At 61.0% G+C, this 57,671-nt stretch carries 46 protein-coding genes and 1 tRNA gene (1 of these 47 running past the window's edge); 45 read left to right on the forward strand and 2 right to left on the reverse strand.

Annotated elements, in window-relative coordinates; genetic code table 11:
- The first annotated feature begins 380 nt into the window (after nucleotides 1-380).
- From RQ593_RS07325 to RQ593_RS07345, 5 genes are all read left to right on the forward strand, one after another.
- Nucleotides 381-1,253 (forward strand): phage holin family protein, encoded by an 873-nt coding sequence (locus RQ593_RS07325; RefSeq protein WP_294625200.1) that lies wholly within the window; start codon nucleotides 381-383, stop codon nucleotides 1,251-1,253.
- Nucleotides 1,254-1,548: 295 nt separating this feature from the next.
- Nucleotides 1,549-2,754 (forward strand): glycosyltransferase, encoded by a 1,206-nt coding sequence (locus RQ593_RS07330; protein ID WP_049341676.1) that lies wholly within the window; start codon nucleotides 1,549-1,551, stop codon nucleotides 2,752-2,754.
- A gap of 109 nt (nucleotides 2,755-2,863) precedes the next feature.
- Nucleotides 2,864-2,937, forward strand: a tRNA-Ile gene (locus tag RQ593_RS07335).
- Nucleotides 2,938-3,172: 235 nt separating this feature from the next.
- Nucleotides 3,173-4,177 (forward strand): hypothetical protein, encoded by a 1,005-nt coding sequence (locus tag RQ593_RS07340; protein WP_070847205.1) that lies wholly within the window; start codon nucleotides 3,173-3,175, stop codon nucleotides 4,175-4,177.
- Nucleotides 4,178-4,187: 10 nt separating this feature from the next.
- The gene (locus RQ593_RS07345) at nucleotides 4,188-6,395 is read left to right on the forward strand and encodes a flagellar motor protein (RefSeq protein ID WP_311450224.1); all 2,208 of its coding nucleotides are present in this window, start codon (nucleotides 4,188-4,190) and stop codon (nucleotides 6,393-6,395) included.
- 125 nt (nucleotides 6,396-6,520) lie between these two features.
- Here the strand turns inward: RQ593_RS07345 and RQ593_RS07350 are convergent, their stop codons facing one another.
- Nucleotides 6,521-7,192 (reverse strand): M23 family metallopeptidase, encoded by a 672-nt coding sequence (locus RQ593_RS07350; protein WP_246827277.1) that lies wholly within the window; start codon nucleotides 7,190-7,192, stop codon nucleotides 6,521-6,523.
- Between the two features lie 446 nt (nucleotides 7,193-7,638).
- Here RQ593_RS07350 and rpsB point away from each other — a divergent pair, with 446 nt between their 5' ends.
- The 30 genes from rpsB to RQ593_RS07500 all read left to right on the forward strand — a co-directional run bounded on the left by rpsB (nucleotide 7,639) and on the right by RQ593_RS07500 (nucleotide 43,872).
- A complete protein-coding gene (rpsB, locus tag RQ593_RS07355) occupies nucleotides 7,639-8,436 on the forward strand; it encodes a 30S ribosomal protein S2 (protein ID WP_005508818.1) in 798 nt (265 codons plus the stop codon).
- A 153-nt stretch (nucleotides 8,437-8,589) separates the two neighbouring features.
- Nucleotides 8,590-9,420, forward strand: coding sequence for a translation elongation factor Ts (gene tsf, locus RQ593_RS07360; RefSeq protein WP_005508816.1), 831 nt, complete (start codon nucleotides 8,590-8,592; stop codon nucleotides 9,418-9,420).
- A 195-nt stretch (nucleotides 9,421-9,615) separates the two neighbouring features.
- The gene (gene pyrH, locus RQ593_RS07365; RefSeq protein ID WP_005507067.1) at nucleotides 9,616-10,359 is read left to right on the forward strand and encodes a UMP kinase; all 744 of its coding nucleotides are present in this window, start codon (nucleotides 9,616-9,618) and stop codon (nucleotides 10,357-10,359) included.
- A 295-nt stretch (nucleotides 10,360-10,654) separates the two neighbouring features.
- On the forward strand, nucleotides 10,655-11,212 hold the full coding sequence (frr, locus tag RQ593_RS07370) for a ribosome recycling factor (RefSeq protein WP_311450225.1): 558 nt from the start codon (nucleotides 10,655-10,657) through the stop codon (nucleotides 11,210-11,212).
- Nucleotides 11,213-11,218: 6 nt separating this feature from the next.
- The gene (locus RQ593_RS07375) at nucleotides 11,219-12,127 is read left to right on the forward strand and encodes a phosphatidate cytidylyltransferase (protein WP_311450226.1); all 909 of its coding nucleotides are present in this window, start codon (nucleotides 11,219-11,221) and stop codon (nucleotides 12,125-12,127) included.
- A 201-nt stretch (nucleotides 12,128-12,328) separates the two neighbouring features.
- Entirely contained in the window at nucleotides 12,329-12,916 is a 588-nt protein-coding gene (locus tag RQ593_RS07380) for a hypothetical protein (RefSeq protein ID WP_005507072.1), read from the forward strand.
- Between the two features lie 121 nt (nucleotides 12,917-13,037).
- Nucleotides 13,038-14,363: a 1-deoxy-D-xylulose-5-phosphate reductoisomerase gene (gene dxr, locus RQ593_RS07385; RefSeq protein WP_303983269.1), complete on the forward strand. Its 1,326-nt coding sequence runs from the start codon at nucleotides 13,038-13,040 to the stop codon at nucleotides 14,361-14,363.
- 473 nt (nucleotides 14,364-14,836) lie between these two features.
- On the forward strand, nucleotides 14,837-15,223 hold the full coding sequence (locus RQ593_RS07390) for a peptidase inhibitor family I36 protein (protein WP_311450227.1): 387 nt from the start codon (nucleotides 14,837-14,839) through the stop codon (nucleotides 15,221-15,223).
- Between the two features lie 2 nt (nucleotides 15,224-15,225).
- Nucleotides 15,226-16,062: a chromosome partitioning protein ParA gene (locus RQ593_RS07395; RefSeq protein WP_311445799.1), complete on the forward strand. Its 837-nt coding sequence runs from the start codon at nucleotides 15,226-15,228 to the stop codon at nucleotides 16,060-16,062.
- Nucleotides 16,063-16,260: 198 nt separating this feature from the next.
- On the forward strand, nucleotides 16,261-17,457 hold the full coding sequence (locus tag RQ593_RS07400; RefSeq protein ID WP_311450228.1) for a secretion protein HlyD: 1,197 nt from the start codon (nucleotides 16,261-16,263) through the stop codon (nucleotides 17,455-17,457).
- 9 nt (nucleotides 17,458-17,466) lie between these two features.
- On the forward strand, nucleotides 17,467-19,515 hold the full coding sequence (locus tag RQ593_RS07405; protein WP_311450229.1) for an ATP-binding cassette domain-containing protein: 2,049 nt from the start codon (nucleotides 17,467-17,469) through the stop codon (nucleotides 19,513-19,515).
- Between the two features lie 404 nt (nucleotides 19,516-19,919).
- Nucleotides 19,920-21,275 carry an RIP metalloprotease gene (locus RQ593_RS07410; RefSeq protein WP_294645127.1) on the forward strand — a complete coding sequence of 452 codons (1,356 nt, stop codon included), beginning with the start codon at nucleotides 19,920-19,922 and terminating at the stop codon, nucleotides 21,273-21,275.
- Between the two features lie 174 nt (nucleotides 21,276-21,449).
- Nucleotides 21,450-22,592, forward strand: coding sequence for a flavodoxin-dependent (E)-4-hydroxy-3-methylbut-2-enyl-diphosphate synthase (gene ispG / locus RQ593_RS07415; RefSeq protein ID WP_044142245.1), 1,143 nt, complete (start codon nucleotides 21,450-21,452; stop codon nucleotides 22,590-22,592).
- Between the two features lie 256 nt (nucleotides 22,593-22,848).
- On the forward strand, nucleotides 22,849-24,012 hold the full coding sequence (locus RQ593_RS07420; RefSeq protein WP_311450230.1) for a GNAT family N-acetyltransferase: 1,164 nt from the start codon (nucleotides 22,849-22,851) through the stop codon (nucleotides 24,010-24,012).
- A 111-nt stretch (nucleotides 24,013-24,123) separates the two neighbouring features.
- Nucleotides 24,124-25,956, forward strand: a complete 1,833-nt coding sequence (locus tag RQ593_RS07425) for a proline--tRNA ligase (protein WP_311450231.1) — start codon at nucleotides 24,124-24,126, stop codon at nucleotides 25,954-25,956.
- 139 nt (nucleotides 25,957-26,095) lie between these two features.
- Nucleotides 26,096-26,629 carry a ribosome assembly cofactor RimP gene (gene rimP, locus RQ593_RS07430; RefSeq protein ID WP_311450232.1) on the forward strand — a complete coding sequence of 178 codons (534 nt, stop codon included), beginning with the start codon at nucleotides 26,096-26,098 and terminating at the stop codon, nucleotides 26,627-26,629.
- A 109-nt stretch (nucleotides 26,630-26,738) separates the two neighbouring features.
- Entirely contained in the window at nucleotides 26,739-27,836 is a 1,098-nt protein-coding gene (gene nusA / locus RQ593_RS07435; protein WP_049348874.1) for a transcription termination factor NusA, read from the forward strand.
- 253 nt (nucleotides 27,837-28,089) lie between these two features.
- On the forward strand, nucleotides 28,090-28,431 hold the full coding sequence (locus tag RQ593_RS07440) for a YlxR family protein (RefSeq protein ID WP_311450233.1): 342 nt from the start codon (nucleotides 28,090-28,092) through the stop codon (nucleotides 28,429-28,431).
- A gap of 219 nt (nucleotides 28,432-28,650) precedes the next feature.
- Nucleotides 28,651-31,503 (forward strand): translation initiation factor IF-2, encoded by a 2,853-nt coding sequence (gene infB / locus RQ593_RS07445; protein WP_294645134.1) that lies wholly within the window; start codon nucleotides 28,651-28,653, stop codon nucleotides 31,501-31,503.
- A 170-nt stretch (nucleotides 31,504-31,673) separates the two neighbouring features.
- Nucleotides 31,674-32,114 (forward strand): 30S ribosome-binding factor RbfA, encoded by a 441-nt coding sequence (gene rbfA, locus RQ593_RS07450; RefSeq protein WP_070832699.1) that lies wholly within the window; start codon nucleotides 31,674-31,676, stop codon nucleotides 32,112-32,114.
- Nucleotides 32,115-33,212 carry a tRNA pseudouridine(55) synthase TruB gene (truB, locus tag RQ593_RS07455; protein ID WP_296545165.1) on the forward strand — a complete coding sequence of 366 codons (1,098 nt, stop codon included), beginning with the start codon at nucleotides 32,115-32,117 and terminating at the stop codon, nucleotides 33,210-33,212. It abuts the gene before it with no gap.
- A gap of 201 nt (nucleotides 33,213-33,413) precedes the next feature.
- A complete protein-coding gene (locus RQ593_RS07460; protein WP_070832696.1) occupies nucleotides 33,414-34,124 on the forward strand; it encodes a DUF4345 domain-containing protein in 711 nt (236 codons plus the stop codon).
- Nucleotides 34,125-34,410: 286 nt separating this feature from the next.
- Nucleotides 34,411-35,427 (forward strand): bifunctional riboflavin kinase/FAD synthetase, encoded by a 1,017-nt coding sequence (locus RQ593_RS07465; RefSeq protein ID WP_070687911.1) that lies wholly within the window; start codon nucleotides 34,411-34,413, stop codon nucleotides 35,425-35,427.
- A gap of 169 nt (nucleotides 35,428-35,596) precedes the next feature.
- Nucleotides 35,597-36,055, forward strand: coding sequence for an S-ribosylhomocysteine lyase (locus RQ593_RS07470; RefSeq protein ID WP_005507094.1), 459 nt, complete (start codon nucleotides 35,597-35,599; stop codon nucleotides 36,053-36,055).
- Entirely contained in the window at nucleotides 36,055-36,948 is an 894-nt protein-coding gene (gene mtnN, locus RQ593_RS07475) for a 5'-methylthioadenosine/S-adenosylhomocysteine nucleosidase (protein ID WP_311450234.1), read from the forward strand. Before RQ593_RS07470 ends, mtnN begins: the two co-directional genes overlap by 1 nt.
- A 248-nt stretch (nucleotides 36,949-37,196) precedes the next feature.
- Complete coding sequence (locus RQ593_RS07480) at nucleotides 37,197-37,535, forward strand: hypothetical protein (RefSeq protein WP_303980059.1); 339 nt, start codon at nucleotides 37,197-37,199, stop codon at nucleotides 37,533-37,535.
- Nucleotides 37,536-37,784: 249 nt separating this feature from the next.
- Entirely contained in the window at nucleotides 37,785-39,185 is a 1,401-nt protein-coding gene (locus RQ593_RS07485) for an amino acid permease (protein WP_311450235.1), read from the forward strand.
- Nucleotides 39,186-39,427: 242 nt separating this feature from the next.
- Nucleotides 39,428-39,697 carry a 30S ribosomal protein S15 gene (gene rpsO / locus RQ593_RS07490; protein ID WP_005507098.1) on the forward strand — a complete coding sequence of 90 codons (270 nt, stop codon included), beginning with the start codon at nucleotides 39,428-39,430 and terminating at the stop codon, nucleotides 39,695-39,697.
- Between the two features lie 423 nt (nucleotides 39,698-40,120).
- Nucleotides 40,121-42,340, forward strand: coding sequence for a polyribonucleotide nucleotidyltransferase (locus tag RQ593_RS07495; protein WP_005507901.1), 2,220 nt, complete (start codon nucleotides 40,121-40,123; stop codon nucleotides 42,338-42,340).
- Nucleotides 42,341-42,540: 200 nt separating this feature from the next.
- The gene (locus RQ593_RS07500) at nucleotides 42,541-43,872 is read left to right on the forward strand and encodes a pitrilysin family protein (protein WP_311450236.1); all 1,332 of its coding nucleotides are present in this window, start codon (nucleotides 42,541-42,543) and stop codon (nucleotides 43,870-43,872) included.
- 191 nt (nucleotides 43,873-44,063) lie between these two features.
- On the opposite strand, the gene RQ593_RS07505 is transcribed toward RQ593_RS07500, so the two are convergent.
- On the reverse strand, nucleotides 44,064-46,010 hold the full coding sequence (locus RQ593_RS07505; RefSeq protein WP_311450237.1) for an acyltransferase family protein: 1,947 nt from the start codon (nucleotides 46,008-46,010) through the stop codon (nucleotides 44,064-44,066).
- A gap of 253 nt (nucleotides 46,011-46,263) precedes the next feature.
- Between RQ593_RS07505 and dapB the strand changes: the two genes are divergently transcribed.
- The 10 genes from dapB to recA all read left to right on the forward strand — a co-directional run.
- Nucleotides 46,264-47,034: a 4-hydroxy-tetrahydrodipicolinate reductase gene (gene dapB / locus RQ593_RS07510; RefSeq protein ID WP_311450238.1), complete on the forward strand. Its 771-nt coding sequence runs from the start codon at nucleotides 46,264-46,266 to the stop codon at nucleotides 47,032-47,034.
- A gap of 9 nt (nucleotides 47,035-47,043) precedes the next feature.
- Nucleotides 47,044-47,706: a tetratricopeptide repeat protein gene (locus RQ593_RS07515; RefSeq protein ID WP_070847180.1), complete on the forward strand. Its 663-nt coding sequence runs from the start codon at nucleotides 47,044-47,046 to the stop codon at nucleotides 47,704-47,706.
- A gap of 194 nt (nucleotides 47,707-47,900) precedes the next feature.
- Complete coding sequence (gene dapA / locus RQ593_RS07520) at nucleotides 47,901-48,836, forward strand: 4-hydroxy-tetrahydrodipicolinate synthase (RefSeq protein WP_070600699.1); 936 nt, start codon at nucleotides 47,901-47,903, stop codon at nucleotides 48,834-48,836.
- Between the two features lie 382 nt (nucleotides 48,837-49,218).
- Nucleotides 49,219-50,934 (forward strand): ribonuclease J, encoded by a 1,716-nt coding sequence (locus RQ593_RS07525; RefSeq protein ID WP_049348890.1) that lies wholly within the window; start codon nucleotides 49,219-49,221, stop codon nucleotides 50,932-50,934.
- Between the two features lie 256 nt (nucleotides 50,935-51,190).
- Nucleotides 51,191-54,388, forward strand: coding sequence for a DNA translocase FtsK (locus RQ593_RS07530; protein ID WP_303983237.1), 3,198 nt, complete (start codon nucleotides 51,191-51,193; stop codon nucleotides 54,386-54,388).
- A 200-nt stretch (nucleotides 54,389-54,588) separates the two neighbouring features.
- The gene (gene pgsA / locus RQ593_RS07535; protein WP_049345100.1) at nucleotides 54,589-55,236 is read left to right on the forward strand and encodes a CDP-diacylglycerol--glycerol-3-phosphate 3-phosphatidyltransferase; all 648 of its coding nucleotides are present in this window, start codon (nucleotides 54,589-54,591) and stop codon (nucleotides 55,234-55,236) included.
- Between the two features lie 100 nt (nucleotides 55,237-55,336).
- Nucleotides 55,337-55,927, forward strand: a complete 591-nt coding sequence (locus RQ593_RS07540) for a CinA family protein (RefSeq protein ID WP_070629130.1) — start codon at nucleotides 55,337-55,339, stop codon at nucleotides 55,925-55,927.
- 267 nt (nucleotides 55,928-56,194) lie between these two features.
- Nucleotides 56,195-56,602, forward strand: coding sequence for a helix-turn-helix domain-containing protein (locus RQ593_RS07545; protein WP_005507109.1), 408 nt, complete (start codon nucleotides 56,195-56,197; stop codon nucleotides 56,600-56,602).
- A 147-nt stretch (nucleotides 56,603-56,749) separates the two neighbouring features.
- Nucleotides 56,750-56,971 carry a DUF3046 domain-containing protein gene (locus RQ593_RS07550; RefSeq protein ID WP_005507110.1) on the forward strand — a complete coding sequence of 74 codons (222 nt, stop codon included), beginning with the start codon at nucleotides 56,750-56,752 and terminating at the stop codon, nucleotides 56,969-56,971.
- 403 nt (nucleotides 56,972-57,374) lie between these two features.
- A protein-coding gene (gene recA / locus RQ593_RS07555; RefSeq protein ID WP_005507111.1) for a recombinase RecA crosses the window boundary here: on the forward strand, nucleotides 57,375-57,671 show its 5' end (the start). 807 nt of this gene lie beyond the right edge of the window; the window shows 297 of its 1,104 coding nt (coding positions 1-297); it begins with the start codon at nucleotides 57,375-57,377; its stop codon lies off the right edge, out of view.

Consider the following 57,671-nt stretch of genomic DNA (forward strand, 5'->3'; position numbering starts at 1 on the left):
GGGGGGGGGGGAGGGGGGGGGGGGGGGGGGGGGGGGGGGGGGGGGGGGGGGGGACAAAGATGGCCCACCACGCAAAATTGTGAAGTCTAACGCACAGAAAAGTTCAGCGTACCCACACACGCCGCACCCGCCTCCCAGACACAGCGGGGGAGTGCCCCTCCGGCATCCTCTCGCACCTACTCCAGAGCAAATCCACAGGCGCAACCAAACCCAGATTGCTACGCCCGCAGCTCAATACAGACCTCAGAAAGTCGAAAATACCTGAAGAGATAGCGCAAACCCCCGTTCAAACGGTCACGCGGGGGTACCATAAGGGGCTAAACTATAGGAGGTGGAGTGCGAAAAAGCAGCCTCCAAAAACACGTCACGGAGAGGTGGTCATGACCACTACTACTAATCCCAAGGCACCCAAGCGTTTCTTTGCTGGCATCAGCGGGATTAAGTCCGGCGTCGCGAACATCATCGACGCTGGCAAAACCTTCAAGACCCTCGGACCCAGCCAGGTCAAGGACGAAATCCAGATTGCAAAGCACGAGCTGAAGACCAAGGGCATCGCCGTTGGTAAGGGCGCAGCCTTCTTCGGCGTCGCAGCAGTCTTCGGTCTGTTCCTGATTATTGCGCTGGTCGCCGCAGCAATCCTCGGCCTCGGCACCGTCATGCCCTACTGGGCATCCGCGCTGATCTTCGCCCTCATCTTCCTCATCGTCCTGGCAATTTGCGCACTGGTCGGTCTGAAGAAGGTCAAGGCTCAGTTGCCGTTCAAGCCCGAATCCGCAATCTTCGGTCTGCTCTTCGACCTCGGCGTACTCAAGGAAGGTACCGCCATGTCCGCTGAGCGCCTGAAGAAGGAACAGGCAGAGCGCGCCGAGCAGAAGGCTAAGGAAGCCGAAGAGGCAGCAGAACGCGCCCGTAAGGAAGCTGAAGAGCGCAAGGCACGCGGTGAGGAAGAGCCCAAGCCGCCGACCTTCGAAGAGCTCAAGCAGCGCACCGCAGAGCGTCGCCAGCACCTGGCAGCCCTGCGCGACGACCTGCAGTCCTACACCGGCGACGTTCAGTCCAACACCCAGCAGGCTCTGGATGCACTCAAGGCAGTGCCCTCCGAGGTTGCTGCAGGTGCAGCAGCTACCGGCCGCGGCCTGGCAGAGAACGTGCGTAAGCCCGAGGTTCTGCAGGCACGCTGGAAGTCCTTCGCAGCACTGGGTGCATCCATTGCAACCGTCCTGCACTTCCTGAACCGCCTGGTACGCCGCTAAAACCGGCACAAGGGTTTAACGCCAAGCATCCAAACGCCCCGATATTCGTATCGGGGCGTTTGTGCGTCTACGGGCAGGTTCCGGGCGTCTGTCTCAACGGTTGGTTTAGAGGTAACTCCCAGCCAAAGCCGCCCGCCACAAGTCGGAGAAGGACGCAGCTCACAGGTAGAATAGACAAGTGCTGTACGTACTGGACCCACCCGGTGCACGCGGCAGACAGAGGTAGAAGCGGCGCACCGTCGCACCCGAAACCCCAAAGTCACCGACATACTACACCCCGATGAGGAGCCCCGTCATGGAACAGGCAAAGACGATTCTGATTGGCGCAGAAACCTACCCGCCGGACATCAACGGTGCAGCACAATTCGGTCACCGCCTCGCCACTTCCATGCTCAAGCGCGGCCACTCCGTACACGTAGTCGCCGCCAGCCCCATCCCCGGCCCCAGCTACCGCACCGAGGTTGAGGGCGGTATCGTGGAGCATCGCCTGCGTTCGCACCTGCCCCCGACCCACGAGACGAACCGCATCTGCCTGCCCTGGGAGATCTGGTCCGAGGTCGGCGCGATTCTCGACGAGGTCCGCCCGGATGTGGTGCATGTGCAGTGCCACTACATCATTGGTCGCGCCCTGATTTTCCAGGCAAAGCGCCGCGGTATTCGCGTGATCGCAACCAACCACTTCATGCCCGCGAACCTGGATCCGTTCCTGCCCTTCCCCTCTCCCGTGAAGCGCGTGATTGAGAAGGCGACCTGGAAGGATATGCGTTTCTGCTTCTCCAAGACCGCGGTCGTTACCACCCCCACTCAGATTGGTGCGGATGCGATGCGCGACCTGGGTCATTTTGACCGCCCGGTCATGCCGGTTTCTAACGGTATTGAGATTAGCGACTACGAGCTGGCTGAGGGCGCGGATGCCGGTAAGGTTCCCGGTGAGCTGCGTATCGCCTTCGTGGGTCGCCTTGCCGAAGAGAAGAATGTGGACGTGCTCATTGAGGCGCTGTCCCTGCTGCCCGATACCCTCGAGCACGTGGTGCTGGATATCGCCGGTGGCGGTGAGCTACGTGAGGCACTCGAACAGAAGGCGCACGATTGCGGTGTGTCCGACCGCGTGATTTTCCGCGGCTTCGTTCCGGATGAGCATCTGCCCGAGGTGTACCAGATGGCTGACGTGTTCTGCCAGCCCGGCACCGCTGAGCTGCAGTCTCTCGTCTCTCTGGAGGCGATGAGCGCCTCCACCCCCGTGGTGCTCGCGAACGCGCTGGCTCTGCCGCACCTGGTGGAGGATGGCGTGAACGGCTACCTCTTCGAGCCCAATAACGCACAGGATTTGGCGAAGAAGCTGGAGGCTGTGCTCTCCCTGCCCGCCGCCGAGCGTGAGCAGATGGGTCGCGAGTCCCGCCGCATCGTGGGCTTCCACAGCGCTGAGAACACCTGGCGTACCTTCGAGGAACTGTACGTGAGCGACGCTCCGTACCAGCGTTACCTGGATTCGCGCCGATAAGCTTCTTTAGGTGCTGAGTAGTTGATTGAGCGTTTTTCGTTCTCAGTCGCTGTTCAGGTACTCTAGAGGATGGTGCTGGCGCCCATTGCGCGCCGTCACTGCACCGGATGGGGAGTTAGCTCAGCCGGTTAGAGCAGGGGACTCATAATCCCTTGGTCGCGGGTTCGAGCCCCGCACTCCCTACGGCCCCGCCCGTCGACTTCACCCACTTGTCGGCGGGCGGGGCTTTTTCGCGCCCTATTTTCGTGCATGGAATGCATCAACGGTGATGAAAATGGGTAAATGACGAACGAAGACGCATCATAGTTCTCGATAGGGTAGGGTTGAAGGGTCTTGTCACGAAAGGCAGGGCGATGCTGCCGGTAGGTGCCGATTCTGCTGGCGGTGTTGCTTCCACACACCATACGAGAGGATCTCAATGTCGGAGAACACTCCCAACAACCCGTCGCAGGGTGTAGCCGGAGGCTACGGCTACGACGCCGGCGCACACCCCGCGCAGGACGCTTCGCTTCCGGGCCAGGCTGCTCAGCCGAGCCAGCCCGTGCAGTCGAGCCAGCCCGTGCAGTCGAGCCAGCCGGGTAATGCTGCTCAGCCTGCCGCACCGGTAGCACCTCAGCAGCCCGTTCAGCCTGAGCCCGTTCAGTCGCAGCAGGCGCCCCAGCCCGGTACTGCTCAGCCCGGTGCTGCGCAGCCGGGTCAGCCCGGCCAGGCAACCTATGCGCCGAGCGCACCGCATCCGGCGGTGAAGGCACTGGGTGCTACCTGGAACGCGTTCTTGGACGTTTTCTCCAGCAACCCGGCGACCGCGCACGCTCGCATCTCTTCCGCAGGTGCGTGGGGTTGGATTGTTCCCACGACTCTGCAGGCGCTAGTGGGCGCGTTCTTCTTCAGCCAGCTGGTAATTCTGGCGGCGGTTGTCATGATGTCCATGTTGGGCTACATGTTTGGTGGCCGAAGTGGTGCCGCCTACGGTGGTGCCTACGCCGCACAGGCTGTGCCGACCGGACGCATGATTCTGGCGTACGTGCTGATGGCTCTCGCCATCTTCGGCGTGCAGGTTCTGCGCGGTGTGCAGCTGCAGCTGACCGCGCGCATTGGCAAGGCGCCGGCGTCCTTCACCGCGAGTATGCACGCTGTGTCGGTGTCTTCTCTGGTGCTGATTCCTTCGTTCCTGCTGCTGAACCTGCTCGTGTTCTTCTTGCGCCTCACCCGTAGCGGTGACGGCGCGTTCTTCCTGACCATGCTCATGGTTCTGGTGCTTGCTTTTGCGGTGTTCTCGGGTGAGGCTCTGACCTACCTGGGTCTGAACCGTCTGGGCCGCTTCGCGAAGTCCCCGATTATCATGCACGCGGCGCTGAGCACCGCATGGGTTCTGGCATCCATGGTTGTTTACTACGTGGCTATTCGCCTGATGGGAGCCTAGAATGCACGCGATGACTCATACCCCGGCTGCACCGGCTCGTCAGCGCTGGATGTTCCTGGCGGTTCTGCTGACCATTGCAGCGCTGATTCTGAGTGCCTGCAGCGCGAAGATTGAGACCCAGCTGGGTCTTGAGAGCGCCGAGAAGGGTACTCGTACGATTCTGGTTTCCTTCAACGTGAAGGATAACCAGGACAAGGTTAAGGGCGGCACCCAGGCGCTGGATGCGTCCGTTCGTAAGCACCTGCCCGAGGGCATGGAGTACGAAGGTATTCAGTCTGAGGGCGAGAAGGCTCGTGCGACCTTCAAGGTCTCCTTCTCCTCCGTGGACGAATACCACTCCAAGGTGACCTCTCTGCTGAAGGCTTCGGGCTCCGACATCAAGCCGCAGATCAGCATCGTCAACTCTGACCAGGGCCTGGTGCAGGGTATTCAGGTGAAGGAAAACTTCAGCTCGGGCGACCTGCTGGGCTGGCTTCCTGAAGCTCTGGTAGTGGACGGTGTGGTGTCTGCATCCAACAAGAACAGCGTTCTCAGCAGTAGTGATGAAACCACTGTGAAGTTTGGCGAGAAGGAAGTGAAGAACTCCGGTGGGTCTAAGATTTCCGCTAAGGATGTTCAGGACCGCGGTTTCCGTAACGTCATCCTTGATGTGAAGGAGAAGGACGGCGGTTATGACGTCGCCATCTCCTTCGTTGCGAAGGAAATCATGAACACCGAGACCGCCGCTGCGGTCGATGCCTACCTGAACCAGGTCAAGCCTGAGGGATCCGAGCTGAAGAAGGGTCTGGAATCCTCGCAGGCGAAGGCATACGCCCCCTCCGCGTCGACTGCCAGCGCCAAGGAAGAAGTGGGTCGTACCCTGACCTTTAGCGCTTCTTCGATTGAGGATTTGAGCAACGGCCTCAAGAAGCTGTTTGGTGCGGGTAGTACTGATCTCTCTGCCAGCCGTGAGGTAGTGGCGAAGGATCACAACTTCACCGTTCAGAAGAAGATTTCGGGCCTGCTGGACTGCTCCCTGCTGTGCTCCCCGAGCGGTGACGGTCTGACTCTGACCATCATGGACACCAACGATAAGTCCTACATGGTGGACCCCGAGGGTCGCGCTAGCTCCTCCCGTTCTGGCGGTAGCAACACTCTCATCGCGGTTGACCGTGTTTCTTCGCGCCAGATCGAGATGAAGAGCATGAAGGTCGCTACCTCCCTGGGCCTGGACGGTTCCATGGAAGCGCGTTTCCTCTACGCATTCCCGACCGAGGATGTTGCGGGCGCTGAGCAGAAGCTCAAGGACGTTTTCGCGGGCGGCGGCGATGACGAGACCGAGGTGCGCCAGGACAGCGACTCCACCATCGTGAGCGTGAAGGTTCGCGGTAAGGACCAGAACGAGTTCAACCAGCGTCTGGACGCATACCTGCCCGACTCGAAGGTAACTGTCACCCGCCCCGGCGGCTACCACCCCTTCGGTTCCGACTACACAGTGACCCCGGAGATCAAGCTCTCTGCGAAGCTGGGCAACTACTACTCCGCTCCCTTCGAGTTCACTTTCAAGGCTCCGACCTTCTCCTCGCTGGATCAGCAGAAGGTAGATGCCGCGAACAGCCTCGCGAAGAACTCTCAGCACGTGCAGCTCACCGTCAACGGTGGCGAGCTGAGCGTCAAGACTGACCGGGGTGTCAGTACCACCTCCGGTCTGACTGTTCCGGCTTCCGGTCTGAGCCTGACCGACGTAATCGTGGACGCGGTTATTGTGGGTCTGCTGCTGCTCATCCTGGTTCTGCTCTTCCTGTTCCGCAAGAAGATCGCGGCGGCTCGTGCGAAGGGCCGTGAGCGTCGTGCCGCTTCGGCTGCTGCACTGGGTGCAGCTGCGGGTGTTGCGACCGGTTACGGCGCAACCCAGGCTGACGCACAGAATGGTTACCCGGCACAGGGCGGCTACGCTGCTCAGCCCGGTTACCAGGCACAGGGCGGCTACCCGGCGCAGAACACCGCCTACGCTGCGGGTGACGATTCGCCGACTCAGGTATTCACCCCGCAGCACGGCCTGAACTACGGTGAGAATGAACCGACCAAGGCAATGCCTGCGTACGATGCGCAGGCCGCGCAGACCGCACAGCCTGCACAGCCGGTTCAGCCTACTCAGCCCACCCAGCCCGGCCAGACTGCTCAGCAGCCTGTACAGCCGAACCAGTTTGGTGCTGATGACGGTGACGTCCTCCAGTAATCAGCTGTCTCTAGCACCTACGCTAGTGAGCACAACTTAGGCTGGCTCCTGTGGCCCGTTGCCTCCTTCTTGGGAGGTGACGGGCCACAGCTGTATCTGCGGCTCGTCTCCATTAGTGTCTGTTCCTAATATCCGCCCGGCACGGGTAGCAGAATGCTTGGTTCCTTCGAGCCCAGCAGGCTCATGGGGTTGATGTACTCGGCGTCCTTGCCGCTGCCGTCCCCGCGGGCGCCTCCCTGGCGCACACCCCAGTACAGGCACGGAGTGGAGCACCGCCGGTAGGGGTGCTCACTGTCGCCGCCGGAGGTTGTAGCGACGGTGCCGATGACCTCACCGGCTGCAACGGTGGTGCCGACCGGGAGCGCCTCATCCATAGGTTCGAAGGTGCTGCGCCGCCCATCCGGATGCGCAATGACCAGCACTTTGCGGTTGACGACCGTGCCGCTGAACACCACTTTGCCGGGTGCCGGTGCGTAGACGCGCCGGTCGTGTTCGGGCACGGCGAGGTCTACGCCGCGATGCCCGGCACTCCAGCGTTGGGCGGGCTTCTCAAAGGGATGGATTACCCGCGGTCTGGAGGTGGCGGTGGGGGAGCGGTAGCGTAGTCGGCTCGCGGTGAGCTCAACGGTGCCGGAATCTGTTACCTCCGCGACGGATGCGCCGCCGTCTGCAAAACCAGTCCAGCCCGTAACGCCCCTCCCGCCCGAATAATCCTGCCCACCCGCACTCACAAGCGCGCCCAGCAGGCAGCACGCCACCAGCATTACGCGCCGCAGCGAGTTCTCTAAACTTTTCATGTTCTGCTTCATCTTCTGAGCACATCACGAATTGCCTCGCCCCGCAGCGCCTCACGAAAAATTGTGGATAACCCCGCCGTTTTCGCCTTAAAATCCTTTATCCACAGTGCCCCCGCACACACCCGAACCGCCCGCACAGGTTTTAACCCCGACCCGGCGGATTAATCGCGGAATATACGGTACAATGTCGTATTGCAGTGTGCCTGCGCGGGTATTCTCCCTCATCGAGGGATTCCGCACAGCATCACTGACGACGCGCGGCGTGAGCGGCATCCTCACTGGGGAGCCGATAAGGGACCTTCGGTCCACCCACACGGGGTGGTTAGGGCCTGAGCTGAACGGGTTACCGTGAATGCTAATCGCCGCCAGGAAAAACTGATAACTACTATGCGCGCGTTGGGCTAGCCCGAATGGGAGGTCCGCGCGGCACCACAAAAGGAGACGACATGCCCGTCGTAACTATGCGTGAAATGCTGGACTCCGGCGTTCACTTCGGTCACCAGACCCGCCGTTGGAACCCCAAGATGAAGCGTTTCATCCTGACCGAGCGCAACGGCATCTACATCATCGACCTGCAGCAGTCCCTCGCCTTCATCGACAAGGCATACGAGGCTGTTAAGTCGACCGTCGCACACGGTGGCAACATCCTGTTCGTGGGTACCAAGAAGCAGGCTCAGGAAGTTATCGCTGAGCAGGCAACCCGCGTGAACATGCCCTACGTGAACCACCGCTGGCTCGGTGGTATGCTGACCAACTTCAGCACCATCTCCAAGAGCATCGAGCGCATGAAGGAACTCGAGCAGATTGACTTCGACGATGTAGCAGGTTCTCGCTACACCAAGAAGGAACTGCTCCTCATGCGTCGCGAGTTCGAGAAGCTCGAGAAGACCCTCGGCGGTATCCGCAACCTGTCCAAGGTTCCCTCCCTCCTGTGGGTTGTTGACACCAAGAAGGAGCACCTGGCAGTTAACGAGGCTCAGAAGCTGGGCATCCCCGTTGTTGCTATCCTCGACACCAACTGCGACCCCGACGAGGTTGCTTTCCCGATCCCCGGTAACGACGACGCTATCCGCTCCGTCAACCTGCTCACCCGCGTGATTGCTGACGCAGTGGCAGCCGGCCTGATCGAGCGCAACGCTAAGAAGAACGGCAAGGCTGAAGCAGCTGAGGAGCCCATGGCAGCTTGGGAGCGCGAGCTCCTGGAGCAGCACGAGGCTGCACAGGCTGAAGAGGCTGCTAAGTAAGCTTTCTTAGCCCACTAAGCTTTATGCTTTGTGGCCCCCGCCTGCGGGGACCACGTTCGGACGGCGCCCGCCCTGACCTGGGCGCGGCGCCGTCCGCCATTTGTACCACCGGGATGTCATCCCGATTTATTACAGCAACACAAGGAGTTCACAATGGCGAACTACACCGCAGCAGACATCAAGGCACTGCGCGAGAAGACCGGCGCAGGTATGCTCGACGTCAAGAAGGCTCTGGACGAGGCTAACGGCGACCAGCAGAAGGCTGCCGAGATCATCCGCGTTAAGGGTCTGAAGGGCATCACCAAGCGCGAGGGTCGCGCAACCGCTGAGGGCCTGGTAGCTGCACGCGTTGAGAACGGCGTTGGCTACATGATTGAGGTCAACTCTGAGACCGACTTCGTGGCGAAGTCCGACCCCTTCATCGCTTTCGGCCAGAACGTGCTCGAGGCTGCTATTGCTGCTAACGCTTCCACCCTGGAAGAGCTGCAGGCTGCATCCTACGAGGGCAAGACCGTTGAGGAGCTGACCACCGACGCTGGTGCACTGCTCGGCGAGAAGATCGTTGTCCGCCGCGTTGCACGCGTTGAGGGCGAGAACGTTGCAGTTTACCTGCACAAGACCTCCAAGGACCTGCCGGCACAGGTTGGCGTTCTGCTGGCTGTCTCCGGTGAGAACACCGACGAGATCGCACACGACGTTGCAGTTCACATTGCTGCAATGAGCCCCAAGTACCTGGATTCCGAGTCCATCCCCGCAGACCAGATCGAGACCGAGAAGCGCGTTGCTCGCGAGACCGCAATCGCTGAGGGCAAGCCCGAGAAGATTCTGGACAAGATCGTTGAGGGTCGCCTGAAGGGCTTCTTCAAGGAGAACACCCTGCTGGATCAGGACTTCGCAAAGGACTCCAAGAAGTCTGTCGCACAGGTTCTGTCCGAGGCTGGCGCAACCGCTACCGCATTCGCACGTTTCCGCGTGGGCGCATAAGGACTCGCTGCAGTTCTGCCCTCCCGTATTGCGGGTTCCCGGTAAGGGAAATCGTATGAGGTTGGGATTATAGCCTGAAGCCGGGTAGTCACCACTGGTGGCTATCCGGCTTTGCTGTATCCTTGATAAGGACTAGGCGGCAGGAGTCCGCCCCAATCACCCATAACAATCCCTAGGTAAGCCACTGGAGGAACCATGACTGAAGCGAATCCCCGCCCGATGCACCGTGACGAGACCGGCCGCCGCCGCGTTTTGCTCAAGCTTTCCGGTGAGGTTTTTGGTGGCGGTGAAGTCGGTATTTCTACCGAGGTCGTGCGCAGCATCGCTAAGCAGATCGCCGCAACTGTTGGCGAGGTTGAGACCTCCATCGTGATTGGTGGCGGTAACTTCTTCCGTGGCGCTGAACTCTCTCAGGCGGGTATGGATCGTTCCCGTGCAGACTACATGGGTATGCTCGGCACCGTGATGAACTCCCTGGCTCTGCAGGACTTCCTGGAGCAGGAGGGTATTGACACCCGCGTTCAGTCCGCTATCACCATGCCGCAGGTTGCTGAGACTTACATTCCTCGCCGCGCGATTCGCCACATGCAGAAGGACCGCGTCGTGATCTTCGGTGCTGGTGCGGGTCTGCCCTACTTCTCCACCGACACTGTGGCTGCTCAGCGCGCCCTGGAAATCCACGCAGATGAGGTTCTGGTCGCTAAGAACGGCGTGGACGGCATCTACACTGCTGACCCGAACAAGGACCCCAACGCTGAGCGCCTGTACAACCTCACCTACGATGAGGCTATGCAGCGCAACATCCGCGTGCTGGATCAGACCGCGTTCTCCCTGTGCCGCGACAACAACGTGACCATGCGCGTGTTCGGTATGCAGGGTGAGGGTAACGTGACCCGCGCGATTCTGGGCGAGAAGATGGGTACCCTCGTTACTCGCTAACGCCTAATTTTCTAGGCCGGGGCATGTTTGATGCCCCTCTGATTGTGACCGTGCTCGATAGCGCGGACTTATTCTGGACGGTACCGCGCGGGTAGGCGCTAAAACTCGCTTATGCCCGCCGGTACCGTCTAGACTTATATCAAATACGACGTTCTGCCTCTTTCCCATCGACTTCGCGGTATCCTTACGGTTTTCGCCTCGGATGCGCCGCGAACCGGTAGGGAAATCATGAAGGCTGAACGCGCACCCACCGACAATTCTGGTACCCCAGAATACCGACAAAGGAGATCCTTTCGTGATCGAAGAAATCCTTGCCGAAGCCGGCGAGAAGATGGAAAAGACCATCGAAGCAACCAAGACTGAGTTCGCTAAGGTTCGTACCGGTCGTGTGAACCCCGCAATCTTCAGCGGCCTGACCGCCGAGTACTACGGCGCACCGACCCCGCTGCAGCAGCTGGTGTCCTTCAACGTTGAGGACGCACGTACCGTCAAGATCGTTCCCTTCGACGTGACCGCACTGGCGGCTATTGAGAAGGCTCTGCGTGACTCTGACCTGGGTGTTAACCCCAGCAACGACGGTGCAGCTATCCGCGTTGTCATGCCCGAAATGACCGCTGAGCGCCGTAAGGAATACACCAAGCTCGTCAACAGCAAGGCTGAAGAGGCTCGTATCTCCATCCGTAACGTTCGCCGCCACGCTAAGACCGCTATTGACAAGCTGGTCAAGGACAGCGAAATCGGTGAAGACGAAGGCGCGCGTGCTGAGAAGGAACTGGACGCACAGACCAAGAAGCACATCGACCAGGTCGACGCACTGTACAAGCACAAGGAAGCTGAACTGCTCGAGGTCTAAACCCTAATGAGTACACGCAAAGAAGCGAAAGAAGAGAGAGGCGCACAGCCGGCTCCACAGCAGAGCCCGCAGACGGCGGTAACCCCCGTGAAGTCGCGTAGCGCCAAAGCAGGCCGTAACCTGCCCGCCGCCATTGGCGTGGGTGTTGGTTTCGGCGTGCTGTTGGTGCTCGGTCTGATCTACCAGCCGATTTTTGTGGCGATTGCAGCTGCTGCGGCTGGCCTGGGCGCCTGGGAGATTGGGCACGTGCTCAACACCCGCCGCGGCTACGGCATCCCGGAGTATCTGCTCGGTGGCCTGTCCGGCGCGATTGTGGCGGTGTCCTACCTGTTCGGTTTTACCGGTCTGGGCATCGCCCTGGCGGTGAGCCTGCTGGTGCTGCTGCTCTCTTCTGCTCTCGTGCGTGCTGACCGTCAGGTCTCACTGGGTAAGTCTTTGAGCGGTAGCGCCCTCGCCCTGCTGTGGGTGCCGCTGATGCTGGGCATCGCCATGGTCTACTTCCAGACCGACCACGGCGAGCGCGGCGTCCTCATGATTCTGCTGATGGCCATCTGCAATGACACGTTCGGCTTTATTGCCGGCGTGAATTGGGGTAAGCACCCGATGGCGCCGAAGATCTCCCCGAAGAAGAGCTGGGAGGGCCTGGCTGGCTCCTTCGTCGGCTCGGCGGTGGTTGGCGCTATCGCGTTGGCGGTCATGGGTTCGCCCTGGTATTGGGCTATTCCGCTGGCTGCGGTCATGGTGGTCGCTTCGACTGCCGGTGACCTGGTGGAGTCCGTGTTCAAGCGCCGTATGGGTGTGAAGGACATGTCGAATATCCTGCCCGGTCACGGCGGCATGATGGATCGCCTGGACTCTATTCTTTTCGCCGCGGCGGCTGGTTGCCTGATTTTCCGGTTTATTATGCCGCTCTAAAGCTTCAAGCTTTATTGCTCGGAGGCGGGGCGTTTCTTCCCACAGGTGGGGGAGGGGCGTCCCGCCTTTGCTGTATCCGCTTTCGCTGTACCCGGTGAATAGGGGCGTAAAAGGCTATATCTAAGACACCGCCCGCCAACCTTGCACCAGGTAGCCTGCGCATTGGTATTCTTAAAGTTCAATCGTCGAGAGGAGCCCACTTTGGCAAGCACCACCCACGGAGGCGGATTTGCCCGTGCAGGAGAAACCGAACCCGGCTACAAGCGCAGTGAAGTAGACCGCCTGTTCACCCGCCTCGCCGAGGACTACGAGAAGCTCAGCGGAGCCGCCGAACTACCCGAAGACCTCTACACCTCCCGACGAATCCGCCAGGTCGTCTTCCGTGAAGAACCCGGCGGCTACCAGCTGGATGTGGTCGACCGCGCCCTCGAAAAGATTGAGGAACGCTTCGCCAAGCTTGAACGCAGCCGCTACATTGAGGCGTACGGCCTGGACAACTGGGAACGCTCCCTCGTAGAGACCGGCGAGCTGCTCGCTGGCCGCCTGGAACGCCCTGCCGGTGAGCGTTTCCGCCGCCCCAGCAAGCGCCGCCACATGGGCTATTTCGTCGGCGACGTGGACGCCATCTGCGACCGCGTGTACGCCCAGCTCAACAGCGAAGAGCCGCTGGACCCCTCCGTGGTGCGCCACGCAAAGTTCCGCCCCGCCTCCGGCACCGTCAGCTACGAAGAATCCCAGGTGGATGCTTTCCTGGACCGCTGCATTGAGCTGCTGCAGGATCTGCTCTAAAACGTGAAGTGTTGAATCCCCCGCCCCGTATGACAGGGTGGGGGATTCTTCTATGCCGAGGACAGCCCTAAACGCAGACGTATGCCCGAACGTACCCGCGAGCTCATGAGACACTAGAACCATGAAGTTTGGATCCTCAGCACGCGTCGGCGGCAGCCGCGACCGCCTCACCGACGCCCTCACAGAACTCACCCGCGCACCGCAGCGCGTCACCCTCCTCGGCTCAACCGGCTCCATCGGCACCCAAGCCATGGAAGTCATCGACCACCTCGCCGCACTCAAAGGCACCAGCGCCTCCGCCGCCGACGCACCGCTGAAGGTCGTCGCCCTCTCCGCAGGCTCCCGATCCCTCGAACTGCTCGCACGCCAGGCAGTGCACGTGCGCGCCGAACTGGTCGCCACCAGCGGCACCGCAGAAGACGCACAGCGCCTCCGCGAACTCATCGAAGCGGCAGCCTCCGAAGCAGGAGCCACCGGCTACACCCCGCAGATCGCCCACGGCGCCGAAGCCTCCGTACAGGCGGCAGCGCACCCGGCAGACACCGTCCTGAACGGCATCACCGGCTCCATCGGCCTGGAACCGACCCTCACCGCCCTCAACAGCGGCTACCGCGTGGCACTCGCCAACAAGGAATCCCTCATCGCAGGCGGCCCGCTCGTACGCGCCGCCGTGGACGCATCGCCCCTGGACACCCCCATGGTGCCCGTCGACTCGGAGCACTCCGCCCTCGCGCAGGCGCTCGCCTCCGGAACCGACGCTGAAATTGACCGCCTCATCCTCACCGCATCGGGCGGCCCGTTCCGCGGCTACAAGCGCGAACAGCTGCACGACGTGACCCCGGCGCAGGCGCTCGCACACCCCACCTGGGACATGGGCCTGGTCGTCACCACCAACTCGGCAACCATGGTCAATAAGGCACTCGAAGTGCTTGAGGCACACCACCTGTTCGGCGTGGACCTGGACCGTATTGAAGTGGCAGTTCACCCGCAGTCCATCGTGCATTCCATGGTGCAGTTCGTGGACGGCTCGACCATTGCGCAGGCGTCGCCGCCGAGCATGGTCCTGCCCATTGCGCTGGGTCTGACCTGGCCGCACCGCATCCCCGGTGCTGTGCCCGCATGTGACTGGTCGAAGGCGGCATCCTGGACTTTTGAGCCGCTGGACGAGGAAGCATTCCCCGCCGTGCGCATGATTAAGGACGCCGGTAAGGTCGGCGGCACCCACCCGGCAGTGTTCAACGCCGCCAATGAGGAAGCCGTGGCGGCATTCCACGCGGGTGCGATTCGCTTTACCGATATTGTCGATTCGGTGGCGCGCGTGCTGGAGGAGCACACCGGCAGCGCTGAGGCTGTCTCTGACGCTGATTTGACGCTGGAGGCTGTGCTGAACGCGGAGCGTTGGGCTCGCGTTCGTGCGAATGAGCTGCTGGGTATGACCGGCAACTAAACGGTTCTGTGGGCGGCACGCATTTCTATGGGATGGGGCGTGGAGGGGCTGGTGTTCGTCCTCGTTCCTACAGGGGCACCCGCCCTCGCTTCGCTTCGGGCACCCTGATGTCACGTTCGGACGACACCGCCCCTCCACACACACGCTAGGCTACCGGAGGTGGCGCGCCGTGTTTTCCGGATGCGCCCTCAGGGTGTCACACGGACGCTCTCCGTAGCGAAGCGAGGAGAGGGCGGAGCGTCCGGGTGACGGGTGCCCCTGCGTAGGCGCGGAGGAAATATGCGGCGTGACTCCCCACAATTGATAAAACGTTGCCGTTAGTTCTGAATAAAATTACCCTTACGAGAAAAAAGCTATTGACTTGGGTGCTTAAAACTATCTATAATCCAAGAACAGTGTTCAGTAAGTTGTTATTGCTGAAGTTCTGTATTTTCGAATTTCCATACTAAATGGATTATCTAACAAGGAGGACTATGATGTCTCTGAAGAAGGTTTTGGCAAGTGCTGCTGTGCTTGCCGCGAGTGCTGGTAGCATCGTTGCTGTTGCCCCGGTAGCTCAGGCTACTGACTATCCGGGTGTTTGGAATTGCCCTGCTAGCCACGTCTGCATCTGGGAGCATTCCGATTTTCGTGGTGTCAAGGACACTATTAGCGGTTACCACTCGTACGCCAATGTTTCTGCGTATATGCATGACCGCGGTTCCTCGTGGATGAACGCGAACTACTACCGTAATGAATGGCTCGGTGAGTGGTCTCATGGACGTAAGCTCCTTGGTTCTTACCTTCCTCCTCAGTATCGTGGTACTAACCTGGTCCACGATAACTTCAATGATCGTGTTGACTTCGTTATGTGGGGATAAAAATGAAAAAGCTATGGGCCCCCGGCGTTTTCCTTTCTACCGGATTCCTTCTTGCGGGTTGCGCTGGGGGCACTAGCTCAACGCAATCAACTCCGTCTTCAGACGCTCAACAAAATATTTCTGCTGCTGCCAGTGTTGACAAACAGGCTACTGAAAAAGTGGATTCAATGATTTCCACTTCTGATAATGTTGAGCGCGCTTATCAGCATCTTGCATCGGAATGTATGGTATCCAAGGGTTACCCTGACAGGAAGACCTATTACATGGTTGAAACGTTTCCTGTGAGGAGCTTGTTTTCTCCGCAGCCTCTAAGCGTGGAATATGCTAGAAATTCTGGCTATCCCAGCCCTACCCCTCCGTCTCGTTATGCTTCTTTGGAAGGCTCGATAAACATGACAGAGCAAGAAGGAAAAGCATATTACGGAGATAACGGAAAGGGCGGCTGTCGAGAAGAAGCTGAGCTGAAACTATATGGCTCTGAAACTTTGGCAGGGACGCAGGAAGAAGTTACCAGGAAACTAATGCCCTATATTCGTGCTTCTGTATCTAACGGAGCATACTCGTCACTGGACGAGGAATGGGCACGTTGTATGGCTGAACGTGGGTATACCTATTCAAGTTCAGATATTGCATATGACGCTGTTCAGGGAACGCCCACTGAACAGCAAACTGCGATTGATGATGCAACGTGTCGCGAAAAAATTAACTTCGAGGAAAAAACTGGGCAGGTACTAGATGCCTATATGACCACGTTCCTCGAAAAAGAACAGGGCCTCATCGAACAGGTAACCACCGCCAAGAAAACTGCTGAAGAGAACGCACGAAAGATTCTGAGCTAATCCTCCGGACTAATCAGACCGGACTAACCAGGAACAGGCGTACAGAGTAGCTACAACAGTTACACCTCGTCACAGCGTATTGTGCCCGGCACGTATCCCCGTGCCGGGCACAAACTAACCCCACACGGCATCGCCGCCCCTAAGCCCAAACGGCACAGACAATAGCGTTCCCGTACGCGCACCCAAAGAAGGGACACCATGAGCGCCACCCCCACCCGCCAGAAGAAAACCCTCTGGCTCTACGGCATTATCGCCCTGCTTCTCATCATCACCGTGGGTACGCTCATCAGCGCCCAAAACATCAAAACCACTGCCCAAAAAGACGCGGAAGCGGCACCCCCGGACCCCTCCACCATCACCGCCACGGTCACCCGCGAGAAACTGCGCACCACTGTGCCCCTGACCTGCACCGCGAACTACGCCACCTCAACCCCGCTACGCTACAGCGGCGAAGGACAGTACACCGCAATCACCATCAAACACGGTGACACCGTCGGCAACGGCACCCTCATCGCAGAAGTTAACGGTGAACCGCTCATCACCCTCACCGGCGGTTTCGCGCTCTACCGCGACCTCAAACTCGACGACAGCGGCCCCGACGCCGCACTCCTCAACGAGGCACTGACCGCCATGGGACGTCAGGGTCCGCAGCCTGCACGAATCACCGAAGACACCTACGAGGCTCTCAACAACCTCCTCGACAGCCTCGGTTACGCGCACGTCAAGACTGACCAGCCTATTCCCGCCCGCTACTTCCTTATCATCAACCGTGCCGGAGTTGTCACCGGCAACCCCCGTGCAACCGGCGCTATCGCAGATGGTCCCGTAGCCACCATCGCCGAAGGTAGCAAGACCCTCAGCTGCACCGGAACCACCGGTAGGCTCACCCCCGAAGCCCGTAGCGGTCAGAAGGTAACCGTGCCCTCCCTCGGTGATACTGAGTACGTAGCAACCCTCGGATACAGGAACACCACCGAAGCCGCCGGTGCCGCAGGCAACAGCCAGGCTGGCCGTAGCACCCAGCCCAATGGCGCAGAAGGCGCGGCTGGCTCCAACCTCAAGGGCGCAGCCGGTGCGGCAGGAAGCACCGAAGGGGAACGCATCCTCACCCTCAACGTAGGGGATAAGGCGGACAGCCTCCGAGGCGCCGTCAACGCGGAACTCACCCTCGAAGAAACCCCCGAAGCGCACCTGGTCGTGCCCTCATCGGCGCTCTACACCCGTGACGGACAGACCCGAGTCATCGTGCTCGGCCCCGAAAGCTCCAACGGATCGAAGGCACGTGAAGAACGCGAGGTAACCGTTACCGTCATCAGCAACGCCAACGGCAAGAACGCCGTCACCGGTGACCTGCATGAAGGCGACAGCGTCAAAATCATGCGCGAGAAAAAGTAGGGAGTAGCCATGACTGACTCCCGCGCCGCTCACGCGCACCCACCAGCCTATAGCGTCGATATTCAGGGAGTGTCCCAGCACTTTATGCAGGGTGACACTCGAATTGACGTGCTCAAAAATATTGACCTGAAAGTCCGCTACGGAGAAGTCGTTGCCATCCTGGGACCGTCCGGTAGCGGCAAATCAACCCTGCTGAACATCCTCGGTCTGCTCAGCACGCCCGCCTCCGGAAGCTACCTGCTGGACGGTACAGACACCGCAACCTTCAACGCGGCACAGCGAGCTGAAGCGCGCCTGGACAGCATCGGTTTCGTCTTCCAGGCGTTCCACCTCATCGAGCATAAGAACGTGTACCGCAACGTTGAGCTACCGCTCATCTACCGTGGCGTGCCCAAAGCGGAGCGAGCGCAACGGGTTGCGGATACTCTCGCCCTGCTGGGGCTGAGCCACCGAACGGATGCGCCCATCACCACTCTCTCCGGCGGTGAAAAGCAACGTGTGGCTATTGCGCGTGCGCTCATCGGGGAACCGGCGTTGCTGCTCTGCGATGAGCCGACCGGCTCGCTAGATGAAGAGCTCACCCGTGAAGTGATTGACCTGCTCCGCGAATGTACGGGCGATCAGCAAAGCACGATTGTGATTACCCACGACCCGCTCGTGGCGGAGCACTGCGACCGGGTGCTGCGCATGCACGAGGGGCAACTCATCGAGCAGAAGGCGCCGCGACAGGAAGAAGCGACTGCCCCTGCGTCTCTGCGCCAGCCTAGCTTTACTGAGGAACAAGCCTCTAAGCCGCAGGGGAGCGGGCGTGCACCCTGGGCGCTCGCCTCCCTCAAAGAAGCGTGGGACGCTACCGTTCACCGGGTGAGGCGCAATATCTTCACCATGCTTGGTGTGGTTCTGGGTATCGCTTCGCTTGTGCTGACCGTTGGTCTGACCGCCACCATTTCTGGGCAGCTGGCGGACAGCTTCGACATTTTTAGGGCTAAGCACCTGACGATTAGCTCTACCCGAACCGAAGCCATGAGCCGGGCTGAACTTCTGAGCCTAGCGGCAAGTGAGAATTACCGGCGTGTTAGTCAGCTGAACGGAGTGACCGGTACCGCGCTGGTGGACCAGCTGGATGAATCCGCCGATATTCAGCGCGGCCCCGACAACTTTGGCGAGCGCGGTGCTAACGTGACGGCTGCCGTCCTTGCGGCAACGCCCAGCATCTTTAGCGTGCAGGGCCACGAGCTGGTGTGGGGTCGCACCTTCGATGAGGGACACGTGGAGCGTAACGATAAGGTTGTGGTGCTCAGCGAAAGCGTGATGCGCCAGCTCGCGCTGCCCTATAGCCCCGGGGTCACGGTTTATATTCACGATGAGCCGTACACCGTTATCGGCGTGGTGCGGGAGAATCCCTCGCTGACTCTGTCGTACGGTTCGGTCTACCTGCCTCTGGGCGCGAAGCCTGGTGCCGATGCTGAAGCAGCACAGCCCGCTGCCGGTGGTGGTGGCGCGGCAGCCCAGACCGGTAAGCGTTCCACTCAGATTGTGGTGAGCACTGTTGCAGGTGCCGCAAACCAGATTGCGGAGGAAGCACCGTACGCGCTCTCGCCGGAACGCCCCGCGCTGTATAGCGTGAGTGTTCCGCCGGAACCGAAGACCCTGCGTGAAGCCGTCGACCAGCAGCAGCGCACCATGCTTCTTGCCATGAGTGTTATTACCCTCGTGATTGGTGCGATGGGCATTATGAATACGTTCCTGGTCGCGGTGATGGAGCGTCGCCGTGAGGTGGGTTTGCGTCTGGCTATTGGTATGCGCCCTTCGGGTATTCTGCTGCAGTTCTCGGCGGAGGCGCTGCTGACCGGTATCCTGGGCGCTGTGGCTGGTATTGTGCTGGCGGTTAACGGCATCTCGATTGTGTCTTTGATGAACCGCTGGACGCCGATTATTAGTGCTGACACTATCCTGCTGGGTTTGGGTGCTGGCGCGCTGGTTGGTGTGTTGGCTGGTCTGTACCCGGCGGCGAAGGCTTCGCGTATTGATCCGGCGCAGACCCTGGCGGCAGGCTAGCCGCGTTGAGTCGGTGTTGAGGGGCGGTGTTCGTCCTCGCCCCGCTGGTGGGGATGGCACGCCGCATGTTTCCTCCGCGCCTACGCAGGGGCACCCGTCACCCGGACGCTCCGCTTTCTCCTTGCTTCGCTGCGGAGAGCGTCCGTGTGACACCCTGAGGGCGCATCCGGAAAACACGGCGCGCCACCTCCGGTAGCCTAGCGTTCGCGGAGGGGCGGTGTCGTCCGAAGTGACATCAGGGTGCCCGAAGCGAAGCGAGGGCGGGTGCCCGTGTAGGAACGAGGACGAACACCGCCCCTTTTATCGTCCCCATCCAGCCCCTCCAGAAAGCGGGGGAGGGCGCCTTCACAGGCTAAGCGAGTATCCTAGAAGCTTCGTATCCCCGAACCGAAACGAGAAAAAGCGTGGAAATCCTGCTGTACGCTGTGGGCATTATCCTCATGGCAATCGCTATTGCCGTCTCGATTGCCCTGCACGAGGTGGGGCATCTGGTGCCCGCGAAGCTGTTCAATGTGCGCGTCCCGCAGTACATGATTGGCTTCGGTAAGACCGTGTTCTCTTTCCGCCGCGGCGAGACTGAGTACGGTTTCAAGGCGATCCCGTTGGGCGGCTACATTTCGATGATTGGCATGTACCCGCCGAGCCCTGCTGAGGTGAAGGAACACCATGAGGAGGGTCATTCGGGGAGTACGAGCCCGTTCGCATCCCTGGCTGAGGAGGCTCGTGCGGCGGATGCTGAGCGCCTGAAGCCCGGCGATGAGGACCGCCTGTTCTATAAGTTGCCGGTGCTCAAGCGCATGGTGATTATGCTGGGTGGCCCGACGATGAACCTGCTGATTGGTGTGGTGTGTACTGCTGTGCTGATTTGTGGTTTTGGTACGGCGCAGGTGACGAATAAGGTGTCGGCGGTGTCTGAGTGCGTGCCGAGCGTGAATGTTACTCATGATTCGATTAGCTATGGCGAGTGTACGGATAAGTCCACTCCGTCGCCTGCGAAGGCTGCTGGTGTGCGGGTGGGTGACCGTGTGGTTGCTGTGAATGGTGCGTCGACGGGTTCGTGGGAGGCTGTGTCTTCGGCGATTCGTGCGGCGGGTTCTCACCCGAGCACTTTGACGGTGGAGCGTAATGGTCAGCGTCTGGATTTGTCGGTGACTCCGGTTGAGATGATCCGCCCGGTTTCTGATGGTAAGGGCCAGTATGCGCGTGCTGCGGATGGTTCGATTGCGACGACTCGTGGCGGTTTTGTGGGTGTTTCGCCGTCGAGTGAGTTGGTGCCTGGTTCTATTACTGAGGTGCCTGCGATGGTGGGCGATACGCTCTCGCGTGTGGGTTCGTCGATGTTGTCGTTGCCGCAGCGTGTGTGGGAGTTGACGGTGACTTTGGTGACTGGTGGTGAGCGTAGTGTTGAGTCGCCGGTGTCTGTGGTTGGTGTGAGTCGTATTGCCGGTGAGGTGACGGCTACCGACCGCATCGACGTGAAGTCGAAGGCCGCGATGCTTGTCTCGTTGGTGGCGAATATGAACCTGATGCTTTTCGCGTTCAACCTGATTCCGCTGCTGCCCCTGGACGGCGGCCACGTGCTGGGCGCCCTCTGGGAGGGCGTACGCCGCTTCTTCGCGCGCCTGACCAGGCGTAAGGATCCGGGCCCGTTCGACCCGGTGAAGCTTCTGCCGCTGACCTACGTGGTGGCGGGCGCGTTCATCCTGATGTCGGTGGTGCTGATTATCGCCGATGTCGTCAAACCGATCACCCTTTTCTAAGGGGGATGTTTCGCTCTCTTCGCACTGCCTCAAAGATGTGATGTTACGCGCGGTAAGGGTACCCGTATTAGTGGTTTCTTTCGCGTCAGTGGCACAATAAAAAGCTGAAAGAAAGACGCATAACCGTCTTTCACAACTCATGTATGGAGGAAAACCTTGTCGGTCAGCCTTGGTATGCCGAAGCCCGCTCCCGCGGTTCTGTCGCCGCGCCGTAAAACCCGCCAGTTCAAGGTGGGCTCCGTGGGTGTTGGCTCTGAATCTCCGATTTCTGTGCAGTCGATGACGACCACGAAGACCCACGACATTGGCGCGACCCTGCAGCAGATTGCGGAGCTGACCGCTGCCGGCTGCGATATTGTGCGTGTGGCGTGCCCGACCGATAAGGACGCGGAGGCTCTGCCGATTATTGCGAAGCAGTCCCGCATTCCGGTGATTGCTGACATCCACTTCCAGCCGAAGTACGTGTATGCGGCTATTCAGGCTGGTTGCGGTGCTGTGCGTGTGAACCCGGGTAATATCCGTAAGTTCGACGACCAGGTGAAGGAAATCGCTCAGATGGCTTCGGACCACGGCGTTTCTCTGCGTATTGGTGTGAATGCTGGTTCGCTGGATAAGCGTCTGCTGGAGAAGTACGGTAAGGCTACTCCGGAGGCTCTGGTGGAGTCTGCTGTGTGGGAGGCTTCGCTCTTTGAGGAGCACGGTTTCCGTGATTTCAAGATTTCTGTGAAGCATAACGACCCTGTGGTGATGGTGGAGGCGTACCGTCAGCTGGCTGAGCGCGGTGACTGGCCCCTGCACCTGGGTGTGACTGAGGCTGGTCCGGCGTTCCAGGGCACTATTAAGAGCTCGGTGGCGTTCGGTACTCTGCTGTCTCAGGGTATTGGTGACACCATTCGCGTGTCGCTGTCTGCTCCTCCTGTTGAGGAGGTGAAGGTGGGTACCAAGATCCTGGAGTCGCTGAACCTTCGCCCCCGCAAGCTGGACATCGTCTCCTGCCCCTCCTGCGGTCGTGCGCAGGTGAACGTGTGGGAGCTCGCCGAGAACGTGACTAAGGGCCTGGAGCACATGAAGGTTCCGCTGCGTGTTGCCGTGATGGGCTGCGTGGTGAACGGTCCGGGTGAGGCTCGTGAGGCTGACCTGGGTGTGGCGTCCGGTAACGGTAAGGGCCAGATTTTCGTGAAGGGTGAGGTCATTAAGACTGTGCCCGAGGATCAGATCGTTGAGACTCTGATTGAAGAGGCAACCCGCATTGCCGCCGAGATGGAGGCTTCGGGCGAGTACGTTCCCGAGGGTTCCCCGGCTGTTTCGGTGAGCTAGTTAGCTTTGTGCGCGGAGGCGCCCTGGTGAGGGGCGCCTCCGCGTTTTCCGGTTATGGTGGTGGCAGGCCCGGTGCTTGTCGCCGCTGATTGTGGCCGCCTGAATCGGTTGCCGTTTGGGGTGCGCCCCGTACTGTCACTCATCTGTCTATCGCTCAACTCCTATCACTCAACACAGCATGCTTAATCTTTTATCTTCTCTTCGCCCAAGTTCTTTCCGCGCTAAATCCAAGCGCGGCAGGCGGGCTGTTTCGTCGATGGATTCTTCCCCTATGCCTGATCGCGTGAAGGAACACGTGTTTGCTCTGGATGCTCGGTGGTGCGATGAGCTGGAGGACGTCCTGTTCAGCGACCCGGTCCCGAACCTGTACCCCATTGAGCACTATTTGGCGTGCCCTCTTCCGGTGAAGGCGCCGCGTATTCCGCTGCACTACTATCAGGGTTTCGTGGGCTGTGAGCGTGACGGTCAGCTGTGCTGTGTGCTGTTGCTGGGCTCGAACGTGGTTCCGGTGCGCCTGTGCGGTGCCGCTATTGAACATGTCGCAGTTGAGCATGGTGAGCATGATGCGGATTCTCGTGATGGTGAAGCGCTGGATGCCCCCACCCTGGATGCTACGGCGCTCGCGCATCGTGACGCCCTGGCTCAGCTGCTGCTGCAGGTGGGTTCTCGCCTGGATTCCATGTTCGGTGAGAGTGCCTTCGTGATGCCCCTGTGGACGCGCATGCAGGAGTTGTGCGAGCAGACTCGGGACGGTAAAGCCCCGGTCCCGCTGTTGCAGATGCTGCAGCCGAGCCTGCGTGATGGGTGCGATCATCGTGCGCGGGTTCTGTCGGAGCGCCCCGTACAGCCGCTGCTGTACCTGCCGCCGGAGAAGGACCTCGCCCGCTTCTATGAGGCGGAGCTTCCTGAACTGCCGGAGCACCTGCCTGCGCCCCTCAAACCTGCCGAAGCCTCCGCCGGAGCTTTTCAACTCATCGGGGAGCCTGCCGGGTATGCGCGCCTCGCCACTTCCGCCGACCTGGGGGAACTGCTACCCGCCGCAGCCGCAATGTTCACTGAGGAGGTCGGCTTCGACCCGATTGCCCGCTACGGTGACGGCTACGCGGCGCGCCTGCGCACGCTCATTGCAGGTCAGCGTTGCGCCATTGTCACCGATGTGAACGGTCGCGTCATCTTCAAGGCGGATGCGGGCATCGTGAACCTGGACGCCGCGCAGGTGCAGGGCGTGTGGCTACACCCGGACTACCGCGGCTACGGGCTGGCTAAGCCGTTCTTCGCCGCCGCCGCGCAGATTCTACAACGCCACTACCCGCATTTGAGCCTGTACGTGAACGACTACAACGCCCGCGCGCTCGCCATGTACCGGGGGACCGGTTGGGAGCAGATTGGGCAGTTCTCGACTATCATTTTCGAGCGCTAAACACGCCGAACCCTAAAACGCTATAAACTTAAAGACGACTGTGCCTATTTACGGCTCACCCGGTGAGCCGCGGGCACCCCACCTAAACCTATCGACCTTTCAAGGAGAATCGTGGTACTTCGCCTTTCCAACCTCTTCGTGCGCACTCTGCGCGAGGACCCCGTAGATGCCGAGGTCGCCAGCCACAAGCTGCTGGTCCGCGCCGGTTACATCCGCCGCGCAGCCCCCGGCGTGTACACCTGGCTGCCTCTGGGCCTGAAGGTACTGCGCAAGGTCGAGAACATCATCCGTGAAGAGATGGACGCTATTGGCGCGCAGGAAGTTCACTTCCCCGCACTGCTGCCCCGCGAGCCCTACGAGGCAACTAACCGCTGGGACGAGTACGGCGATAACCTCTTCCGCCTCAAGGACCGTAAGGGTGCAGACATGCTGCTGGCGCCCACCCACGAGGAAATGTTCACCCTGCTGGTGAAGGACCTGTACTCCTCCTACAAGGACCTGCCGGTCTACCTGTACCAGATTCAGACCAAGTACCGCGATGAGGCGCGCCCCCGCGCGGGTCTGCTGCGCGGCCGCGAGTTCGTCATGAAGGACTCCTACTCCTTCAACATTGACGATGAGGGCCTGAACGAGGCGTACATGGCGCACCGCGCCGCATACCAGCGCATCTTCGAGCGCCTGGGTCTGGAGATCGTCATTGTGACCGCACAGTCCGGCGCAATGGGCGGCTCCCGCAGTGAAGAGTTCCTGCACCCGACCCCCATCGGTGAGGACACCTTCGTGCGTTCGGCTGGCGGCTACGCTGCGAACGTTGAGGCCGTAACCACCGTGGTTCCCGAGGAAATCGAAATTACCGAGGACACCCCGGCGGCAGTTATCCTGGACACCCCCGACTCCGCCACCATTGAGACCCTGGTGGAGCGCATGAACGAACTGCACACCGAGGTGACCGGCGGCGCCATCGAGGCTTCGCAGACCCTCAAGTGCTTCCTGGGCACCGTCATCACCCCCTCCGGCGAGCGTAAGGTCTTCGCCGTGGGCGTTCCCGGCGACCGTGCCGTGGACCTGGGCCGCGTTGAGGTCAACATCGGCGCCCTGCTGGGCATCGGCGGCGAGGTTGAGGTTGAAGCAGCCAGCGAAGAGGACCTGAAGGCGTTCCCGCAGCTGGTCAAGGGCTACATTGGCCCCGGTCTGAGCCTGGACGCACCCCTGCTCGGTGCGCACACCGAGGATGAGGATGCGGTAGCTTCCGCAACCGGCATTCCCTTCTTCGTTGACCCCCGCGTGGTGCGCGGTACCCGCTGGGTCACCGGCGCAAACGAAGAGGGCAAGCACGTGGCGAACCTGGTCTTCGGCCGCGACTTCACCGCCGACGGCGTTATCGAGGCGTGCGAGGTGCGCGAAGGCGACCCGGCACCGGACGGCTCCGGCGAGCTGGTGGCAGCCCGCGGTATCGAGATGGGCCACATCTTCGCCCTGGGCCGCAAGTACGCTGAGGCGTTGGGCCTGAAGGTTCTGGACCAGAACGGCAAGCTGCAGACCGTGACCATGGGCTCCTACGGCGTGGGCGTGACCCGCGCACTTGCCGCTATCGCCGAGGGCAACCACGACGAGAAGGGCCTGATCTGGCCGCGTAACCTGGCGCCCGCAGACATTCACATCGTCGTCACCGGCAAGGACGCAGCATCCCACGAGTACGCTGAAGAGCTCAGCGCATCCCTGGAATCCGCTGGCCTGCAGGTCATGCTGGACGACCGCCCGAAGACCAGCCCCGGCGTGAAGTTCGGCGACGCCGAGCTGCTGGGCGTGCCCACCATCCTGGTGATTGGTCGCGGCTTCAAGGACGGCGTGCTCGAGCTGAAGGACCGCCGTAGCGGTGAGGCTCGCGAGGTGTCCGTTGAGAACGCGGTGGCTGAGGTCATCGCAGAGGTCAAGGGGGCGTAATCGTGGCATACAAGCCGAAGCGTTCTGGCTCTAAGAAGAGCGCCCCGAATGCGCGCGCTCGCCGTGCCGCATCCCGAGTGGCGAACGGTGTGAACACTTCCGTACTCGCGCTGAGCGTGAGCCCGTGGTGGAGGCACCGGTGCGCGTGGGTACCCGCGCGATCCGTGAGGAGGAGGTTGCCGAGGCGATTGCCCCGGTCATCTCCGAGTTCTCGCTGGTGCTGGAGGGCCTGAAGATTTCGGGTCCGGCGGCGAACCGCACCGTGAAGATTACGGTGGACTACACCGCGGAGCGTACCGATTCGCTGTCGCTGGATTCTCTGGCGGAGATTTCCGGTGCGATTTCGAGCGCGCTGGACCGCGCGGATGAGAACGACGAGTTCTTCCCGTACGAGCTGGAGGTGTCCTCGCCCGGCGCTACCCGCGCCCTGACCGAGCGCCGCCACTGGGAGCGTGCCCGCACCCGCCTGATTGCGGTGACCGCACCCGACGGCACTGAGTATCTGGCGCGTCTGCACGAGGTGCAGGATGAGGGTCCGGTGCTGGCTCGTAAGAAGAACACGAAGAAGGGTCAGAAGGAGTCGTACCACGAGCCGTCTTTGCTTCCGTGGGAAAATATTGCTTCTGCTCACGTCGAGATTGACTTCAATTCGCCTGCTGAGCCGGTAGAATAGAGTTATTAAAGCTTCAGGCACGGGGTGCTCCGTGCCAGGTATATACCGTTCGGGAGCCGGGGCGCGGAGAGCGTCCCGGCGCCGTGCTAACTGGGAAAGGCTGAAAAGCGTGGAGGATATTAAAACTATTGACCTGGGCGCACTGCGCGCATTGGCGAAGCAGCGCTCTCTCGTCATGGAGGAGCTCTTCACCCTGGTTGAGAACGCCCTGCTGCTCGCGTACATGAAGCAGCCCGGCGCTATTAAGGGCTCTCGTGCCGTCATCGACCGTACTACCGGTGAGTTCGTCATTCTGGCTCCTGAGCTTGATGAGGACAACCAGAAGATTGACGAGTTCGACGATACCCCGAACAACTTTGGCCGTATCGCTGCCGCAACCGTCCGTCAGGTGCTGTCGCAGCGTCTGCGTGACGCTGAGGACGCATCCGTTCTGGGCGAGTTCAAGGACCGTGAGGGCACTCTGGTGTCCGGCGTGATTCAGCAGGGCAACAACCCGCGTATGGTTCAGGTTGACCTGGGCACCGTTGAGGCTGTTCTGCCCAGCAACGAGCAGGTTCCCGGCGAGAAGTACCCGCACGGTACCCGCCTGCGCGCCTACCTGGTGGAGGCTCGCCGCGGTCCTAAGGGTCCCTCGATTGTGGTTTCTCGTTCGCACCCGAACCTGGTTCTGCGCCTGTTCGAGCACGAGGTTCCCGAGATTTCTGAGGGCCTGGTGTCCATTAACTCCATCGCCCGTGAAGCTGGTCACCGCTCCAAGATTGCTGTGTCCGCGAAGAACCCGACCATTAACGCGAAGGGTGCGTGCATCGGCGATATGGGTGCCCGCGTGCGTGCGGTTGCAGCCGAGCTGAACGACGAGAAGATTGATATTGTCGACTACTCGACCGATCCGGCAACCTTCATCGCTGCGGCGCTGTCCCCGGCTAAGGTCACCGAGGTTATTATTGCGAACCCGCGCGAGTACTCCGCTCGTGCCGTGGTTCCCGACGATCAGCTGTCCCTGGCTATTGGCCGTGAGGGTCAGAACGCACGCCTGGCTGCGAAGCTGACCGGCTGGCGTATCGACATTCTCTCCGAGTCCAAGTACGCTCAGGTTCGTGCTGAGGAAGAGGTTGCGGCTCGCGTGGCTCGTAGCCTGGCTGAAGAAGCTTCCGCTGAGAAGGCAATTGAAGAAGCTGCAGAAGAGTCCGCACAGGACGCTGAATAAGCATTAGCCCCGGTGAGGGGCGTATCCCGCGGCATATCCTTTTGATGCAGGCGCAAGATATCGGGCAGGTACGTGCTCGGTGTTCTTGCGCCTGCGTCACAGTTTTGCCCATGATTCTTAAAAACGGGATACACTATTAAGATGTGCCGGTGTGTAACCGGGCGCTTTAACGCGCCCTCGCACACACCGGATAGAGCATCACGAATGCACCGCGAACACGGTTCTGCACACACGCTAGAGAGGGGAGAGGACCATGAGCAATCACGACCTCACCGCAACCTCCGAAGCGTTTGAAGGACCGGTCCGCACCTGCATCGGATGCCGTGCCCGCGATGAACAGCGCAACCTGTTGCGCATCGCCCGCACACCCGTCACGTCTGCTACCGAGCAGGCGGACACCCCGCCCTATCAGCCCGATGTGGCGGGAACTATGCCCGGACGAGGCGCTTGGATCCATCCGAGCGAAAAGTGCGTAGCCGCTCTGCAGAAGAAGAACGGCCTGGCGCGCGCCTTCAAAAAAGCGGTCCCTGTAGCCCAGCTGCAGGCGTGCTGCGAGCAGATTCGAGCCGTGATTGCGGACTCGACCCCCTCGTAGACGCTTTTCGGGCATATGCCCTCTGTAAGTCAACGAGTTTGACGACTTCTTATCTGAAAGCGAGTCAGAAAACTGATGGATATCTAATGAGTGCCGCGAAATGAGTACCCTTTCGTGCTCACCCACCGGCAATTTCACGAATTGGCGCGCCTTCGGGCGTGTACCCCGTAAACATTAGTGTCCGCACCATTCCCGGTGCGGACCGGGAATGGAGAAAATTTGGCTCAGCCTCGAGTACACGAGTTTGCTAAAGAGGTAGGCGTACCTTCCAAGGAAGTTATCGCCAAGCTCAAGGATATGGGCGAGTTCGTTAAGAGCTCCTCTTCCACCCTGAACCCCATGGTTCTGAAGAAGCTGCGCGCGGAATTCCCCGCCGCAGCCGCTAAGCCTGCCGCAAAGGCAGCAGCTCCCGCAGAGTCGGCAGCTAAGCCGGCTCCCAAGCCTGCAGCGGCTAAGCCCGCCGCTAAGCCTGCGGCAGCTCCCAAGCCCGCAGCGGCAAAGCCTGCCGCTAAGCCGGCACCCAGGCCTGCAGCTAAGCCCGCAGCAGCTGAGAGCGCAGCTCCCAAGCCTGCAGCCGCTAAGCCCGCCGCAAAGCCGGCAGCAGCACCCAAGCCCGGCGGCCCCCGCCCGGGTAACAACCCCTTCGCATCCCAGCAGGGCATGGCACGCCCCGAGGCTGCACCGAAGCCGGCAGCACCCAAGCCTGCCGCTCCGAAGCCCGGCCCCAAGCCCGGTCCTCGCCCCGGCAACAACCCCTTCGCATCCCAGCAGGGTATGAAGCGTGGCGGTGGCGACTCCCAGCGTTCCGGCGGTCCCCGTCCGGCACGTAACGGTCGTCCCGGTGGCAACGGTGGCGCACGCCCCGGCGGCAATGGCGGTCCCCGCCCCGCAGGTGGCGCACGTCCCGGTGGCAACGGTGGTCCCCGCCCGGCAGGTGGCGCACGTCCCGGTGCACCCCGTCCGGCTGGTGGCGGCGCACGCCCGAACCCCTCGATGATGCCCAAGGTTTCCAACGTTGGTGGCGGCGCGTCCGGTTCCAACAACGGCGGCGGTAACGGCGGCGGCGGCGCACGTCGCGGCGGCGGTTCCGGCGGCTTCAACCGCGGTCCGGGTCGTCCCGGCCCCGGCGGTCGCGGCAATGCACAGGGTGCATTCGGTCGCGGCGGCTCCAAGCGTAAGGGCCGCAAGTCCAAGGCAGCTCGCCGCCATGAGCAGGAGCAGCTGAACGCACCGGCACCCGGTGGCGTGGTTGTTCCTCGCGGCGACGGCTCGACCGAGATTCGTCTGCGCCGCGGCGCGTCCATCATGGACTTCGCTGAGAAGATTGGCGCAAACCCGGCATCGCTGATTACGGTTCTCTTCCACCTGGGTGAGATGGCTACCCAGACTCAGTCCCTGGACGAGGAGACCTTCGAGCTGCTGGGTGCCGAACTGGGCTACGTCATCAAGATCGTTTCCCCGGAGGATGAGGAGCGCGAGCTGCTCGAGTCCTTCGACATTAACCTCGAAGCCGAAGCGGAAGCTGAGGGCGAGGATGTTCTGGAGGTTCGTCCCCCGGTCGTTACCGTCATGGGTCACGTTGACCACGGTAAGACCCGCCTGCTGGACGCTATCCGTAACACCAACGTCATTGAGGGTGAGGCCGGCGGCATTACCCAGCACATTGGTGCATACCAGGTCCACACCACCGTTGAGGGTGAAGACCGCGCGATTACCTTCATCGATACCCCCGGTCACGAGGCGTTCACCGCTATGCGTGCCCGTGGTGCGAAGGTCACCGACGTGGCGATCCTCGTGGTCGCAGCGGATGACGGCGTTATGCCCCAGACCGTTGAAGCACTGAACCACGCACAGGCAGCTAACGTGCCGATTGTGGTTGCTGTGAACAAGATTGATAAGGAAGGCGCGTCCCCGGACAAGATTCGTGGCCAGCTGACCGAGTACGGTCTGATCCCCGAAGAGTACGGTGGCGACACCATGTTCGTGGACGTCTCTGCTCGCAACGGCACCAACATTGACGAGCTGCTTGAGGCTGTCACCCTGACCGCTGACGTACTCGAACTGACCGCTAACCCGAACAAGGAAGCACGCGGCGTTGCAATTGAAGCAAACCTGGACAAGGGCCGCGGTGCGGTTTCCACCGTCCTGGTTCAGTCCGGTACCCTGCACGTCGGTGACGCTATTGTTGCCGGTGTTGCTCACGGTCGTGTTCGTGCAATGTTCGATGAGAACGGTCAGGCTGTGAAGGAAGCTGGCCCGTCCCGCCCCGTTCAGGTGCTGGGTCTGTCCACCGTTCCTCGTGCAGGCGACACCTTCCTCTCCACCGAGGAAGAGCGTACCGCTCGTCAGATCGCTGAGAAGCGTGAGGCTGCTGATCGTAACGCTCAGCTGGCTAAGCGTCGTAAGCGCGTGACCCTCGAGTCCTTCGACGCCGCTGTGGCTGAGGGCAAGATGGACACCCTGAACCTGATTATTAAGGGTGACGTCTCCGGTGCTGTGGAAGCACTGGAAGAGTCCCTGATGAAGATCGACGCCGGTGGCGACGAGGTTCAGCTGCGCGTCATCCACCGCGGTGTGGGTGCTATTACCCAGAACGACGTGAACCTGGCAACCGTGGACAACGCGGTGATCATTGGCTTCAACGTCCGCCCGGCAGAGCGCGTTGCAGAACTTGCAGACCGCGAAGGCGTCGAGATGAAGTTCTACTCGGTCATCTACCGTGCGATTGAGGAAATTGAGCAGGCCGTCAAGGGTATGCTCAAGCCCGAGTACGAGGAAGTGGAGCTCGGCTCCGCAGAGATCCGCGAGGTCTTCCGCTCCTCCAAGTGGGGCAACATCGCAGGTTCGATTGTCAAGAACGGCATCATCAAGCGCAACGCCAAGGCACGCCTGGTGCGCGACGGTTCCGTGGTGGCAGACAACCTCACCATCGAGTCGCTGCGTCGTTTCAAGGACGACGCTACCGAGGTTCGCGAAGGTTTCGAGTGTGGTATTGGCCTCGGCTCCTTCAACGACATCAAGGAAGGCGACATTATCGAGACTTGGGAGATGCGCGAAAAGCCGCGTGTCTAAGACTCACACGCTGATGCGCCCGTCACCCGCTAGTGTTCCCGCACCCGCAGGCTCCTAAAACGAGCCGGCGGGGCGGACGCTGGCGGGGCGGGCGCTTCCGCATTACCTGGAACGCCTCCGCAACACCCCGAGTGTTCGCGGAAGCACCACGAGATTTCAAGGAGAAACACATGGCTGATGCAGCCCGCGCGGCACGACTTGCCGACCGCATCAAGGTAATTGTGGCGAAGGCGCTGGAGCGTCGCGTTAAGGATCCCCGCCTCGGTTTTGTGACTATTACCGACGCCCGCGTGACCAACGACCTGCAGCACGCAACCCTCTACTACACCGTGTTCGGCTCCGAAGAGGACGCCGCAAACACCAAGAAGGCGCTGGAATCCGCTAAGGGTATTCTGCGCTCCGAAGTGGGTAAGAACATTACTGCCCGCCTGACCCCCACCCTGACTTTCGTCGCTGACGAGGTTCCCGAGAACGCCTTCCACATTGAGGCGCTTCTGCGTGAGACCCGTGAGCGCGACGCCAAGCTGGCAGCCGCTGCCGAGGGCGCCGAGTACGCTGGTGAGGCTGACCCCTACAAGAAGGATGAGCCTGCCGAGGGTGAGGACGCCTAAGTGGCGAAGAAGCAACCTCAGGGCCCATCCGGCCTGATGGTCATTGATAAGCCCGCCGGGATGAGCAGCCACGACGCAGTCTCTCAGATGCGTCGTATTGCTGGCACCCGGCGGGTTGGTCACGCCGGTACGCTGGATCCAGCCGCGACCGGCGTGCTGATTTTGGGCATCAATAAGGCGACGAAGCTGCTGACCTACCTAGTCGGTCAGGATAAAACCTATGACGCGACGATTCGCCTGGGCATTGAGACGCTGACCGAGGACGCCGAGGGTGAGCACACTGCCGCCCACCCGGACGCCGTTGAGGCACTGACCGGTTTGGGTGCTGAGCAGATGCGTGCGCGCATCCTGGAGGCTGTGGCGCAGTTGAGCGGCGATATTCTGCAGGTTCCTTCTGCGGTGTCCGCTATCAAGATTAACGGTGTTCGCTCGTATGCGCGTGTGCGTAGCGGTGAGCAGGTTGAGTTGGCGGCGCGTCCGGTGACGATTAGCGAGTTCACGGTACATTCTGTGACTCCCGGTTTTGCCGAGTATGTCATCGAGGACCCCGAGAACGAGGGCGAGCACGCGGCAACCTCGGTTCCCGTGATTGACTGCGAGGTGACGGTCTCGTGTTCCTCTGGCACCTATATTCGTGCCCTGGCGCGTGATTTGGGCAAGATTCTGGGCACCGGCGGTCACCTGACGGCTCTTCGCCGTACCCGCGTGGGTGCTGTGGTGCTTGAGGATGCCGCCGATTTGGCGCAGCTGAAGCAGCGCCGTGAAGAGTCGGAGGCACCTCTGGAAGATTTGCCGTTGCTACCCCTGGAGGAGGCGGCACGCCGCATCTTCGGTGCGCGTGAGCTCACGGCAGCGGAGGCGAGCGATATTTCCTATGGCCGCCGTATTAGCCCCAGCGGCGACGGTTCCGTGGTGAAGCGTTCCGTGCACGCGAGCGCGGATGAGTCCGGCGCGGTGCAGCACGCCAGCGTTGAGGGTATTGTGGCGGGTTTCGCCCCGGACGGTACCCTGGTCGCCCTGCTGGAGAACAAGAAGCAGCGCGGGAAGGTGCAGGCCGCCCCGGTGCTGGTTTTTGAGGCGAATCGTTCCTTCAATTAGGCGTTGAGGGCTTATGATGGGCGAAGAGGGTTCGGTGTTTGCGCCTACCCAAAGCTGATTGCCTAAACCTGAATCCTTCAATCCTGATTGATTCAGCGTCCTATTGAATGTGCGCCCTATTCATTCAACGCGCTAACTGATACAACCCTGAACACACAAGACAACTCGTGCGGGTGCCCCGGCCCTGCTGAAGGAGAGAAGATGAGCGAGAACCAGAGCTCCGCTAAGAAGGCGAGTGAGCCTCGTACCGCGCCGGTACCGCGCGTAGAGTCTGCGCAGGCTGAAACTGCTGCGAAGGCGGGTACTGCTAAGCCTGCTGAGTCCACTATCTCTGCGGCGAAGGCACCCGAGGGTGTTCGCGTGAGCGCACCGGCTGCCGGTGATAAGGCGTCGCAGAAGGCGGCTAAGAAGGCTGAGAAGAAGGCAACCCGCGAGGCGTTTGCCCGCCCCAAGAGCATTGAGGAGGCGGCTAAGCCTCAGAACCGTGCGGCGTTCCGTGCGGCGGTGGCGCTGTACGGTCTGTTCATGATTGCGTACGGTGTGTGGCAGGTTCTGGGCGGTGTCCGCGTGATTCCGGATGCGCCTCAGGACTTTGCGAACCCCTCGGTGCAGTCGAACTACGTGTTCTTCGCGGCAACCTATGTGGGTGTGGGCCTGTCCTTCGTGTTCATCGCCTTGAAGTTCAAGTGGGTGAACATGCTCGCGTTCTCCTGCCTGGTGGTTTTCCTGGGCGGCGTGGGTCGTATCCTGTCGTGGGCGTTCTTCGGCACCCCGCACTGGTCGCTGATTGTGCTGATGGTGACTGAGCTGGTGATTCCGCCCTGCCTGCTGGTCTGGTACGGCTGGATTAACAAGTCCAATAAGATTCGCGAGGAGATGCTGAAGGCTTCTCGTAACCAGGCTCGTAAGTAGTCGTAACGCCCGGGGAGGTTCCTGCCGCACGGTGGGGTGCCTACCCGGGCTTTTTTCTGGGCGAGTGCTGCGCATGGATTTTCCAGGTGCGGAGGCTGCACAGTTGCGAGTCAGATACCCCCTCCGTACCCGCCAGATACCCCCGCCGCACCAACCAAAGCTAGGGGAGGAGCTACCGCCTGCGAGGGGCACCGTCCCATTCCCTGTTGAATCCCGTTTTGAATTCTGCATCCTGCCGCCTGTGGTCTAGGATGGATAGGTACATTTATCTTTTTCAGGAGAGCCCGTGACCCTCTACACCGCTTTGAGCGAGGTCCCCGCCGGCTACGGCCCCTCGGTCGTGACCATCGGCAATTTTGACGGCGTGCACCGTGGACATGCCCGCGTGATTTCGCGCGTGGTCTCCCTTGCTGAAGAGCACGGTTTGAGCTCTATCGCGGTCTCTTTTGACCCGCACCCGATGCAGGTGCACCGCCCCGAGGTGACCCACCACGACATCATGGGTCAGGGCTCGCGCCGCTACTTCATGTGCCTGCTGGGCCTGAACGACTACCTGCTGCTGAACTACAACCTGGAGTTCGCTGCGCAGACCCCCGAAGAGTTCGTGAAGACCACCTTCGTGGATGCGCTGAACGCGCGTTTCGTGGTCATTGGTGACGACGTGCGCTTTGGCAAGAACAACTCCGGCGACCTGAACACCATGCGTGAGCTGGGGGAGAAGTACGGCTTCGAGGTCGTGGTCGTTGAGGACCTGATGGTGGATGAGAACACCCGCTGCTCCTCGACCCGCATCCGCCAGCTGCTGTTGGAGGGCGATATGCCCGCCGCAACCGAGCTGCTGGGCCGCCACCACATGATGGCTGGTGAGGTTGTGCACGGTCTGGCGCGTGGCCGCGAGCTGGGCTTCCCGACCGCGAACCTTGAGCTTGAGGCGCGCGGCCTGATTCCCGCCGACGGCGTGTACGCCGGCTGGCTCGTGGATGAACACGGTAACCGTCACCCCTCCGCTATTTCGGTGGGTACCAACCCGACCTTTGACGGTATTGAGCACCGCCAGGTTGAGGCGCACGTGATTGACCGTCCCGAGGAGCGCGTGGAGGATTTCAACCTGTACGGTCAGCGTGTGCTCATTGAGTTCGTGAAGCGTCTGCGTCCGATGGTGGCGTACACCGGTGTTGAGGCGCTGATTGAGCAGATTAACGATGACGTGGTGCAGACCCGCGAGGTGCTGGCTGAGGATGCGAAGAACTACTGTCCGCCGGAGTGCCCGGTACAGGCGGAAGTGAAGCATCCTCATCTCTAGAGCAACAGCCTGCGCTCATAGCTTTTGCCTTTAACGGCTTTGAAGCCCCGACGGCAGATTTTCGGATCTGCCGCGGGGCCTTTGCGTACCCGCCCCTATGCGCCGGAGCGGCTACCTGCTGCATGGCACCCCTGTTTTAGTCGCCCCGGTTTTAAGAGAAGATAGAGTCATGGAAAAAATGAACGTCGAATCCTTCAACCTCGACCACCGCGCCGTAGCAGCACCCTACGTGCGTATCGCGGACCGTAAGGTTCTGCCCGGTGGCGACACCCTCATCAAGTACGATATCCGCTTCACCCAGCCGAACACCGCGCACCTGGAAATGCCGACCGTGCACTCCATCGAGCATCTGAGCGCCGAGCACATGCGCAACCACACCGACCGTTTGATTGATTTCTCCCCGATGGGTTGCCAGACCGGTTTCTACGCGCTGACCCTGGGCTTGGAGCCCGAGGAGTTCTTCCCGATTCTGGAGGCAACCCTCAACGATATCCTGAACGCTACCGAGGTTCCGGCGGCGAACGAGGTGCAGTGCGGTTGGGGCGCTAACCACACCCTCGAGGGTGCGCAGGCTGCGGCTCGCGAGTTCCTCGCGGCACGCGATGAGTGGGCGCAGGTGATGGCGTAATGAGCGCACAGATTCCTGACGCTTTCGCATCCGCCTTCAACCCGGTGGACTTTGACCCGAACGCTTTCGATCCGGCTGAGGCATTCAACAGCATGTTTGAGCTGATGGACGGCATGTCCAACGCCATCATCATTCAGGTGGCAATGGATGAGGAGCTCGCACCCTTCCTGAAGGTGACCGAGGAGCTGCAGCCGTCCTTCACCGAGGGCGCCGCAGTATTCCACCCGAGTTACCTGCAGGTGGGTGAGGACCAGGTTCCGCTGCTGCTGGTTCGTTCCAAGATTGGTCTGGTGAACGCGGCGAGCGCCGTCACCGAGGCGATCAGCTACTCCTCGAACTGCTTGGGCGTCATCAGCGCAGGTACCGCCGGCGGTTTGGCTCGCGGCATTAACGTGGGCGACGTGCTGATTGGCGAGAACTACACCTACACTGACGCCGACGCGACCGCGTTCGGTTACGCGCGCGGCCAGGTTCCGGGCATGCCCGAAAGCTACGACGGCCAGGCGGACGAGTGGCAGGATGCTCTGGAGCATGCGCTCGCCGCACTGGAACCGGTACGTGAGCAGGCTGAGAGCGCGTGGGAGGTGCGCCGCGGCCAGATGCTGGCGGGCAACTCCTTCGTAACCGCCCACAACGTGAAGGACACCCGCGAGGCGTTCGAGGGCGCCATCAGCACCGACATGGAGACCACCGCTATTGCGCAGGTCTGCCACAACTACGAGATTCCGTTTATCGGAGTGCGTTGCGTGTCTGATCTGTGCGGCCCGGAGGCTGACCAGGACTTCCACCTGGCGATGGATATTGTGGCTCCTCGTTCGGCTCGTTACGCTCTGCAGCTGGCTGCTGAGCTGTGGACCGAAGCGCAGCTGGAGGCGCTGGACCTGGCTCTCTAAAGATCTGGCGCTCTAAAGATTTAGAGCATGCGGCCAGATGTGAGCTCGCGTTGAGAAGTGCCGGGGCGTGAACCTGAATGGTTTGCGTCCCGGCATTTTTGTGCCGGTTTTTTCGTAGCGGTCTTTTTACGCCGGTTTTTGTACGCCACTCTTTCTGCCGCCCGGCACCTTGATGGACCCGGCCCGCGAGACATGCAGAAATATTAATCGCGGTGAATATACATTCTGTGTGTCGTGGAGTACTATGAATGTGGAAACTAATCGCTCTCACAGAGGAGTACGTCGTGAAGGTCTGTCCGACTCTCGCCTCCGTCACCGGTCTGCTCGGTGGCTACAAGGTTGCATCTAGCACCGGCATCCGCCCGCTCGGTGGCGCTGTCCTGGCACTGTGCGGTGCCGTGGCTTACAAGAATTGGAAGCGTAAGGCTGGCGCAGGCCGTGCTACCTTCCTCACCGCTCTCTACCTCGGCGCGTTCGGCGCCGCTCATCCGCTCGCCAAGAAGCTTGGCGCGTGGCCTGCAGTCTACACCGTGACTGCTGTAACCGCTCTGTCCTCTATCGTCATTGGACGTAAGCGACAGAAGTAGTCTTTGACACAAAGACGGCGGAAAGGCAACGTTGCCTTCCCGCCGTCTTTTGTATTCCCACCCACCGTGCAGGCTGGGTGGGAATGCGCCGGGGCGATGCGCGAAGGCAACACCTTCTGCACAACGCCCCATCACTCGATGGGGAGTAAACCAATCGGTGCCCTACCAGGACAACACCTGTGAGGCACCACCCGATACGTTTCCCCGCCACCGGCGGGTACACCCCACGAGGTAAAGGAAAAGAAGAAGATGAATACCAGCCCGGACTCATCCCCGGTACAGCAGGGAGCAGAGGCTTCCGAGAACCCGCAGCTAGCGCGTGGACTCTCCCTGCGCCACATCATGTTCATCGCCCTCGGCTCCGCCATCGGCACCGGCCTGTTCTACGGCTCGGCATCCGCCATTCAGCTGGCGGGCCCCTCCGTGCTGCTTGCCTACGTTATTGGCGGCGCGGCAGTGTTCATGGTGATGCGCGCAATGGGCGAACTCGCCCTGGCGCACCCGGTCTCCGGTGCATTCTCCGAATACGCCACCCGCTACCTCGGACGCTGGGCTGGCTTCGTGACCGGCTGGACCTACGCCCTGGAAATGGCGCTGGTCGCCATTGCGGACGTCACCGCCTTTGCCGTGTACATGAAGTTCTGGTTCCCGAACAGCCCCTCCTGGATTTGGATCGTCTCCGTCCTGCTGATTCTGCTCGCCATTAACCTGGCGAAGGTCAAGGCATTCGGCGAGACCGAATTCTGGTTCACCCTCGTGAAGGTCAGCGCCATTATCGCCATGATTGTTGGCGGCGTGATCCTGCTCTTCGTGGGCGTGCAGGCGCACGACTCCGTGGCGCCCTCCGTCACGAACCTCTGGGCTCTTGAAGGCGGCTTCTTCGCGAACGGATTTACCGGTTTCCTCGCCTGCTTTACCGTGGTGATGTTTGCCTTCGGCGGTATCGAGAACATCGGTATTGCCGCCGGTGAGGCGAAGGACCCGCGCACCTCAATCCCCAAGGCGATTCGCACGGTGCCGTTCCGCATCCTCATCTTCTACATTCTGACCCTGTCGGTCATCATGTCCCTGTACCCCTGGTACTCGGTGACGAAGGCGAACTCGCCGTTCGTGCAGATCTTTGAGGGCCTGGGCATTCCGGCCGCCGCGTCAATTCTGAACGTGGTCATCATTACCGCCGCGATCTCTGCGCTGAACGCGGACGTGTACGGTGCCGGCCGCATGATGTACGGCCTGGCGAAGCAGAACCTGGCACCGGCCTCCTTCGCGAAGGTCACCAAGAACGGTGCACCCTGGATGACCACCCTCATCATGGTGCTGGTCATGGCGGTCGGTGTGATTGTGAATGTGCTCTTCGAGAACGCGTTCGAGGTGGTCGCCTCCCTGGCAACCTTCGCGACCATATTCGTGTGGGTCATGATTCTGCTGGCGCACATTGCGTTCAAGCGCAGCGGCGCCGATACCGAAGCGCAGCCGGTGCGCCAGCCCCTGTGGCTGAGCTACCTGGCGTTGGCGTTCATGATCTTTATCGTGGTGCTCTTCGGTTGCTTCGCCGATACCCAGCTGGCGCTGGTGATGGGCGCAATCTGGTGCCTGTTCCTGCTGGGCTACTACCGCCTCGTGGTGGTCCGCGCTCGCGCTGAAGCATAAACACAAAATAAACGTAGGGCCCGGTGTGAGAGCCATACTGTGAAGCCCGGCGACCGGTAGTGTGATGAGCTACCTGTCGCCGGGCTTCTGCTCACCCTTCCACGAAAGCGCCCCGGTAGCGTAGAATGGGAAGAACGCGTCTGCAGTCCGCAGTAGACGACGTGTATTACAGGGCGTAAGCCCACCACCCGGCGGCAACCGTCCGTACGGGACGTATGCGGTACTAACTCTAGGAGTTAAAAGTGGCACTGGATCCCGCTGTCAAGCAGGCAATCATCAAGGAATACGCAACCCACGAGGGCGACACCGGTTCGCCCGAGGTTCAGATTGCAGTTCTGTCTCGTCGTATCGCCGACCTGACCGAGCACCTGAAGTTCCACAAGCACGATCACCACTCCCGTCGTGGCCTGATGATCCTCGTTGGTCGTCGCCGCAACATGCTCGGCTACCTGAAGAGCGTCGACATCGAGCGTTACCGTTCGCTGATCGAGCGCCTGGGTCTGCGCCGATAAAACAGGAGCGTCTTGACGCTTTTGTGGTGATTAATCGCCTTTAGGCGGTGTGTGCGGACGTGCTGTCAGCACTACCAACCCTCCAACACGGAGGCGGGTAGCGCCAGCGCGTCCGTACTGCCGCGTTGAGGGGCGGGCGCATCTTCCGCTCGCTAGATTCCAGCACTAGATTCCAAGGCTAGATTCCAGCGCTAGATTCACAGCGAGAAATCGGTAGAAGACGCCACCCCACCTGAAAGAAAGAACAGAAGGCCGTGCCGGCACACACGCCGCGGTCCTCGGTAGCGAATTACGGAACAACACCACCCCCACAACCGTGCCGACACACGTCGAGCACACGAAAAGGCGGGGGAGAGGTGCCGTGGTTTCCTATCGAAGGCCGACTCGTGCGCCGTACGGCCTGCCAAGAAGAAAGAAGGAACCGTGGAAGGTCCCGAAATCAAGTTTGCTGAAGTCGAAATCGACAACGGCATTCACGGTAAGCGCCACGTGCGCTTTGAAACCGGCCGCCTCGCAAAGCAGGCTGCTGGCTCCGTCCTCGTCACCATCGATGACGAGACCACCCTGCTCTCCGCAACCGCAATCGGCAAGTCTCCCCGCGAGGGCTTCGACTTCTTCCCGCTGACCGTGGACGTGGAAGAGCGCATGTACGCAGGCGGCAAGATTCCCGCATCGTACTTCCGCCGCGAAGGCCGCCCCAGCACCGAAGCAATCCTGGCTGCACGCCTGATTGACCGCCCGCTGCGTCCCGCCTTCACCAAGGGCATCCGCAACGAGGTGCAGGTCGTTGTGACCGTCCTGACCTACGAGCCGGACGAAATCTACAACACCTTCGCAATCAACGCTGCATCCGCATCGACCTCCCTGTCCGGTGCGCCGTTCAACGGCCCCATCGGTGGCGTGCGCATGGCACTGATCGACGGCCAGTGGGTTTGCTTCCCCAAGTACTCCCAGCTGGAAAACGCAGTGTTCGACATGGCTGTTGCAGGTCGTATCGTCACCAAGGCTGACGGTACCGAAGACGTCGCCATCATGATGGTTGAGGCAGAAGCAACCGACAACTCCTGGAAGCTCATCAAGGAAGACGGCCAGACCGCCCCCACCGAAGAGATCGTTGCAGAGGGCCTGGAAGCAGCTAAGCCCTTCATCGCAGCACTGTGCAAGGCGCAGGCTGACCTGGTGGCTCGCGCAGGCAAGCCCGCCCTGGAACTGCCCTTCTTCGGCGGCCACGGCGAAGACGTCGACGCAGCAGTTGAAGCATTCGCAGCAGACCGCCTGGCAGAGGTGTACTCCATCGCTGGCAAGCAGGAACGCGAAGCAGCAGCAGCCGAGCTGCAGGAAGAGCTCATGGAAGCTCTCACCGGCGAAGGTAAGGAATTCGAAGAGCGCTCCAACGAGGTCTCCGTAGCATTCGCTGCCCTGACCAAGCACGTGGTTCGCCAGCGCATCCTCACCGAGCAGGTCCGTATTGACGGCCGCGGCCTGACCGACATCCGCCAGCTCACCGCTGAGGTTGAAATCCTGCCCCGCGTTCACGGTTCCGCTCTCTTCGAGCGCGGCGAAACCCAGATCATGGGTATCACCACCCTGAACATGCTCAAGATGGAGCAGCAGCTGGACTCCCTGCACCCGGTCAAGTCCAAGCGCTACATCCACCACTACAACTTCCCGCCGTACTCCACCGGTGAGACCGGCCGCGTGGGTTCGCCCAAGCGCCGCGAAATCGGCCACGGTGCACTCGCAGAGCGCGCAATCACCCCGGTGCTGCCCTCCCGCGAAGAGTTCCCCTACGCAATCCGTCAGGTCTCTGAGGCCCTGGGCTCCAACGGCTCGACCTCCATGGGCTCGGTCTGCGCATCGACCCTGTCCCTGCTGAACGCCGGTGTGCCGCTGCGCGCACCCGTTGCAGGTATCGCAATGGGCCTGGTCTCTGACGAGGTTGACGGCGAGACCCGCTACGCAGCCCTGACCGACATCCTCGGCGCGGAAGACGCACTGGGCGATATGGACTTCAAGGTGGCAGGTACCTCCGAGTTCGTGACCGCTATCCAGCTGGACACCAAGCTCGACGGTATCCCCGCATCCGTGCTCGCTGGCGCACTGACCCAGGCACGTGAGGCACGCCTGCACATCCTCGAGGTGCTCGTCAGCGCGATTGACGCACCGGATGAGATGAGCGAGTTCGCACCGCGCATTATTTCCGTGAAGATCCCGGTTGCCAAGATCGGTGAGGTCATCGGCCCCAAGGGTAAGATGATCAACCAGATCCAGGAAGACACCGGCGCAGACATCTCCATTGAGGACGACGGCACCGTGTACATCGGCGCAGCTGACGGCCCCTCCGCCGAGGCTGCCCGTGCGGCAGTGAACGCTATCGCTAACCCGCAGGTTCCCGAGGTGGGCGAACGCTACCTGGGTACCGTGGTGAAGGTGACCGACTTCGGCGCGTTCATCTCGCTGACCCCCGGTAAGGACGGCCTGCTGCACATCTCCGAGATGCGTAAGCTCAACGGCGGCAAGCGCGTTGTTGACGCTGAGGACGTTGTCTCCGTGGGCCAGAAGGTCCAGGTGGAGATCACCAAGATTGATGACCGCGGCAAGCTCTCGCTGGCACCGGTCGTTGAGGGTGGCGACGACGAGTAGTCGTAACCCCCGCTAAGTGATGAGGGGCGTTCGGCGCACCCGGTGCGGTTCATTCCCCGCCGGATGCACCGGGCGCCCCTTCGCTGTGCTTGCCCTGCATCTTTTGACGCTCACCCGCCCCACCAACTGTGGGACTGCCTACAGGTAGTGGGGCGGGAATGCTTACCTTCAGACGTACCTGTTGAAAGGTTCTTCTCTCTATGTCTATTTCCCTACCCGTCGAGCTTGAGGCCATCGCCGAAGAGCTCAACTACGAGCACGGCCGCCTCATCTACGAGGGTGTAGGCGGTAACGAGGTGCGCCGCTCCATCCTGCCCGGTGGCGTACGCGTGATTACCGAAAAAATGCCCGGGACCCGCGGCGTATCCATCGGATTCTGGGTGGGAGTCGGCTCCCGCGACGAAGCCCCCGGAATGCTCGGCTCCACCCACTTCCTGGAGCACCTGTTGTTCAAGGGCACCGGCACCCGCACCGCCCTGGACATCGCATCCTCCTTCGACGCGGTAGGCGGCGAATCCAACGCCCTGACCGCTAAGGAGCACACCTGCTACTACGCGCGTGTGCTCGACGATGACGCACCCATGGCGGTGGACGTCATCACCGACATGGTCACCAACGCCCTGCTGGACCCGGCTCACCTGGAACAAGAACGCGGTGTGATCCTCGAAGAGATCGCCATGGACCAGGACGACCCGACCGACGTTGCTTTCGAGAACTTCGTGGAGCAGCTCATGGGTGAGAACCCGCTGGGCCGCCCCATTGGCGGTACCCCGCAGGAGATTACCGAGGTGCCGCGTGACGCCGTGTGGGAGCACTACAAGCGCTACTACACCCCGGACCGCCTGGTCATTTCTGCCGCCGGTTCGCTGGAGCACAGCACCATGGTCCGCCTCGTGCTGGAGGCGCTGACCCGCTACGGCTGGAACCTACAGGAGGGCGTGGCACCGGCACCGCGTCGTGTACGCACCGACAGCGGCATTGTTCCGCTGAGCGAGCTGCGTGAGGTGGAGAAAGGCTTCGAACAGACCAACATTGTGATGGGCAGCCCGAGCATTATCGCTGGTGACGACCGCCGCTACGCAATGAGCGTGCTGACCAGCGCATTCGGTGCGGGCATGTCTTCGCGTCTGTTCCAGGAGATTCGTGAGAAGCGCGGTCTGGCGTACAGCACGTTTGCGTTCTCCGGTGCGTACTCGGATGCCGGCTACTTCGGCATGTACGCCGGCTGCCTGCCCGCTAAGACCGAGCAGGTGCGCGAGGTCATGGGCTACGAGTTCGATAAGCTCGCCACCGCCGGTATTACCGAGGAGGAGCTGACGAAGGTCCGCGGCCAGCTGGCCGGCTCCACCGTGCTCGGTAGCGAGGATTCGGGCTCGCGCATGTCCCGCCTGGGCCGCGCCGAGCTGGACTCTGGACTGTTCACGAGCACCGATGAGCTGCTGGAGAAGATCCGCGCGGTCTCCCTGGAGGAGGTTCGCGACCTGGCGGCGTACCTGGGGCAGCAGCAGATGATTACCACCATCGTGCGCTAACCCTCAACGCGAATAAGGCACAAAAATGCCCGTTCCCACACCCCACTAAATCGGGGGAGGGAACGGGCATTTTGTTTGTATCGGTGTCTAACGCAGAGGCGCTTCTAAGAAGTGCTTCCGAGCGTTCTGCCGCCCATGCTCTTGACGCTCAGCATGAGCGGCAGCACCCGAAAAGAAACCTCTGAGAGCTACTACTTCTGTGCCTTGGCAATAGCCTCCATCAGCACCTGAGCGTACAGCTCCTGACCGGCAGCCTCAGGGTGAACGCCGTCAGAGGCCAGCAGACCGCTCTGAGTCTGCAGAGCCTGGCGGATCGTAGAGTTCCAATCCGCAATAATTACTCGGTTAGAATGCTGAGCCGCAAACTCACGAATCTTACCGTTCGAGTAGTCAATCCAGGTCAGGTTGCGCGGACCGTAACCGGTGACCAGCACCAGCTTAGAATCGGCAGGCATAGCCGCCAGAACCTCGTCGAGCTGACCATCCAGAATAGTCGAGTTCGCGGTCACCGACAGCACGAAGGTCTTACGAATCTGGCCGTTGGCACCCATGGACTTAATAATCGGCAGGGCCTTGGCGATGGTGCGTGCTTCCTGCGCGTCAATAGTTGCTTCGGGCATCTTGTCGTACAGCTCGGGGGATACCGCCACCACAATGGAGTCACCCACAATGGTCACCTGCGAGGAGTTCACCGAACCGGTTGCAGCCTTCGACGCCGAGGGACTTGCCGAAGCCTTCGCGTCCTTACCCGTTGCGCTCGGGCTTGCCGATGCGCTCGCAGCCTGCGCCTCCTGGCGCGCCTTCAGACGTTCAGCGGCGGCACGCTTGCCGTCCTCAACGGACTGCTGCGCGGCGGTCATAGCGGGAGCGGTGTGCACCGCCAGGCCGGTCGAAGCAGCCGCCACAACAACAGCCAGAACCACCGAAACCGGCAGGAACTTAGTGCGCGAGGACTGGAACGCCGCCACCGCACGGTTAGCGCTACCGCGGAAACCGTAACGGCGAATCGGGGTCTCAACCCAGCGGAAAGACATCTCCGCGATAGCGAAGGTCGCCACCAGAACACCCACGTTCACCAGCGGGGAGCGGTCCGCACCCAGAGCGTAGTGCATGACCACGGCGAGCGGCCAGTGCCACAGGTACAGGCCGTAGGAACGTTCGCCCACCCAACGCAGGGGAGCGAAGTTCAGCAGGCGACGCAGCATCTCGGATGCGCCAGCGAGCATATCGGGCAGCATGCCCTGAATCACGCCCAGCGCCAGCAGGGAAGCACCGAACAGACCCCAGGGAATCGCACCGGGTGCAGATTCGGGAACGAGGATTGCGTAGGGAATCAGCGCGAACAAGGACAGCCAGCTGATCATGACGCGGGCGAAAGCGACCAGGCCGAAGGGCTGAGCCACGCGGTACAGCACGGACTGCTGCAGCGGTGGGTACAGCGACCAGGGGCGCGCAAACGCCAGCAGGGCGCCGAGTAGCAGGCCGTACAGGTGAGTATCGGTGCCGTAGTAGACGCGGCTAATGGGTGCGCCGGATATCAGTAGTGCGGTAGCAATGCTCAACGACGCAATAATGCCCAGCACCATAACCACGCTGAAGCGACGCCACGAACGGCGCAACAGCACGCCGGCGCCAACAATCAGCAGCGGCCACACCACGTAGAACTGTTCTTCCACTGCCAGGGACCAGAAGTTCGTGAAGAGCTCCGGGGAGGTCTGCGCGAAGTAGTCGTTACCGGCAAAAATGGAAATCCAGTTGGACGAGAAGGTCGCCGCACCGGCGAGCTGTCGGCCGAGGTTCACCTGAATATCGCCGCCAATGAGCAGGCTGACCGGTCCCATGACCAGAATCAGCAGGGCGATGGCGGGAAGCAGTCGGCGGGCACGGCGAATCCAGAAGTTGCCCAGGGCAATTTTTCCGGTGAGAGCACCTTCACGCAGAAGCAGGGAGGTAATCAGGAAACCGGAGATGACGAAGAAGATATCCACGCCAATCATGCCGCCGGGTAGTACGGTGGGCCAGAAATGGTACACCATCACGAGGAGCACAGCGATTGCTCGCAGGCCGTCCAGACCCGGCAGAATATAACGCCGGTTAGCCTCATCTGGACGCACGGAGGAGGTAAAGAGGGACTTCATACTGTCTGTGTACTCCGTAGGACGGAAATTATAGAAATACTTCCTAATTATATGGTTGCTATCTTTAGATGACGGATAAATGCCCGTATATGACGCATATAAGATTTTGTTTTTATACTGCTGAGGTTCTGCAGGGTATCTCATCTCGTGTGTGTGATGGCGTGAACTGCGCCCACACGGGGGATAATAGAGGCTGTACGTCACAGCGTCTGCCCCATCGTCGGGGTGCTCATAAGTTACGGAGGAGAGAATCATGACCCACGAGGGTAACGAAAAAATCTGGAAGGTAGCGGTACTTGGTGCCGCGGGCCGTATGGGTTCTGAGGCGGTGCGCGCCGTCAACACCTCCGCAGACATGGACCTGGTGGCGGCACTGGGCCGCGGCGACGACCTGCAGGAGCTGGTCGATGCCGGTGCAGAGATTGTTATTGACCTGACCGTTCCCGATTCCAGCGAGGCGAATGTGCGTTTCGCGGTGGAGCACGGTATGCACGCGGTGGTCGGTACGACCGGTTGGACCCCCGAGCGTCTGAACTCCCTGCGCGAACTGCTGGCTGAGCACCCCGAGGTGGGTGTGCTCATCGCCCCGAACTTTGCGATTGGTTCGATTCTCGCCACCGAGTTCGCGGCGAAGGCGGCACGCTACTTCGAGTCGGTAGAAATCATCGAGATTCACCACCCGAACAAGGTGGATGCCCCCTCCGGCACCGCCGTGCACACCGCCCGCAAGGTTGCCGCCGCCCGCGCGGAGGCTGGCGTGGGTGCAAGCCCGGACGCCACCACCTCCGACCCTTTGGGTTCGCGCGGCGCCGTGATTGACGATATTCACGTGCACGCGGTGCGTCTGCGCGGCATGGTGGCGCATCAGGAGATTCTGCTGGGTGACCCCGGTCAGCAGCTGGTGATTCGTCACGATTCCTTTGACCGTGCCTCCTTCATGCCCGGCGTGTTGCTGGGCGTGCGTGAGGTGGCGGCGCATCCGGGTTTGAGCGTGGGCTTGGACGCCTACATGGATTTGTCGTAGGGGAGCGTTATGTCTGAACAGACTTCACCCGAGAACTCGCAGGTATCTTCCGAGGCTCCTAGCCCCTGGTGGACGTCGCTGCGCCTGTGGACCGTCTGCGCATGCGTGCTGATGGTTCTGACCGTGCTGATTCTTCCGCTGCCGCTGACGGCGCGTGCCTCTATTCTGGGCGTGCTGATTTTTAGTGCCGTCTTCGTGACGGTGGATGCGGGCGGATTCGGTAAGACCTTCGCGGCGCTGACCTGCGCGCTGCTGACCCTGTACCTGGTGCATATTGCGCAGCAGGGGTTCGTGATGCTGACCTCCGGCTCTGTGGCGGGCATTGTTCTTGGTGCGGGTATGATCCTGCTTCCGATTCTGGGTGCGTGGGCGCTGGTGCGTGAGGTGCTTTTCGGCGCTCGTATTCAGCGTATGGCTCAGGAGCTGGCGGCTTCAGACGAACTGGCGGAGGATACCCTGCCTCGCACCCCTGCGGGTCGCGTGGATCGTGAGGCTGCGGCGGTGGAGTTTGAGGGCTTCGCGGCGGCGGTTGAGCAGGACCCCGAGAACTGGAAGGCGTGGTTCAACCTGGCGTGCATGTACGATGCCGGTGGTGAGCGCAAGCGTGCCCGCGCGGCGATGCGTAATGCGTGGGCGTTGCGTTCGGGCGGTGCAGCGAAGGGTATGCGGTAGGCGCTGTCCTTGGCAGTCCGTAGCCGGTACCGCATTTAGTTTCGGTATGAGGCTGATAACGCCGAGGCTGTGTGCCCGGTTTCATAGGCTCTCGCGGAAGTACCGCGGGTTTGAAAGAGTCCGAATAGTAGAACACGTATGAAAATTTATGCGTTCTATAGCAAAAATCTGCATTTCGGGCGTACTCTGGACATATGTCTGAGAACCTTTCGAACCCCGGTACTTTTGTTGAGCCCGTCTTCGGTCGCCTCCTGACCGCAATGGTGACCCCCTTCGCCAAGGACGGTTCCGTTGACGAAAAGCAGGTCGCGGACCTGGCGAACTACCTTGTGGAGAACGGCCACGACGGTCTGGTGGTCTGCGGTACCACCGGTGAATACTCCACCATGACCGATGACGAGAACGAGCGTGTCTTCCAGATCGTGAAGGACACCGTCGGCTCTCGTGCGAAGATTATTGCCGGTGTTGGTTCGAACGACACCGCACACACTATTGAGCTGGCGCACCGCGCCGAAAAGATTGGTGTGGACGGCCTGCTGGTCGTAACCCCCTACTACAACAAGCCGACTCAGCCGGGTGTCTACGCCCATTTTGCGACTGTTGCTCAAGCAACTGAGACCCCCGTCATGCTGTACGATATTCCGGGTCGTGCGGGCATCCCCATCGCACCCGAAACCTACCGCCGCCTGGCAGAAATTGATAGTATTGTAGCGGTGAAAGACGCCAAGGCAGACTTCGGCGCCGCAACCGAAGTCATGGCAACCACCGACCTGCACTACTACAGCGGCGATGACGGACTGACCCTTCCCTGGATGGCAATGGGCGCCGTCGGCCTCGTTTCGGTGACCGCACATGTGGCACCCGCACTCTTCCGTGCCCTGATTGATGCTGTTGTTGCACAGGATTTGGTGGAGGCGCAGCGTCTTCACCTGGAACTGACTCCGATTGTCCGCGCAACTATGGGCCGTGCGCCCGGTTGCGTTGCCGCCAAGGAAATTCTTTCCTGGCAGGGTGTGCTGGATGAGCCCGTCGTTCGCCTGCCGCACGTACTCTCCGAGCCGGAGGTGGCACAGGCTATGCGAGCTGACCTGCTCTCCTCGAGCATCGCTCACACCCTCAAGAACTCCTAAACTTTGACGCATACCCGGCGCACGCAATGGCGTCGGGAGCGTATATATAGAGGAATTCGGCTACCCTACGCCCCGCTTTCGGGGCGAGTGATGTAGCCAACGGATGCGGACTCCACACCTAACACTAGGTGAGGGGTCCGCTCTGGCGTATTGTCGCGGTTTACCGCCCAATGATTCGGCTCCCACTCAGACAGGGGTCCAACTTAGTCAGAGGCACCCGAGCACTACGCCCCGAATACTTTTGAATACTTTCGGTGATTTGGACGCACCGGCAGCACCACCGCCTCGGCACATGAGAGTCGGCTGGGGTGCTTGCGGTACGAAGCGTCGCCTACGAATCACAGACATCACAAGAAAACATAGAAGAAAGAGGAGACACACGATGAGCGTCTTTGAAGCGAATCTTCCCCTGCCTCCCCGCCTGAAGAAGGACACCCTGCGCGTGGTGCCCCTGGGCGGTCTGGGCGAAGTCGGTCGTAACATGACCGTGTACGAAATCAACGGCAAGCTGCTGATTGTTGACTGCGGCGTGCTCTTCCCCGAAGAGTCCCAGCCCGGCGTGGACCTGATTCTGCCCGACTTCAGCTACATTGTCGACCGTCTGGACGACGTGGTCGCCATGGTGCTGACCCACGGCCACGAGGACCACATCGGTGCGGTTCCTTACCTGCTGCGCCGCCGCCCCGACATCCCCCTGGTCGGCTCCGAACTGACCCTGGCGCTGGTCGAGGCGAAGCTCGCCGAGCACCGCATCAAGCCCTACACCCTCGCGGTGAAGGAACACCAGGTGGAGCGTTTCGGCCCGTTCGAGTGCGAGTTCGTTGCTGTGAACCACTCGATTCCGGACGCACTGGCTGTTTACATCCGTACCAAGGCTGGCAAGGTTCTGCACACCGGTGACTTCAAGATGGACCAGCTGCCGCTGGATGGCCGCATCACCGACCTGCGCCACTTCGCTCGCCTGGGCGAGGAGGGCGTGGACCTGTTCCTGCCGGACTCCACCAACGCTGAGGTTCCCGGCTTCACCCCGACCGAGAAGCACATCGGTCCGGTGCTGTCGAACGTATTCCGTGACGCGAGCGGCCGCATCATTGTGGCGTCCTTCTCCTCGCACGTTCACCGTGTGCAGCAGGTTCTGGACGCAGCCGCTGAGCGTGGCCGCAAGGTCGTGCTCGTGGGCCGCTCCATGGTCCGCAACATGACCATCGCTGAGAAGCTGGGCTACCTGAAGGTTCCCGCCAACGTGCTGGTGGACCTGAAGAAGGTTGACGACTACCGCCCCGACCAGATCGTGATGATGTGCACCGGTTCGCAGGGCGAGCCGATGGCGGCACTGTCGCGCATGGCGAACGGTGACCACAAGATTCAGATTGAGCCCGGCGACACCGTGGTGCTCGCCTCCTCGCTGATTCCCGGTAACGAGACCAGCGTCTTCCGCATCATCAACGCCCTCATGAAGCTGGGCGCTAACGTGGTGCACAAGGGCAACGCGAAGGTCCACGTTTCCGGTCACGCTGCCGCGGGTGAGCTGCTGTACTGCTACAACATCCTCAAGCCGAAGAATGTTATGCCGGTTCACGGCGAGGTTCGCCACCTGATTGCTAGCGGTGACCTGGCGATGGAGACCGGCGTTCCGAAGAAGAACGTGCTGCTCTGCGAGTCCGGCACCGTTGTGGACCTGCGCGATGGCGTGGCGTCCGTGGTGGGCGAGGTTCCCTGCGAGTACCTGTACGTTGACGGCCGCTCTGTCGGTGAGGTCACCGAGAGCGACCTGAAGGACCGCCGCATCCTGGGTGAAGAGGGCTTCGTGTCCATCGTGACCGTGGTGGATCGCGCCACCAAGCGCGTGGTGACCGGTCCGGATATTCACGCTCGCGGTATCGCTGAGGACGACTCGGTCTTCGACGAGATCGTTCCGAAGATTACCGCCGCTCTGGAGGATGCTCTGCACCGCGCACCCGAAAAGGTGCACACCGTGCAGCAGCTGCAGCAGATCGTGCGCCGCACCATCGGTGCCTGGATTTCTCGCCGTCTGCGCCGCAAGCCCATGATTGTTCCCGTGGTTGTTGAGAACACCTCGAAGGCTGCGAAGAACTAACACTCTGCGCGAGGCTAAATGCCTGTCATAGCGAAAGGCGGGGTCGATACATTGGTGTCGGCCCCGCCTGCCGTGTATCTGCGGAACGTATGGGTGAAAGCTGCGTGAAAGCTAGGCGAAAGCGAACGCAGTAGGGGAGAAGCGCCTCATCAGCGCCCTATCAATGCCCTCATAGGCACAGGGCGGGGCGCACTTTTTAGCTCACTGATAACGAAAGAATCGGTACATTAACGGGAAGGTTGATACCCTAAAAGGTATGGCTCCACGGACCACGAAGGGTCGTAACACGACCCCTACTAAAGCAAACACTAAGAAGACCACCCGCAAGCGCACCACCTCCCGAGGCGGTGCGCAGCGCGGTGCCAACGCGGCGAACCCTGTAGCGGGCGCTATCTCCTCCGTCTGGCTGAGCATCGCTCACGCTATCGGTGGGCTGTTCCGCTCCATTGGCGCGGTGCGCACCGACCTTGCGCCCGAAGACCGTCGTGACGGCGGCGCGCTCACCATTCTGCTGTTCGGCCTGATTAGCGCCGGAGTGGAGTGGTACAACTGGCGTGCGCACACTTCCCTCGGTTTGTTGCGAGCGCCCCTGGACGCCTGGCACACCATGCTGGGCGGTATTTTCGGCCAGGGTGCCCTGCTGATTCCGGTGCTTTGCCTCATCATGGCGTGGTGTGTTTTCCGTGGGCCCGACCTGATTAAGCGTAATAACCGCGTGGCGTTGGGCTCCTTCATCATGCTGGTGGCGACCTCTCTGTTCTTTGCGCGCCATGCGGGTCACCCGACGTTCGCGGATGGTTTTGACGCCGTCTGGGCTGGCGGTGGCGTGGCCGGCGTGCTGCTGGGCACCCCCATTGTGCGGGTGAGCGGCCATATTGCGTTCGTTGAGATTCTGATTCATCTGCTGCTGGGTATTGCCGGTCTGATGGTTCTGACGAACACTCCGATTCGTCAGGTGGTGCCGCGTACCCTGCACCTGGTCGGTCTGGCTCTGGGAGAGAAGCCTAATGGTACGACCCGAACCTCCGCGAATGATAGCCCTTCGGATGCGACTCAGACCGTGGACCTGAACGCTGAGGAGCACGACCGCAGCTACCTGTACGGTGACGATGAGAAGCCGGCGCGCTCGGCTCAGAAGTCTGGTGGACTGCTCTCGCGTCTGCGCGGTTGGTTGGGCATTGCTCCCGCTGCGTCGACCGATTCTTCCCTGGACGAGTACGCCGGTGATGAAGCATTCGTGAGCGCCGTGGTGGATGAGACTCACCCGGAGACCACGCAGATGCCGGTACAGCAGGAGGACTCTGCACAGGATTCTGCGCGGGGATCCGCTCAGCAGGCGCGCCCGGCGGCTAAGCCGAACCGTCTGTCCCGTCTGCCCGGTCGCCTCAACCAGGCACCGGCCGCGCAGGGTGCGTCAGCCCAGGGTACCTCTGCACAGAACGGCGCTTATTCGAGCAGCCCTGACCTCTTCGACGTTGAGGCGTCGGATGCGCCCGCAGCCCGCCTGGATCAGGTGCAGCGCGCCGCTGTGGCGAACGGCCGCGTGAACCGTATTCCTGGCGAGGAGCCTCTCTTTGATGTTGAGGCATATGACGGCTTCGGCGCTTCTGAGGAAGCTGCACCGCAGACTAAGCCGCACCAGGTGGTGAACCCTGCGCAGTCTGCCGCCTCGGCTTCCGCGTCCCAGGCTCCTGCCGCACCCGCGGCTCAGCCTCCGATTCCGACCCGCATGCACTCGCCGGGTGCTCACCCGAAGAACGCGGCTCCCGCGGCTTCGCGAGCGCCCGAGGCTGGCGCATCCCGCCCGCTGCAGAACAATACTCAGGTGGCGACCACCGAGCGGGCGCGCGGCGAGCAGGTTGTGCAGTCCTCCCGCGGCGCGTACGTGCTGCCTTCTGAGGAGATGCTGGTTTCTGGCCCGCCCGCTAAGGAATCCTCCGAAGTCAACGAGCACGTGGTTGAAGCTTTGACGAACGTGCTGGAGCAGTTCAAGGTGGATGCGCAGGTCACCGGCTTCTCGCGCGGCCCGACCGTGACCCGCTACGAGATTGAGCTGGGTCCCGCCACGAAGGTGGAGCGCGTGACCGCGCTGAGCAAGAACATTGCGTACGCTGTGGCGAGCCCGGATGTTCGTATTCTGTCCCCGATTCCGGGTAAGTCCGCAATCGGTATTGAGATTCCGAATACGGACCGCGAGACCGTGGCCCTGGGCGACGTGTTGCGTTCCCCGCAGGCTCACGCGAACCAGCACCCGATGGTCATGGGTGTGGGTAAGGACGTTGAGGGCGGCTTCGTGCTGGCGAACCTCGCGAAGATGCCGCATATGCTGGTCGCCGGTGCGACCGGTGCCGGTAAGTCCTCGTTCGTGAACTCGATGATTACCTCGATTCTGATGCGTGCAACCCCGGACCAAGTGCGCCTGGTGATGGTTGACCCGAAGCGTGTGGAGCTGACTGCCTATGAGGGTATTCCGCACCTGATTACGCCCATCATTACGAACCCGAAGAAGGCTGCTGAGGCTCTTCAGTGGGTGGTTCGTGAGATGGATGCCCGCTACGACGACCTCGCCCACTACGGCTACAAGCACGTGGACGACTTCAACAAGGCGGTGCGTGAGGGTAAAGTTCAGCCCGATCCCGGTAGCAAGCGCACGGTGCACGAGTACCCGTACCTGCTGGTGATTGTTGACGAGCTCGCCGACCTGATGATGGTCGCCCCGCGTGACGTGGAAGAGGCGATTGTTCGTATTACGCAGCTGGCGCGTGCGGCGGGTATTCACCTGGTGCTGGCGACCCAGCGTCCGTCGGTGGATGTGGTGACCGGTCTGATTAAGGCGAACGTTCCGTCTCGTATGGCGTTTGCGACCTCCTCGGTCACTGACTCTCGCGTGGTGCTGGATCAGCCCGGCGCGGAGAAGCTGATCGGTCAGGGTGATGCGCTCTTCCTGCCGATGGGTGCTTCGAAGCCGATGCGTGTTCAGGGTGCGTGGGTGTCTGAGTCTGAGATTCACGCCGTGGTTGAGCACGTGAAGAAGCAGGCGCCGACCATCTACCGTGAGGACGTGATGGTCTCTGCCGCGAAGAAACAGATTGATGAGGAAATCGGCGATGACCTCGACGATCTGCTGCAGGCGGCGGAGATTGTGATTACGACCCAGTTCGGTTCGACCTCGATGCTGCAGCGTAAGCTACGCATGGGCTTCGCGAAGGCTGGCCGCATCATGGACCTGCTGGAGTCGCAGGGCGTGGTGGGCCCCTCGGAGGGCTCGAAGGCACGTGAGGTGCTCATCCGCCCGGATGACTTGCAGGCGACCCTGGCGCGTATTCGCGGTGAGGAGCCTCCGGCTGCTGACCCTTACGCGAATGCCGTGGACCCGGGCGAGCCGGTCACCGACTATTTCGATGAGCCCGATGATGAGGGCTCGGAGGACGCCTGGCAGCTGACCGGCCGCTAGCCCCTCAGCGCCCTATCCATTCGGCTGAGTCCACTCAGCTGAGTGAGCGTGCGACATGCACCCCGTATCATCCCTGTGATGTCTGCTACGGCACACGTATAATGGACGGTACGGGGTGTTTGCGTATCCCCGATACGTTTAGGTGTCGGTGCGTACGCGGTCTCTCACCGTCGAAAGCCATCTACCCGTAAGGAGCCGTTATGAGTGAAGCTCGCAATTCCGCACCCGCCGGTGCGGTCAGCACAGCGAAGCCTTCGAACTGGAATGTGCCGAATGTGTTGACGGTTCTGCGTATTATTGCGGTTCCTTTCTTCATTGTTGCCCTGGTTGCGGGCGGTACTTTTGGTGCCGCTGATCCGACGCACCGCTGGCTGGCGTGGATTATTTTTATTCTTGCTATGCTCACGGACTGGGCGGATGGCTACCTGGCGCGCTCGCGTAACCTGATTACGAGCTTCGGTAAGATTGCTGACCCGATTGCCGATAAGTTCCTCACTGGCGCGGCGTTCATTGTGCTGTCGGCGCTGGGCGAGCTGTGGTGGTGGGTCACGATTGTGATTCTGCTGCGCGAGTGGGGCATTACGATCATGCGTCTGTTCGTCATTAAGTACGGTGTGATGGCCGCTAGTAAGGGCGGCAAGATTAAGACCGTTCTGCAGACGGTGGCGCTGGTGCTGATGCTTCTGCCGCTGGGCCAGCTGGGTCTTGGCTGGCTGATTCCTGGTTGGGTTCTGATGGGCGCGGTCACCGCGATTACCGTGTGGACCGGCCTGGTGTATGTGCGTGATGCGTATATTTTGCGTCGTAACTGGTTGCAGGCTCAGGCCTCCCAGGGCGGCGGTCATTAGAGGCGAGGGGAGTGGCGTGTGCTGCTCCCCTTCGCTGTACCTGCGGTGCGTTGTGTGCCGCGTGAGGTTTTGAGCGGCGGTTCGCCGCTGAAAGGAGAGAATAATGGTTCCCCTCGTACTTGAAGATGCTCTGTCCCTTGAGCTTTCCTCCGCTGAGGTTTTCTCCGGTACCCCGGAGGCGGCGGCGCTGCTGCTACGTGATGCGGTGCAGTTGCGCGCCGCCCAGGAGGGCCCGGTGCTGGTGGCTACAGCTGAGTCGCTGACCGGCGGGGATGTGGGCGGCGCGATTTGTACGGTGCCGGGCGCATCCGCGTATTACCGCGGCGGCGTGATTTCCTATGCCTACGAGGTGAAGGCTCAGGTGCTGGGCGTGGACGCTCAGCTGCTGGCGCGTGAGGGTGCGGTGCATCCTGCGGTGGCGGTGCAGATGGCGGTCGGTGCGGCGCGTGTGTGCGGTGCCGATTATGCGGTGTCTACCACGGGTGTTGCCGGTCCTGATCCTGCGGATGGCCAGCCGGTGGGTACGGTCTATATCGGTGTGTGTTCCCCGGGTGGTTCTGAGGTGTTTGAGCGCCACTATTCGGGAGATCGGGCGCAGATTCGTGCGGCGGCGAGCGCGGATGCGATTGCTTTGCTGGCGCGTGCGGTGCGCGGCGGCGCCGGTGGGGTTCTGAAGGACGAGCTGGCGTAGCGTGCCGGGCTGTGCGGCGCCTGGAACGGCTGTGTCGTCGTCGGTGCGGCGCCTACCTAAAAAAATTTACGGTTCAAATATATTCACAGGGTTCTTTCAGCTCCGCAGGAATAAAGGCATAGGTTCGCCTGTTTGAATAGATACAAGCCATAAGAAGAGGACGAAAATGGCGAGGCTCCTAGCTCATGCCTCAAAAATCAGTTAGGCTTAACTCTGTACAGTCCCGCAGGTCGGGAATACCTACTCAGGAAAGTGATATAGAAGCTCATGGCTAAGCAGCGCGTATCGATTAATGGCATTACTAAGTGGAAGGAAATCGAGGAGACCCCCCGACAGGTCGCCCCGGTCGTTGAGGAAGCTAAGGTTGTTCCCCTGCGACAGGCAATCGGTGAGGTTCTTCGCGATGTTCGCCAGCGTCAGGGCCGCACCCTGCGCGAGGTTTCTCAGCGTGCCCGTGTTTCCCTCGGTTACCTGAGCGAAGTTGAGCGCGGTCAGAAGGAAGCTTCCTCCGAACTGCTGGCGTGGATTTGCCAGGCTCTGGACATTCCGATGTCCCAGATGCTGCGTGAGGTTGCCGACCGTATGGCGGTTCTCGAGGGCGTTCAGATTCCGGATACTGTTCCGGCTGAAATGTCTGAGCAGTACAAGAGCGATTACTACATTCTCTCGAAGTAACGAGAGGCGGCACATGCCGCGCTAAACGTGAAGCGATGCCGTGCATCCCCGTAAGGTGGGGGTGTGCGGCATCGCTTATTCTCGGTTTACTATCGGGCGATGTGACGAATTATGAAGCAAACTAGCGGTGAAGCGGAAGGAGCGCTTGTGAAGCTGAGCGAATTTTGGGCGTGCATGGAGTATGAGTTCGGTGCTGGGTATGCTCCGGTGCTGGCGCGTGACTTGGTGCTGGGTTCGCTGGGCCATGTGACCGCTGCGGAGGCGCTGGATCAGGGCGTTAACCCGAAGGACGTGTGGCTTGCAATCTGTGAGGAGCAGGAGATTCCGCAGGAGCGCCGCCTGGGTCCCGATAAGGAGCCGTTGCGCTAGGTAGTGAGCCTGGCGTGTTCTAGCGTATGGGCGGGCCTAGCGTCTGTTCCCTGGCATTTGTTCGAGTGCTAGCGCCTGTGCGGGAGGTATTTTCGAATAATTAGCCGAGAATCCGGGGTTTTTCGAAAATATATGCCGAAACCCTATCCGATTTATTCGAAACTGGGTCGTAATTTTGTTCGACTCGTGCTAGACTTTTCCACATCAGGAATTTTTCGGAAAAATCTTCAAAGTTTTCCACAGATTTTAAAAAATGGCCTTATCCTGTCAGGCTGTGACCCTAGAGTAGTCTCAGAAGGAACCGGTAGGCCAAAACCTTCAAGGTCTCGATTACGAGTCCCACCGATTCCGAAGAAACATTACTCCCGTCAACCACTGACAACACAAAGAACGAGGTACTACCGTGGCTAAGAACACCAAGTCTCAGAGCGTAGCTCGCGTTCCCGAAGAGGGTCGCGCCAAGGCACTTGAAGCCGTGATGGCACAGATCGACAAGAACTACGGCAAGGGTGCAGTCATGCGCCTGGGTGATAAGGAAATCACCAAGACCGAGGTTATCTCCACCGGCGCTATCGCTCTGGATGCCGCTCTGGGTATTGGTGGTCTGCCCCGCGGCCGCGTCATCGAGATTTACGGTCCCGAGTCCTCCGGTAAGACCACCGTTGCACTGCACGCTGTAGCGAACGTTCAGAAGGCAGGC

Source organism: uncultured Rothia sp. (assembly GCF_963507905.1).
Classification (GTDB): domain Bacteria; phylum Actinomycetota; class Actinomycetes; order Actinomycetales; family Micrococcaceae; genus Rothia.

Excerpts from the sequence above, each read along its gene's own strand:
- RQ593_RS07325 (WP_294625200.1), top strand. The coding sequence starts at position 381 with ATGACCACTACTACTAATCCCAAGGCACCCAAGCGTTTCTTTGCTGGC.
- RQ593_RS07330 (WP_049341676.1), top strand. The coding sequence starts at position 1,549 with ATGGAACAGGCAAAGACGATTCTGATTGGCGCAGAAACCTACCCGCCG.
- RQ593_RS07340 (WP_070847205.1), top strand. The coding sequence starts at position 3,173 with ATGTCGGAGAACACTCCCAACAACCCGTCGCAGGGTGTAGCCGGAGGC.
- RQ593_RS07345 (WP_311450224.1), top strand. The coding sequence starts at position 4,188 with ATGACTCATACCCCGGCTGCACCGGCTCGTCAGCGCTGGATGTTCCTG.
- RQ593_RS07350 (WP_246827277.1), bottom strand. The coding sequence starts at position 7,192 with ATGAAAAGTTTAGAGAACTCGCTGCGGCGCGTAATGCTGGTGGCGTGC.
- rpsB (WP_005508818.1), top strand. The coding sequence starts at position 7,639 with ATGCCCGTCGTAACTATGCGTGAAATGCTGGACTCCGGCGTTCACTTC.
- tsf (WP_005508816.1), top strand. The coding sequence starts at position 8,590 with ATGGCGAACTACACCGCAGCAGACATCAAGGCACTGCGCGAGAAGACC.
- pyrH (WP_005507067.1), top strand. The coding sequence starts at position 9,616 with ATGACTGAAGCGAATCCCCGCCCGATGCACCGTGACGAGACCGGCCGC.
- RQ593_RS07375 (WP_311450226.1), top strand. The coding sequence starts at position 11,219 with ATGAGTACACGCAAAGAAGCGAAAGAAGAGAGAGGCGCACAGCCGGCT.
- dxr (WP_303983269.1), top strand. The coding sequence starts at position 13,038 with ATGAAGTTTGGATCCTCAGCACGCGTCGGCGGCAGCCGCGACCGCCTC.
- RQ593_RS07390 (WP_311450227.1), top strand. The coding sequence starts at position 14,837 with ATGATGTCTCTGAAGAAGGTTTTGGCAAGTGCTGCTGTGCTTGCCGCG.
- RQ593_RS07395 (WP_311445799.1), top strand. The coding sequence starts at position 15,226 with ATGAAAAAGCTATGGGCCCCCGGCGTTTTCCTTTCTACCGGATTCCTT.
- RQ593_RS07400 (WP_311450228.1), top strand. The coding sequence starts at position 16,261 with ATGAGCGCCACCCCCACCCGCCAGAAGAAAACCCTCTGGCTCTACGGC.
- RQ593_RS07405 (WP_311450229.1), top strand. The coding sequence starts at position 17,467 with ATGACTGACTCCCGCGCCGCTCACGCGCACCCACCAGCCTATAGCGTC.
- ispG (WP_044142245.1), top strand. The coding sequence starts at position 21,450 with ATGCCGAAGCCCGCTCCCGCGGTTCTGTCGCCGCGCCGTAAAACCCGC.
- RQ593_RS07420 (WP_311450230.1), top strand. The coding sequence starts at position 22,849 with ATGGATTCTTCCCCTATGCCTGATCGCGTGAAGGAACACGTGTTTGCT.
- RQ593_RS07440 (WP_311450233.1), top strand. The coding sequence starts at position 28,090 with ATGAGCAATCACGACCTCACCGCAACCTCCGAAGCGTTTGAAGGACCG.
- rbfA (WP_070832699.1), top strand. The coding sequence starts at position 31,674 with ATGGCTGATGCAGCCCGCGCGGCACGACTTGCCGACCGCATCAAGGTA.
- RQ593_RS07460 (WP_070832696.1), top strand. The coding sequence starts at position 33,414 with ATGAGCGAGAACCAGAGCTCCGCTAAGAAGGCGAGTGAGCCTCGTACC.
- RQ593_RS07470 (WP_005507094.1), top strand. The coding sequence starts at position 35,597 with ATGGAAAAAATGAACGTCGAATCCTTCAACCTCGACCACCGCGCCGTA.
- mtnN (WP_311450234.1), top strand. The coding sequence starts at position 36,055 with ATGAGCGCACAGATTCCTGACGCTTTCGCATCCGCCTTCAACCCGGTG.
- RQ593_RS07480 (WP_303980059.1), top strand. The coding sequence starts at position 37,197 with ATGTGGAAACTAATCGCTCTCACAGAGGAGTACGTCGTGAAGGTCTGT.
- RQ593_RS07485 (WP_311450235.1), top strand. The coding sequence starts at position 37,785 with ATGAATACCAGCCCGGACTCATCCCCGGTACAGCAGGGAGCAGAGGCT.
- RQ593_RS07500 (WP_311450236.1), top strand. The coding sequence starts at position 42,541 with ATGTCTATTTCCCTACCCGTCGAGCTTGAGGCCATCGCCGAAGAGCTC.
- RQ593_RS07505 (WP_311450237.1), bottom strand. The coding sequence starts at position 46,010 with ATGAAGTCCCTCTTTACCTCCTCCGTGCGTCCAGATGAGGCTAACCGG.
- dapB (WP_311450238.1), top strand. The coding sequence starts at position 46,264 with ATGACCCACGAGGGTAACGAAAAAATCTGGAAGGTAGCGGTACTTGGT.
- RQ593_RS07515 (WP_070847180.1), top strand. The coding sequence starts at position 47,044 with ATGTCTGAACAGACTTCACCCGAGAACTCGCAGGTATCTTCCGAGGCT.
- dapA (WP_070600699.1), top strand. The coding sequence starts at position 47,901 with ATGTCTGAGAACCTTTCGAACCCCGGTACTTTTGTTGAGCCCGTCTTC.
- RQ593_RS07525 (WP_049348890.1), top strand. The coding sequence starts at position 49,219 with ATGAGCGTCTTTGAAGCGAATCTTCCCCTGCCTCCCCGCCTGAAGAAG.
- RQ593_RS07530 (WP_303983237.1), top strand. The coding sequence starts at position 51,191 with ATGGCTCCACGGACCACGAAGGGTCGTAACACGACCCCTACTAAAGCA.
- pgsA (WP_049345100.1), top strand. The coding sequence starts at position 54,589 with ATGAGTGAAGCTCGCAATTCCGCACCCGCCGGTGCGGTCAGCACAGCG.
- RQ593_RS07545 (WP_005507109.1), top strand. The coding sequence starts at position 56,195 with ATGGCTAAGCAGCGCGTATCGATTAATGGCATTACTAAGTGGAAGGAA.